52 protein-coding genes and 1 pseudogene (1 of these 53 running past the window's edge) are annotated in these 57,671 nt (G+C 27.9%); 33 read left to right on the forward strand and 20 right to left on the reverse strand.

Features of this window, described 5'->3' with window-relative positions; all coding sequences use genetic code 11:
• Nucleotides 1–295: 295 nt before the first annotated feature.
• From CJ670_RS03350 to CJ670_RS03360, 3 genes are all read right to left on the reverse strand, one after another.
• On the reverse strand, nucleotides 296–757 hold the full coding sequence (locus CJ670_RS03350; protein WP_105938847.1) for a c-type cytochrome: 462 nt from the start codon (nucleotides 755–757) through the stop codon (nucleotides 296–298).
• Between the two features lie 61 nt (nucleotides 758–818).
• Nucleotides 819–3,035 (reverse strand): ATP-dependent Clp protease ATP-binding subunit ClpA, encoded by a 2,217-nt coding sequence (gene clpA / locus CJ670_RS03355; protein WP_105938848.1) that lies wholly within the window; start codon nucleotides 3,033–3,035, stop codon nucleotides 819–821.
• Nucleotides 3,036–3,037: 2 nt separating this feature from the next.
• Nucleotides 3,038–3,337, reverse strand: coding sequence for an ATP-dependent Clp protease adaptor ClpS (locus tag CJ670_RS03360; protein ID WP_105911536.1), 300 nt, complete (start codon nucleotides 3,335–3,337; stop codon nucleotides 3,038–3,040).
• An 85-nt stretch (nucleotides 3,338–3,422) separates the two neighbouring features.
• Between CJ670_RS03360 and bioD the strand changes: the two genes are divergently transcribed.
• Nucleotides 3,423–4,067 carry a dethiobiotin synthase gene (bioD, locus tag CJ670_RS03365; protein ID WP_105938849.1) on the forward strand — a complete coding sequence of 215 codons (645 nt, stop codon included), beginning with the start codon at nucleotides 3,423–3,425 and terminating at the stop codon, nucleotides 4,065–4,067.
• A gap of 3 nt (nucleotides 4,068–4,070) precedes the next feature.
• Here the strand turns inward: bioD and CJ670_RS03370 are convergent, their stop codons facing one another.
• Nucleotides 4,071–5,303, reverse strand: a complete 1,233-nt coding sequence (locus CJ670_RS03370) for an McrC family protein (RefSeq protein ID WP_105938850.1) — start codon at nucleotides 5,301–5,303, stop codon at nucleotides 4,071–4,073.
• Nucleotides 5,304–5,305: 2 nt separating this feature from the next.
• A complete protein-coding gene (locus CJ670_RS03375; RefSeq protein WP_105938851.1) occupies nucleotides 5,306–7,465 on the reverse strand; it encodes an McrB family protein in 2,160 nt (719 codons plus the stop codon).
• Between the two features lie 306 nt (nucleotides 7,466–7,771).
• Here CJ670_RS03375 and CJ670_RS03380 point away from each other — a divergent pair, with 306 nt between their 5' ends.
• From CJ670_RS03380 to CJ670_RS03405, 6 genes are all read left to right on the forward strand, one after another.
• Nucleotides 7,772–8,905 (forward strand): HpcH/HpaI aldolase/citrate lyase family protein, encoded by a 1,134-nt coding sequence (locus CJ670_RS03380; RefSeq protein ID WP_207763605.1) that lies wholly within the window; start codon nucleotides 7,772–7,774, stop codon nucleotides 8,903–8,905.
• Nucleotides 8,906–8,923: 18 nt separating this feature from the next.
• A complete protein-coding gene (locus tag CJ670_RS03385) occupies nucleotides 8,924–11,446 on the forward strand; it encodes an aldolase/citrate lyase family protein (protein WP_105938852.1) in 2,523 nt (840 codons plus the stop codon).
• A 9-nt stretch (nucleotides 11,447–11,455) separates the two neighbouring features.
• Nucleotides 11,456–12,526: a MaoC family dehydratase gene (locus CJ670_RS03390; RefSeq protein ID WP_207763606.1), complete on the forward strand. Its 1,071-nt coding sequence runs from the start codon at nucleotides 11,456–11,458 to the stop codon at nucleotides 12,524–12,526.
• Between the two features lie 141 nt (nucleotides 12,527–12,667).
• Nucleotides 12,668–13,651: an HpcH/HpaI aldolase/citrate lyase family protein gene (locus CJ670_RS03395; protein ID WP_105938853.1), complete on the forward strand. Its 984-nt coding sequence runs from the start codon at nucleotides 12,668–12,670 to the stop codon at nucleotides 13,649–13,651.
• Nucleotides 13,652–13,815: 164 nt separating this feature from the next.
• A complete protein-coding gene (locus CJ670_RS03400; RefSeq protein WP_105938854.1) occupies nucleotides 13,816–15,315 on the forward strand; it encodes a fumarate hydratase in 1,500 nt (499 codons plus the stop codon).
• A 154-nt stretch (nucleotides 15,316–15,469) separates the two neighbouring features.
• Nucleotides 15,470–16,306 carry a DUF5718 family protein gene (locus CJ670_RS03405; RefSeq protein WP_105911543.1) on the forward strand — a complete coding sequence of 279 codons (837 nt, stop codon included), beginning with the start codon at nucleotides 15,470–15,472 and terminating at the stop codon, nucleotides 16,304–16,306.
• A gap of 39 nt (nucleotides 16,307–16,345) precedes the next feature.
• Here CJ670_RS03405 and CJ670_RS03410 read toward each other — a convergent pair whose 3' ends face one another.
• Nucleotides 16,346–17,347 (reverse strand): DUF438 domain-containing protein, encoded by a 1,002-nt coding sequence (locus CJ670_RS03410; RefSeq protein ID WP_105938855.1) that lies wholly within the window; start codon nucleotides 17,345–17,347, stop codon nucleotides 16,346–16,348.
• A gap of 658 nt (nucleotides 17,348–18,005) precedes the next feature.
• Here CJ670_RS03410 and CJ670_RS11110 point away from each other — a divergent pair.
• Together CJ670_RS11110 and CJ670_RS03420 are read left to right on the forward strand one after the other, a co-directional pair.
• A pseudogene (locus tag CJ670_RS11110) lies at nucleotides 18,006–18,761 on the forward strand (methyl-accepting chemotaxis protein); the annotation flags it as partial.
• 12 nt (nucleotides 18,762–18,773) lie between these two features.
• On the forward strand, nucleotides 18,774–19,169 hold the full coding sequence (locus CJ670_RS03420; protein ID WP_105938856.1) for a PAS domain-containing protein: 396 nt from the start codon (nucleotides 18,774–18,776) through the stop codon (nucleotides 19,167–19,169).
• A 41-nt stretch (nucleotides 19,170–19,210) separates the two neighbouring features.
• On the opposite strand, the gene CJ670_RS03425 is transcribed toward CJ670_RS03420, so the two are convergent.
• The 6 genes from CJ670_RS03425 to CJ670_RS03450 form a co-directional block, all read right to left on the reverse strand.
• Nucleotides 19,211–19,651, reverse strand: a complete 441-nt coding sequence (locus CJ670_RS03425; RefSeq protein WP_105911547.1) for a CoA-binding protein — start codon at nucleotides 19,649–19,651, stop codon at nucleotides 19,211–19,213.
• A gap of 9 nt (nucleotides 19,652–19,660) precedes the next feature.
• Entirely contained in the window at nucleotides 19,661–20,704 is a 1,044-nt protein-coding gene (locus CJ670_RS03430; RefSeq protein WP_228154194.1) for a DHH family phosphoesterase, read from the reverse strand.
• Nucleotides 20,697–21,101 carry an RrF2 family transcriptional regulator gene (locus CJ670_RS03435; protein WP_105911548.1) on the reverse strand — a complete coding sequence of 135 codons (405 nt, stop codon included), beginning with the start codon at nucleotides 21,099–21,101 and terminating at the stop codon, nucleotides 20,697–20,699. The genes CJ670_RS03430 and CJ670_RS03435 overlap by 8 nt, the downstream gene beginning before the upstream one ends.
• Nucleotides 21,102–21,220: 119 nt before the next feature.
• A complete protein-coding gene (rpsO, locus tag CJ670_RS03440) occupies nucleotides 21,221–21,493 on the reverse strand; it encodes a 30S ribosomal protein S15 (RefSeq protein WP_105911549.1) in 273 nt (90 codons plus the stop codon).
• A gap of 102 nt (nucleotides 21,494–21,595) precedes the next feature.
• Complete coding sequence (gene moaA / locus CJ670_RS03445) at nucleotides 21,596–22,567, reverse strand: GTP 3',8-cyclase MoaA (protein ID WP_105938857.1); 972 nt, start codon at nucleotides 22,565–22,567, stop codon at nucleotides 21,596–21,598.
• Between the two features lie 12 nt (nucleotides 22,568–22,579).
• Complete coding sequence (locus CJ670_RS03450; RefSeq protein WP_105938858.1) at nucleotides 22,580–23,497, reverse strand: glycosyl transferase; 918 nt, start codon at nucleotides 23,495–23,497, stop codon at nucleotides 22,580–22,582.
• Between the two features lie 86 nt (nucleotides 23,498–23,583).
• Here CJ670_RS03450 and CJ670_RS03455 point away from each other — a divergent pair, with 86 nt between their 5' ends.
• From CJ670_RS03455 to CJ670_RS03505, 11 genes are all read left to right on the forward strand, one after another.
• Nucleotides 23,584–24,249, forward strand: coding sequence for a Crp/Fnr family transcriptional regulator (locus CJ670_RS03455; protein ID WP_105911552.1), 666 nt, complete (start codon nucleotides 23,584–23,586; stop codon nucleotides 24,247–24,249).
• Entirely contained in the window at nucleotides 24,246–25,241 is a 996-nt protein-coding gene (locus tag CJ670_RS03460; RefSeq protein WP_105938859.1) for a type IV pili methyl-accepting chemotaxis transducer N-terminal domain-containing protein, read from the forward strand. Before CJ670_RS03455 ends, CJ670_RS03460 begins: the two co-directional genes overlap by 4 nt.
• Nucleotides 25,242–25,343: 102 nt before the next feature.
• Nucleotides 25,344–28,154: a nitrate reductase catalytic subunit NapA gene (gene napA, locus CJ670_RS03465; RefSeq protein WP_105938860.1), complete on the forward strand. Its 2,811-nt coding sequence runs from the start codon at nucleotides 25,344–25,346 to the stop codon at nucleotides 28,152–28,154.
• Between the two features lie 11 nt (nucleotides 28,155–28,165).
• Complete coding sequence (napG, locus tag CJ670_RS03470; RefSeq protein ID WP_105938861.1) at nucleotides 28,166–28,969, forward strand: ferredoxin-type protein NapG; 804 nt, start codon at nucleotides 28,166–28,168, stop codon at nucleotides 28,967–28,969.
• Nucleotides 28,966–29,769: a quinol dehydrogenase ferredoxin subunit NapH gene (gene napH, locus CJ670_RS03475; RefSeq protein WP_105938862.1), complete on the forward strand. Its 804-nt coding sequence runs from the start codon at nucleotides 28,966–28,968 to the stop codon at nucleotides 29,767–29,769. The genes napG and napH overlap by 4 nt, the downstream gene beginning before the upstream one ends.
• Nucleotides 29,766–30,368: a nitrate reductase cytochrome c-type subunit gene (locus tag CJ670_RS03480; RefSeq protein ID WP_105911557.1), complete on the forward strand. Its 603-nt coding sequence runs from the start codon at nucleotides 29,766–29,768 to the stop codon at nucleotides 30,366–30,368. Before napH ends, CJ670_RS03480 begins: the two co-directional genes overlap by 4 nt.
• Nucleotides 30,369–30,370: 2 nt before the next feature.
• Nucleotides 30,371–30,850, forward strand: a complete 480-nt coding sequence (locus tag CJ670_RS03485; protein WP_105938863.1) for a 4Fe-4S binding protein — start codon at nucleotides 30,371–30,373, stop codon at nucleotides 30,848–30,850.
• An 8-nt stretch (nucleotides 30,851–30,858) separates the two neighbouring features.
• Nucleotides 30,859–31,821, forward strand: coding sequence for a WD40 repeat domain-containing protein (locus tag CJ670_RS03490; RefSeq protein ID WP_228154195.1), 963 nt, complete (start codon nucleotides 30,859–30,861; stop codon nucleotides 31,819–31,821).
• A 2-nt stretch (nucleotides 31,822–31,823) separates the two neighbouring features.
• Nucleotides 31,824–32,210 carry a chaperone NapD gene (locus CJ670_RS03495; RefSeq protein WP_105911559.1) on the forward strand — a complete coding sequence of 129 codons (387 nt, stop codon included), beginning with the start codon at nucleotides 31,824–31,826 and terminating at the stop codon, nucleotides 32,208–32,210.
• A gap of 89 nt (nucleotides 32,211–32,299) precedes the next feature.
• Entirely contained in the window at nucleotides 32,300–33,925 is a 1,626-nt protein-coding gene (locus tag CJ670_RS03500) for an EAL domain-containing protein (protein WP_105938864.1), read from the forward strand.
• Complete coding sequence (locus CJ670_RS03505; protein WP_105938865.1) at nucleotides 33,922–34,302, forward strand: hypothetical protein; 381 nt, start codon at nucleotides 33,922–33,924, stop codon at nucleotides 34,300–34,302. The genes CJ670_RS03500 and CJ670_RS03505 overlap by 4 nt, the downstream gene beginning before the upstream one ends.
• 323 nt (nucleotides 34,303–34,625) lie before the next feature.
• On the opposite strand, the gene serS is transcribed toward CJ670_RS03505, so the two are convergent.
• On the reverse strand, nucleotides 34,626–35,867 hold the full coding sequence (gene serS, locus CJ670_RS03510; RefSeq protein WP_105938866.1) for a serine--tRNA ligase: 1,242 nt from the start codon (nucleotides 35,865–35,867) through the stop codon (nucleotides 34,626–34,628).
• A 156-nt stretch (nucleotides 35,868–36,023) separates the two neighbouring features.
• Between serS and CJ670_RS03515 the strand changes: the two genes are divergently transcribed.
• Nucleotides 36,024–38,072 carry a TonB-dependent receptor domain-containing protein gene (locus CJ670_RS03515; RefSeq protein WP_105938867.1) on the forward strand — a complete coding sequence of 683 codons (2,049 nt, stop codon included), beginning with the start codon at nucleotides 36,024–36,026 and terminating at the stop codon, nucleotides 38,070–38,072.
• A gap of 69 nt (nucleotides 38,073–38,141) precedes the next feature.
• Here CJ670_RS03515 and CJ670_RS03520 read toward each other — a convergent pair whose 3' ends face one another.
• Both CJ670_RS03520 and CJ670_RS03525 read right to left on the reverse strand, forming a co-directional pair.
• Entirely contained in the window at nucleotides 38,142–38,570 is a 429-nt protein-coding gene (locus CJ670_RS03520; RefSeq protein ID WP_105938868.1) for a DsrE family protein, read from the reverse strand.
• A gap of 98 nt (nucleotides 38,571–38,668) precedes the next feature.
• Complete coding sequence (locus CJ670_RS03525; protein WP_105938869.1) at nucleotides 38,669–39,829, reverse strand: TsoY family (seleno)protein; 1,161 nt, start codon at nucleotides 39,827–39,829, stop codon at nucleotides 38,669–38,671.
• A 192-nt stretch (nucleotides 39,830–40,021) separates the two neighbouring features.
• On the opposite strand from CJ670_RS03525, the gene CJ670_RS03530 reads away from it, so the two are divergent.
• Complete coding sequence (locus tag CJ670_RS03530) at nucleotides 40,022–40,996, forward strand: SLAC1 anion channel family protein (RefSeq protein WP_105938870.1); 975 nt, start codon at nucleotides 40,022–40,024, stop codon at nucleotides 40,994–40,996.
• A gap of 3 nt (nucleotides 40,997–40,999) precedes the next feature.
• Here the strand turns inward: CJ670_RS03530 and CJ670_RS03535 are convergent, their stop codons facing one another.
• A complete protein-coding gene (locus CJ670_RS03535) occupies nucleotides 41,000–42,259 on the reverse strand; it encodes a sensor histidine kinase (protein ID WP_105911567.1) in 1,260 nt (419 codons plus the stop codon).
• 17 nt (nucleotides 42,260–42,276) lie between these two features.
• Entirely contained in the window at nucleotides 42,277–42,957 is a 681-nt protein-coding gene (hsrA, locus tag CJ670_RS03540) for a homeostatic response regulator transcription factor HsrA (RefSeq protein WP_105911568.1), read from the reverse strand.
• A gap of 193 nt (nucleotides 42,958–43,150) precedes the next feature.
• On the opposite strand from hsrA, the gene CJ670_RS03545 reads away from it, so the two are divergent.
• From CJ670_RS03545 to CJ670_RS03565, 5 genes are all read left to right on the forward strand, one after another.
• Nucleotides 43,151–43,963: a peptidylprolyl isomerase gene (locus CJ670_RS03545; protein WP_105911569.1), complete on the forward strand. Its 813-nt coding sequence runs from the start codon at nucleotides 43,151–43,153 to the stop codon at nucleotides 43,961–43,963.
• 9 nt (nucleotides 43,964–43,972) lie between these two features.
• Nucleotides 43,973–45,040: a class II fructose-bisphosphate aldolase gene (fbaA, locus tag CJ670_RS03550; RefSeq protein WP_105911570.1), complete on the forward strand. Its 1,068-nt coding sequence runs from the start codon at nucleotides 43,973–43,975 to the stop codon at nucleotides 45,038–45,040.
• An 84-nt stretch (nucleotides 45,041–45,124) separates the two neighbouring features.
• Nucleotides 45,125–46,330, forward strand: a complete 1,206-nt coding sequence (gene ilvA / locus CJ670_RS03555; RefSeq protein WP_105938871.1) for a threonine ammonia-lyase — start codon at nucleotides 45,125–45,127, stop codon at nucleotides 46,328–46,330.
• Between the two features lie 89 nt (nucleotides 46,331–46,419).
• Nucleotides 46,420–47,106 (forward strand): F0F1 ATP synthase subunit A, encoded by a 687-nt coding sequence (locus CJ670_RS03560; protein WP_105911572.1) that lies wholly within the window; start codon nucleotides 46,420–46,422, stop codon nucleotides 47,104–47,106.
• Nucleotides 47,107–47,176: 70 nt separating this feature from the next.
• Nucleotides 47,177–47,740, forward strand: coding sequence for a thiamine phosphate synthase (locus CJ670_RS03565; protein ID WP_228154196.1), 564 nt, complete (start codon nucleotides 47,177–47,179; stop codon nucleotides 47,738–47,740).
• Here CJ670_RS03565 and CJ670_RS03570 read toward each other — a convergent pair.
• Nucleotides 47,737–50,466: a RecB-like helicase gene (locus CJ670_RS03570; RefSeq protein WP_105938872.1), complete on the reverse strand. Its 2,730-nt coding sequence runs from the start codon at nucleotides 50,464–50,466 to the stop codon at nucleotides 47,737–47,739. The genes CJ670_RS03565 and CJ670_RS03570 overlap by 4 nt on opposite strands.
• A 79-nt stretch (nucleotides 50,467–50,545) precedes the next feature.
• On the opposite strand from CJ670_RS03570, the gene argB reads away from it, so the two are divergent.
• The 5 genes from argB to CJ670_RS03595 all read left to right on the forward strand — a co-directional run bounded on the left by argB (nucleotide 50,546) and on the right by CJ670_RS03595 (nucleotide 55,886).
• Nucleotides 50,546–51,445 carry an acetylglutamate kinase gene (gene argB, locus CJ670_RS03575; protein WP_066156414.1) on the forward strand — a complete coding sequence of 300 codons (900 nt, stop codon included), beginning with the start codon at nucleotides 50,546–50,548 and terminating at the stop codon, nucleotides 51,443–51,445.
• Nucleotides 51,446–51,457: 12 nt separating this feature from the next.
• Entirely contained in the window at nucleotides 51,458–52,939 is a 1,482-nt protein-coding gene (gene thrC / locus CJ670_RS03580) for a threonine synthase (RefSeq protein WP_105938873.1), read from the forward strand.
• A gap of 158 nt (nucleotides 52,940–53,097) precedes the next feature.
• Nucleotides 53,098–53,598 (forward strand): Rieske 2Fe-2S domain-containing protein, encoded by a 501-nt coding sequence (locus tag CJ670_RS03585; protein WP_105911575.1) that lies wholly within the window; start codon nucleotides 53,098–53,100, stop codon nucleotides 53,596–53,598.
• 11 nt (nucleotides 53,599–53,609) lie between these two features.
• A complete protein-coding gene (locus CJ670_RS03590) occupies nucleotides 53,610–54,854 on the forward strand; it encodes a cytochrome b (RefSeq protein WP_105938874.1) in 1,245 nt (414 codons plus the stop codon).
• A gap of 3 nt (nucleotides 54,855–54,857) precedes the next feature.
• Nucleotides 54,858–55,886: a c-type cytochrome gene (locus CJ670_RS03595; protein WP_105938875.1), complete on the forward strand. Its 1,029-nt coding sequence runs from the start codon at nucleotides 54,858–54,860 to the stop codon at nucleotides 55,884–55,886.
• A gap of 62 nt (nucleotides 55,887–55,948) precedes the next feature.
• Here the strand turns inward: CJ670_RS03595 and CJ670_RS03600 are convergent, their stop codons facing one another.
• On the reverse strand, nucleotides 55,949–56,620 hold the full coding sequence (locus CJ670_RS03600; RefSeq protein ID WP_105938876.1) for a 16S rRNA (uracil(1498)-N(3))-methyltransferase: 672 nt from the start codon (nucleotides 56,618–56,620) through the stop codon (nucleotides 55,949–55,951).
• A complete protein-coding gene (locus CJ670_RS03605) occupies nucleotides 56,620–57,024 on the reverse strand; it encodes a hypothetical protein (RefSeq protein WP_105938877.1) in 405 nt (134 codons plus the stop codon). Before CJ670_RS03605 ends, CJ670_RS03600 begins: the two co-directional genes overlap by 1 nt.
• A 108-nt stretch (nucleotides 57,025–57,132) precedes the next feature.
• On the opposite strand from CJ670_RS03605, the gene queC reads away from it, so the two are divergent.
• A protein-coding gene (queC, locus tag CJ670_RS03610; protein ID WP_105938878.1) for a 7-cyano-7-deazaguanine synthase QueC crosses the window boundary here: on the forward strand, nucleotides 57,133–57,671 show its 5' portion. The gene runs 148 nt beyond the window's last position; the window shows 539 of its 687 coding nt (coding positions 1–539); its start codon is at nucleotides 57,133–57,135; the stop codon falls past the right edge of the window.

Below are 57,671 nucleotides of genomic sequence, written 5' to 3' on the forward strand. Positions count from 1 at the left end.
TTTCATTTTTTTTACTTTTAACAATCATTATATTTAGTTTACAAAGATTACTTCTTAAACTTCATACATATTTTAAAGAACTCAATCTCAACCCTGTGGTCAAATTGGACGGGAATTATAGTGCCTTTTTTTCTATTTGTCAAGAGGTGCCGCTTAAAGTTTGGTTAAATTTTGGAATTTGTAGTTTTATTGGGTTTTTTAGTTTATAAAAGTCGTATTTTAGGGGTTTATAAAAGAAATATATGTTTGGTTTAATTAATATTGACAATAAATTTGGACAAAAGTCCAAATTTATTTAAAGTTTTGAAATATAATCTGCTAAAACTTCAATTTGTTCTGGAGTTTTTGTTTCAACATGAGGTTTCATAAGATTCTTCATAACTCCACCATAACTTCCATCTTTATAACCATTTAAAGCTTTTATTACTCTATTCTTATCCCAACCTGTAATTACTTGAGATTTCCCTAAAGCCTCTTTTTCACCTTTTAAACCGTGGCACGATGCACATGTTTTAAATAAAGCTTCTCCATTTAACTCAATTAAAGCAGTTTCATTTACTTGTTTTGGCTCTTCAATTTTTACTTCTACTTGTTTTTCTTCAACTTTTACTTCTGTTTTAACTTCTTTAGCTTTTTCTTCAACATTTTGAGTAATTTCTTGCTTTGGTGCTGTTTGTTCTTGTGTCTCTTTTTTCTCTTCTGTACAACCAACAAATAGTAATAGCGAAGTTGCTACAATTGCAATACCTTTTTTCATTTTATCCCTTTTTCTAAATATTTTTTTGGAATTGTATCAAATTGATTGTAAAATAATTGTGTTATTCATAAATAAAAACAAAATCATCTTTGAAATCAATTTTAACTACTCCACCTTTTTTAAGTTTTCCAAATAAAATCTCATCTGTTAAAGGTTTTTTTATCTTTTCAGAAATTACCCTATTTAGAGGTCTTGCTCCCATTGTTTTATCGTAACCAAGTTTTGCTAACTCATCTTTTGCTTTTTTACTAATTTCTATTTCTATTTTCTTGTTTTCAAGCTGTTTTTCTAAATCCTCTATAAACTTACCTGCAACTTTTGAAACAATATCTATACTTAAACTATCAAAACTAACAACACAATCAAGTCTATTTCTAAACTCTGGCGCGAAAAATTTATTTATAGCTTTTCCTTCATTTAGTTTTTCATTTTTTGCAAATCCCATAACATTTGCTTCTGATACCCCTAAATTTGAAGTCATTATTAAAACAACATTTTGAAAATCTGCTTTATTTCCACTATTATCTGTTAATTCTGCATTGTCCATAACTTGAAGCAAAATTGACATCAAATCTGGATGTGCCTTTTCAATCTCATCTAAAAGTAAAACTGTGTGAGGATGTTTTCTAATAGCTTCAGTTAAAAGTCCACCTTGCTCAAAACCAACATAACCAGCTGGTGCTCCAATTAGTCTTGAAACTGCATGAGCTTCCATATATTCACTCATATCAAATCTTTCAAAATGAATCCCCATTTGAAGTGCCAATTCCTTTGCAACTTCTGTTTTTCCAACTCCTGTTGGTCCTGTAAAAAGAAAACTTCCTATTGGTTTTTTATCAAGTCCTAGTCCTGCTTTGTTGATTTTTATTGCTTGAACTATTGAATTTATAGCCTTATCTTGTCCAAAAACTCTTTTTTGCATATTTTTTTCTAAGTTTTTAAGTAGAGATAAATCTGATTTTGTAGCACTTCTTGCTGGAACATGAGCCATTTTTGAGACAACATCTTCTACATCTTTTGAAGTTATTGTTATATTGGAATCATTTTTTGTTTTTAAAGTTTTTGATAACTCAATTTTTTTACTAGCTCCTACCTCATCTATTACATCTATTGCACAATCTGGTAAAAACCTATCTTGAATATATTTTTTACTAAGTTCAACTGCACTTATAATTGCACTTTTTGAATATTTAATACCATGAAACTCTTCATATTTTGATTTTAAGCCTTCTAAAATCAAAATAGAGTCTTCAATACTTGGTTCATCTATATCAACTTTTGCAAATCTTCTACTAAGAGCTTTATCTTTTGTAAAATCATTTCTAAACTCCGAAAAAGTTGTAGCTCCTATACATTTTATACTACCATTTGCCAAAAGTGGTTTTAATATATTTGAAGCATCCATAGCACTTCCGCCAACACTTCCAGCTCCTACAATTGTATGAATCTCATCTATAAATAGTATTGCTTTTGGGATTTTTGATATCTCTTTTAAAAGTGATTTGAGTTTTTTTTCAAAATCTCCTCTATATTTTGTTCCAGCTAACATAGAACCCATATCAAGAGAGAATATTTTTGAATCTTTTAAAAAATCTGGTATTTCATTGTTTGCTATTTTTAAAGCTAAACCTTCAGCAATTGCTGTTTTTCCAACTCCAGGCTCTCCTACTAAAAGTGGATTGTTTTTCTTTCTTCTTCCTAAAATCTCAATGACTCTTTCTAGCTCTTTATCTCTTCCAATAACTGGATCTATTTTTGATTTTTTTGCAATACTTACAAGCTCAGTTGAATTTTGCTCTAAGATTTTTTCATTTTTATCACTTTGTTCATCTTTTTGCTCAAAGTTTTCATCATCTATTTTGTGAGAAATCTCTTCAAGAATATCAACTCTTTGAATGCCCAATTTTTTTAATAAATATGTAGAGTATGCTTTTTCATCTTTTAAAATTGCTACAAACATATCTTCAATATTTGCTTTTGTTTTTCCACTACTTTGAGTATGTGCTACCATATATTCGATAGTTGAAGATAAAGCTATTGTTTCTATTGGATCATCTTTTATATCATCTGGGAATTTTGGGGTATTTGCGTCTATATATGTTTTTAAATCATCAAATAAAATCTTTGTATCAACACCTAAATCAAAAAACATATTTTCTATTGTTGAATTGTTGATTAGCATTAAAAAAATATGCTCTAGTGTCAAATATTCGTGTTTATTTGCTTTTGCATAGTTTATTGCTTGTGCAAAAACATGCCTTAAATCTTTACTTATCATTTTTAATCTTCTTCCATTGTGGCTTTTAAGGGAAACCCTTTTTCTCGTGCTAAAGTTTTTACTTGTGCAACTTTTGTAGAGGCAATTTCAAAGCTATAAACTCCACAAAGACCTTTTTGGTTGTTGTGAACTTCTAGCATTATTGCTTCTGCTTCATTTTGATTTTTTCTAAATACTTTTACTAAAACATCTATTACAAAATCCATAGTAGAATAGTCATCATTTAATAAAAAAACATTGTACTTCTTTGGCTCTTCTACTTCTAAATCTTCGTTTAATTCAATTTCTATCTCATTACTCACTTAAAACCCTTAATTGTAAACCATATTTTAATATGTTAATATCGCTTTTTAAAAAGCTTGAAATTATAACGAAAAAGAGATTATTATGAAGATTAACCATCAAGATTATATAGGAAAAACAATATTTATAACAGCAACAAATACAAATGTAGGTAAAACATTTGCTAGCGAAGTTTTTTTAAAATATTTTGCAAAACAGGGTTTAAAAGTTGGATATTTTAAACCTATTGAAACAGGAGTTTTAAACAACTCTCCGCTTGATGGTATGAAAATGTTTGAACTTGTAAAAAAGTTAAATCCTAATTTTTTAAAACTTACCATAAATGATATTGTGCCTTATCAATTTACTCTTCCTGCTTCTCCTTATGTTGCAAAAGGAAACACTTTTTTAGATATTGATTTTTTGATAGAAAAAAAAGAGTATTTACAAACTTTTTGTGATGTTTTGATAGTTGAAGGAGCTGGTGGATTATTTGTACCTATTAAAAAAGATTTTTTTATGATTGATTTTATAAAAGAGTTAAGAGTTAAAACTTTTTTAATAACTTCTTCAAAACTAGGAAGTATAAATGATACTTTACTCTCAATTGAAGCCTTGAAAAATAGACAAATAGATTTTGATTTTTTTATAAATTTGTATGAAGATAAAGATAGTTTTGAAGAGATTTCAAAACCGTTTTTAAAAGATTATTTTGGTGAGTTGAAGTTTTTACAAGATTATAAAATATAGAGCTTAGGTCTCTATATTTTTTTCTACAAACTCTTTTTTATCTACATCAAAAAATAAAATATCTAGCTTTAGCTCTTTATCTTTAAAATAGTTGTATGAATTTTTTATAAATAATTCATCAAAAGGATAAATTAGATACATTTTTTCACAATTTTCATATTTTGTACCATAAGCATAAAGCTGATACATATCATCTTGAGAAACTCCATTGTAAGATTTTTCTTCACTTAAAATCTTCCATTTTGTATCTGCTATTATTTTCCCACCATTTATTACAATATCAGGTTTTAATCTAAATCTTCCAATACCATTTTCATAAGCTAAGTGATGTGTTTTGTCTTGTGCTGTAATATCATTAAAATTTAAATTTCGTTTTAAATAATCATATACATAACTCTCAAAAAGTAAATTCATATCAAATAAAAGTGCAAAAGCTACATTATCTCCCTTATATGGAGAAAATGAATTTTCAAGCAAAAAAGTTTTACACCATAAAAGAACTTGCTCATAATCTTTCATTTGTCTATTTAACTTTATATTTGAAAAATCTGATTTTATATTGTGAGAAACTTTTATATCATCAAAAACAAATAAAAACTCTCGAATTCTTTGTTGATTTTTATTTATCTTTGATTTTTTATATAAATATTGAAGAGTTGTTTTAATAAGCCTATTTTCAACTCTATTGCTCATAAATTCTTCGTATTGAACAAAAAATCTCTCTTTATGAATAGTGTTATATTTTATTTGTTCTGAAATTTTTAGTTTTCCTTTTAGAAATTTTAGATTCTCTTCTTTACTTATATAATCACTTTTTATTCCATTTCGAACTAATGCGGCCAATTCCTCTAAAAACATTGAGATAAAAATTTCAAGAAGTGGCATTTTTGATGATTTTAAATTTGCAACACTAAAATTTTTAAATGGAGAGTTTTTTATAGTTTTTAACATTTTTATTAAAATCTCTTTTGATTTTTCTTTTGTTACATTTTTAATTTTTGGCAAAATCTCTATTGTAGTTCCATCTTTTGTTTGAATTAATCCTACATAATTTTGAGCTTGTAAAACTTTTCCAAAACCTTTTTTTGTAGTTATTTTTAAATATTGTGCTGTTTTTTCATTTTCTAATACAAATTTTTCTAAAGAGTCAAAAATCTCTTTTTTTATAAAATTATCTTTTGTATCATCTTTGTATTGAAGATATTCAAACTCTTTTAAAATCAACTCTTTTTTCATTTTTAATCTTTAAATTTAGAAAAATCAAACTCTTTTTTTATGTTATAAATAAATTTCTCTTCTTCTAGATATTCACTATCTTTTCTTACATTTTCATCAAAAATATCTGATTTTACTTCTGTTTTTTCTACAAAACCATCACCTAAAACCAATCTTACTTTCTCCCAATCATCATAAAAATACTCTTGTAAAAGTGGAATGATTTTATTTCTAAAGATATTTTCAAGTTCTGCTTTTTTATCTTCTTCGCTTTCTAAATTTTGTAAACTCATAAAATAAGCATGTCCAATAGTGTGGTCTCTATCGTATAAATACTCTACTCTTTTATTTATAGTTTCAAGAAGATTATCTATTTTTATTCCATCAATTACTAAGTTTTCAAGCAAACTAGAATTTGGCATCATCTCCTCAAAATGAAATCTTCTTCTAAGTGCTGTATCCATTAAAGCGATACTTCTATCAGCTGTGTTCATAGTGCCAATTATGTATAAATTTAAAGGTACTCCAAAATCATCTGCACTATATGGAAGTTTTAATTTAATCTCTTCATCTGCCCCTACTCTTTTTGATGGTTCAATTAAAGTTATAAGTTCTCCAAAGATTTTAGAAATATTTCCTCTATTTATTTCATCTATTATTAAAATGTAGTTTTTTAGTGGTTCTTTATCTTTATTTTTTATCTCACTATTTTTTAATAAATAATCCAACAAAGGATTATAATATTGTGATAATCCACCAATAATAATTTTATTTTCTTCCGTTTCATACATAGTTTTTAAATTTTTAATCAGTAAAACATGTTGTGATTCACCACCTGCTTTATCAAAGCTAATCTTATTTTCATCTACTTCTTTAATAAAAAAACTACTCTTTTTCATTTTTATTTCAAGTTTTTCATCATCTATTAATTTATCTAAAACCAACTCTTTAAAAACTGTTTCAAACTCTTTTTTATTTATAGAATTTTCTTTTGATTGATTAAAATTTTGTAAAGCTTTTTTTGATAATTTTTTAAAAATTCCTGCTTGAACTTCATAAGTAATATTATCATCTTTTGTTTCTGCTTTAATCCCTTCCACAAACTCTTCATAAGAGAAGCTTTGATGAAATGTTATAAACTCAATTTGTCCAGCTTTTTTATACTCTTCAAATTTTGCTTTTAACTCTTCTCTATTTTCATCATCTGTTACAACTCTATTTTCTATAATTTCAATAGCTTTATTTATAGTATTGTAAGTTTTTCCAGTCCCTGGACTTCCAAATAAAATTTGGTTTAGTGCTTGATTTTTCAAAGTAAAACTCCCTTTGTTTTCTAAGTTTTCATATCTTCCATTCCAATAAGGTAAAGATAAAAAATAGTTAATATCTTGTGGTTCATCTTTAAAAGTAAAATCAATTAATGCCCTATTTTTCTCATCATCATATTTTAAAGCCCAAATAGTTTGCCTATATGTATAAAAATACCACTCTTTTATAGGGTTTAATCTTTCCCAATTCACTACTATTTTTTTACCATTTTCAATAATTTCTTTTATAGTACCAACTGCTTTAATACTCATAACAGATACATCTTTTTGAGCATTATCAAAAGGTAAATTATTTTTACGAACAAAAGTTGATTTTATAGCAATTTTTTCTCCTATTTGCATTTTTCCTTGAATTTCAGGAGTATCTACAAATCCACTTTTCCAATAAGAATTTTCAATAAAATCATCTATAAAATCTTTATTATCTATCATTGAACCAACAAACCAATATGTTTTATTCTCTTCATTGCCATTTTTACCAACTATAAAAATAATTCTTTTATTTTTGTATTTATCTAAAAGCAAACCATTTTTATTCAAATAATCATATATTTTTTCTCCATGATATTGAGAAGCTGTTTTCCCTTCAATAATATTTCTTCCACCAAACTGGCTAGTTAGTCTATATATTTCACCATTTATATCGTAATTATTTGCATAATATCTGTTTATATTATTTTCAAAAGATGACAATTTTTTAAATAAAGCATAGTTATTTTTTAAACCAAATGTAGTTTTTGTATATTCTATATTTTGTAAGTTGTTAAGTTCAGTAGAATTTTTTTTGCACATATTTACAAGATTTTGAGCATGTTCTTGTAAAAACTCTCCAACCTTTATCTCTATTTCTTTCATTTTCTCCCCTTATTGTAAAATATTCACAATAGTATCTTTTTGCTGAATTTTACTCTATATTGATACATATTTAGTAGTATGTGCAAAATTTACACATACCACATTACTAAAATTTTCCAAACATTCTACCAAAGAGTTTATTATTTTCATAAAATCTCAATTATTATAATAAGCTTAAAAATATTTTCTATATTAAAAGATATAAATTGATTTCATCTTAAATGATGTATAACTTCACTATTAGTTTTTTATGGAATAATACGATTTCTTAAAAAATAAAAAGAAATTTAAAGAAAGGTTGAAAATATGATGACTTCTGCGATAGATTTATCAAAACTTACAGCAAAAGATGATTTAACTCCAGTTCTTGGTGGTTATTGGCCAGGGATTCAAATTTATTATCCCCCTATAAAGTTTAACCCGCTAGATGGTTCTTATGAGAGTATAGAACAAGCGAAATTAAGACTTCAAAAACACGCTTATAATACAAGAGCACATACAGTTTTATTTGACTTAGAAGATGGATGTAGACAAAAAGCTATGAGTAGAGAGCTTTTAATTCAAGAGTTACCAAAATTTCCCCCTAGAGATTTTCAAATAGCTATTAGAATAAATCCATTTAGAACTGAAGAGTATGAAGAGGATTTAAAAATGCTTAAACAAATTCATCAATATATTGATGTAATAGTTTTAGCAAAAGCTGGTGAAGTTTATGGAAGTGCTGAAATTAGAGATTTATCTTCTTGGTTAATTTCTATTGGAAGTAATCTTACAATTCAACCAATCGTTGAGCATCCAAAATCACTTCAAATAGCTGATAGATTAATGGAGTACTCAACTGTAAAACACATAGTATTTGGAATTCACGATTTTTCAAAAGCTATGGCATATAAAATCACTCCAAAAGGTTGGATTGATGAGCTTGAAACATATTTTGATATGTTAACTTTAGAAGCTAGAATTAAAGGAAAAGGTGTAATTGGTGGAGTTGAAGTAATGCTTACACCTCACTCACTACCAAGTAATTGTGTTGAGAAAAAAGATATTAGAAGATGGCTTGATTTACACGGTGATGAAGCTAGTAAATATGTTTATTCACATGCTTTAAGAGAGAGTTCTATGGGACTTACTGGAAAACAAGTAATTACTCCAAACCATATAAATATCTGTAAAGTTGCATTTACTCCATCTCCAAATGAGATTGCAAAAGATGTTTCTATTTTAAAAGCAGCACTTGAAGCTGATGCTCTTTTAAGTGGTGCGATTAGATACGAAGGTGAAATGCTTGATCCTCCAATGTTTGGTAAATCTTTACAAAATATTTTAAGAGCTTATGCTCTAAAAAGCTTAACAAAAGAAGATGAGTTATTTGCACTTTCAGTATTAAATAAAATGCCTCTGCATACATTTAAAGAAAACTGGCCATATGGTCAATTGTAATAATTATAGGAGATTAAAATGAGTCAAACAGTAAAATTAGATATACCTGAGTTTTTAAATATAGGTATTGCTTGTACATCAGCTTGGGTTGGTACAGCAAAAGAGAACAATGTTGCTATGATTATTGAAGATGATAAACTAGGAACTGATCAAGTTACATACAAAGAGTTAGCTATAAAATCAGATCAAGTTTCAAACTTTCTTACTCAAGAAATAGGTTTAAAACCACGAGATAGAGTATTGGTTTGTCTTAAAAATTCACTTGCATATCCAATATCTTTTTTTGGAGTAATGAAAGGTGGAATGATTGCAGTTCCTACTTCTACACTTTTAAGTGGTAGTGAGGTTAAATATCTTGCAGAAGATTCTCAAGCAAAAGCTATAGTATTATCAGCTTCTATGTATGAAAATTTGGTTCCATATTTATTAAATCTTGATAACTTAAGAACTATAATAATTGCTGGAGTTGATAGCACTGAAGGTCTTAAAAAACCAGAAGGTATTGAAATATTTGCTCTAAATCAAATATTTAATAATACAAGCAAAACACCAAATCACTATAATTCAAAATCAGGTGAACCTGCATATTTAGTATATACATCTGGGACAACTGGTTATCCAAAAGGTGTTTTACACTCTCATAGATCACTAATAGGAAGAAAACCAGCAACAGATTTTTGGTTTGATTTTAAAGAAAACGATAGAATTATGCATTCGGGGAAATTTAACTGGACTTATGTTTTAGGTTCAGCACTTATGGATCCACTTTATAATGGTCATACAGTTATTGCTTATGAAGGTGCAAATGATGCATCAACTTGGATTAATTTAATAAAAAAACATGAATGTACAATATTTATTGGAGTTCCAACAATCTATAGACAAATTATTCAAAAAACAGATTTTAAACTTGATGATTGTCCAAGTTTAAGATATTGTATGAGTGCTGGAGAGCATTTAAGTGACGAAATGCTTGGACTTTGGAGAGATAGATTTAAACAAGATATTTATGAAGCTATTGGTATGAGTGAGTGTTCATACTATATTTCTCACTCAAAAAATAATCCTATAAGACCAGGAAGTGCAGGTTTTCCACAACCAGGACATATTGTAAAACTTTTAGACCCTGAAACTTTAGAAGAAGTTGGAGTTGAAGAAGAGGGAATGATTTGTATAGGTGAAGATGATCCAGGATTATTTTTAGAGTATTGGCAACTTGAAGAAGAGACTTTAAAATCAAGACATGATGGATACTTCTTTACAGGTGATTATGCAAGAAAAGATAAAGATGGGTATATTTGGTTTATTGGTAGAAAAGATGATATTATCAATACTTTTGGATTTAGAGTAAGTCCACATGAGATTGAAAGAGTTGTAAAAACTCACGCAGATGTAGCTGATTGTGTTGCTTTTGGTCTTGATATTGAAAAAGAGAAAACTATTGTTGCTATTGCTGTTGTTGGACATTCAACTTTGAGTAAAGAAAAAGAACAAGAAATTTTAAAATTTGCTCAAAATAATCTTGCAAAATATAAAGCTCCTAAAGAGATTTTTGCTCTAAGTGATTATCCAAGAACAAAAAATGGAAAAGTTCTTAGAAAACAACTTGTAAAAGATTTACACGAACAATATTTTGCAATAACAAAAGGTGAAGAGATAGTTGAGTATAAAGCTAGAAGATCAATGTTATTAGTTCCTGCTTACAATGAACACAATGTAGAAAAAGCTAGAACTGTTTTAGCTGATACTGTTATTTTTGATTTGGAAGCTATATTAGAAGACCAAAGAGAGCTAGCAAGAGAGACTTTAAAAGAGGTTTATAAAAAAGGTGGAGCTAAATTTGGTGAGAGTGAAAGAGTTTTAAGAGTAAATAATCTAGGAAGTGAAGATCTTAAAAAAGATTTAGAACTAGTTCGTGAGATTGAGCTTGATGCATTATTATTCTCTAAAATTGATACAAAAGAGGATGTTTTAGAAGCTGTTAAATTAATTGAAGAGGTAAATCCAAATTTAACTCTTATGATTATGATTGAAACGCCTATATCTGTTTTAAATATTCAAGAAATTTGTGCAGCTAGTCCAAAAGTTGAAGTCGTTGTTGTTGGTTCAAATAAACTTGCAAATAGACTTCAAATTGATATAAAAAGAGGTTCAAAAGCTATTGTTACATACTTAGCTCATATTGCACTTGCAGCAAAAGCTTATGGAAAAACAGTAATAGATGGTCCACACTTTGATGTAAAAGATGAGTTTGCTTGTGAAGATTCTACAAAAGATGCATTCAATCTTGGATTTGATGGAAAATCTCTTGTACATCCAATACAAATTGAGTATATAAATGATATATTCACTCCAAAACAAAGTGAAGTTGAAGATTATGAAGTGATGATTAGCAAATATGAAGAGGCTAACAAGCAAGGTAAAGAGGTAATTTTACACAACAATAGACTAGTTGATTCTTCAAGAATTGCATGGGCTAGAAAGATGATTAAGTTGTACGAAACTTATAAAGCTTTAGGTCAAAATCTATTTGGAAAATAAGGAGAAAAATTGTCAAAAATTAGCAATAAAATAAACTTTGGTAACTATTTTGAAGATTTTAGTATTGGTCAAAAAATAGTTCATCCACTTCCTAGAACTATAAGTGAGGGTGATGTATCTTTATACATCGCTTTTACAGGTTCTAGATTTTCTTTGCACTCAAGTGATGTTGTAGCAAAAGAGATGGGATATGACAAAAGACCGATTGATGATATTTTAATGTTTCATTTAACATTTGGAAAATCTGTTCAAGATATATCTTTAAATGCTATTGCAAATTTAGGATATGCTGAAATATCTTTTCCAAATCCAGTTTTTATAGGTGATACTGTATCAATGACTTCAAAAGTTATTGGATTAAAAGAGAACTCAAATGGAAAAAGTGGAGTTGTGTATGTTCACTCTATTGGAGTAAATCAAAATGGAAATGAAGTTTTAAATTTCAAAAGATGGGTAATGGTTCATAAAAAAGACCATAACACAACAAGTGGAATAAATGAAGTTCCAACTTTCGCTAGTGCAACTCCAATTTTAGATACTATTAGTATTCCAACAATTAAATGTGTTGATACAAACTCTAGTGGTGGAGAGTATTTCTTTGAAGATTATGAAGTTGGTGAAAGACTTAATCATCCTGAAGGAATTACAATAGATAATAGTGACCATACACTTGCAACAAAGTTATATCAAAATAATGCAAAAGTTCATTTCAACGACCATATGATGAAATCTACTCCAATGCAACAAAGACTTATGTATGGTGGAATTATAATATCAATGGCAAGAGCAATCTCATTTAATGGGCTACAAAATGCCCAATGGGTATATGCAATAAATAGTGGAAACCACTGTAATCCAACTTATGCAACAGATACAATCTATGCTTATAGTGAAATTTTGGAAAAAATTGATCATAAAAGAGAGGATATTGGACTTTTAAGAGTTAGAACTGTTGCTCTTAAAAATCAAAATCCAAAAGAGATTGAAAATGCAAAAGGTGAAGATGGAAAATATCTTCCAAATGTAGTTTTAGATTTAGATTACACAGTTGTAATCCCGAAAAAAGTTACTAAGAAATAGGTTAATGAGAAAAGAAGCGACTCGTCGCTTCCTTTAGGATTTTGCTACTTTTAGCAATTTTTTATAAATTGCGTTAAAAAGTAGTCATTCAATGTAAGGTTCCCTTAAAATTTTTGGGAACCAAATTTTAAGGAGAATATTATGACACACCCAAAAGAAGCTTTATTTGAATCTGGTAAATCTTTACCAATTATTCCAACTTGTGAACACTTTGCAGGAAGCGAAAAGCTAATCCTAAAAGGTTTTGAAATGCAAAAAAAACTAGGACCTGTTTTTGATATTACTTGTGATTGTGAAGATGGTGCTGAAACTGGAAAAGAAGTTGAGCATGCTAATATGATAGTAAGAGTTGTAAACTCTGCTGAAAACCCATATAAAATGGCTGGAACAAGAATTCACGACCACTCACATCCTGATTGGAGACAAGATGTTGATATTCTTGTATCTGGTGCTGGAGAAAATTTAGCATACATAACACTTCCTAAATCAACTTGTTATGAAGATGCAAAGACTCAAATTGAGTATATTCAAGCTGTTGCAAAAAAAGCTGGAATTAAAAGAGAGATTCCAATTCACGTACTTATAGAGACTCACGGTGCATTACAAGATGTTGAAAAAATTGCAACTTTACCTTGGTTACAAGTACTTGATTTTGGTTTAATGGACTTTGTAAGTGGATATCAAGGAGCAATTCCAGCAATAAATATGAGAAGCCCAGGTCAATTTGAGCATAGACTTATTGGTGCGGCAAAAGCAAGAGTTGCACAAGCTGCTATTCAAAACTGCGTAATTCCTTGTCACAATGTAACTTTAGATTTAAAAAATCCATACCAAACATTTAAAGATGCTGAAAGAGCAAGAAATGAGTTTGGATTTATGAGAATGTGGTCAATTTACCCAACACAAGTTCAAGCTATTGTTGATGCTATGAAACCTGATTTTACAGAGCTTGAAGCTGCTCAAAATATTTTAATTAAAGCACAAGATGCTGAGTGGGGACCAATTCAATATGATGGTGAGTTACACGATAGAGCAACTTACAGATACTTCTGGGAATTAGTTCAAAGAGCTAAATATTCTGGTGTTAAACTACAAGATGAAGCAGAAAAAAGATTTTTTGCCTAATTTTTTGATGATTTAAAAAGCTACTCTTTTTTAAGGGTAGCTTTTTTTTAATTCATAAATTTTTAATATTTTAAAAAATTTCATATAAAATCTGTTTTGTAAAAGCCAATTTTATATGGTGCATTGATATAATTAAAAGATTTAAACCAAAAAAGGAAAAATTAATGAGTAAAAAAATTACAGAACAAGATATTATAGATTCAGTTGCCTCAGCATGTCAATTTATATCTTTTTATCATCCAGAGGATTTTGTAAAAGGTATGGTTGAAGCTTATGAAAATGAAAAAAGTGATGCAGCAAAAAATGCAATTGGACAAATTTTAATTAACTCTAAAATGTGTGCTTTAGGACATAGACCTCTTTGTCAAGATACAGGAAGTGTTAATATTTTTGTAAAAGTTGGATTAAAAGCAAACCTAGATATTACAAAAAATTTAGAAGATTTATTAAATGAAGGTGTAGCAAAAGGTTATACAGACCCTGATAATACTTTAAGATACTCAGTTGTAGCTGATCCTGCTGGAAAAAGAACAAATACAAAAAACAACACTCCAGCTGTTATTCATGTAAGTGTTGATAACTCTGATAAACTTGATATCACAGTTGCAGCAAAAGGTGGAGGAAGTGAAAATAAATCTAAATTTGCTGTTTTAAATCCAAGTGATAGTATTTATGATTGGGTTATGTCAAATGTAAAAGATATGGGTGCTGGATGGTGTCCTCCTGGAATTTTAGGAATTGGAATTGGTGGAAATCCTGAAAAATCAATGCTACTTGCAAAAGAGTCTTTAATGGGACACGTTGATATTCATGAACTAAAAGCAAGAGGTGCTCAAACTCCACTTGAAGAGTTAAGACTTAAACTTTATGAAGATATAAATAAATTAGGAATTGGAGCTCAAGGTTTAGGAGGTTTAACAACTGTTTTAGATGTTAAAATCTTAGATTATCCATGTCATGCTGCATCACTTCCTGTTGCTATGATTCCAAACTGTGCAGCAACTAGACATATTCACTTTGAATTAGATGGAAATGGTCCTGCTGAATTTAAAAAACCTGACTTAGACCTTTGGCCAGATATTGAACTTCCAATGGATACAATTAAAAGAGTAAATATTGAAGATTTAACAAAAGAGAATTTATCTCAATTTAAATCTGGTGATACACTTTTATTATCTGGAAAAATTTTAACAGCACGAGATGCTGCTCATAAAAAAATAGTAGAATACAAAAATGCTGGAAAACCTCTTCCAAATGGTGTTGATTTAAAAGATAAGTTTATATACTACGTTGGACCAGTTGATCCTGTAAAAGGCGAAGTTGTAGGACCTGCAGGACCAACAACATCTACAAGAATGGATAAATTTACAAAAGATATGATGGAAATTGGAATTATGGGAATGATTGGAAAAGGTGAAAGAAAACAACCAACAATCGATTTAATAAAAGAGTACAAATCTATCTATTTAATTGCAACGGGAGGAGCTGCTTATTTAATTGCTCAATCAATTAAGGGTGCAAAAACTTTAGCATTTGAAGAGCTTGGAATGGAAGCTATTTATGAGTTTGAAGTAAAAGATATGCCTGTAACTGTTGCTGTTGATACAGAAGGGAACTCTATTCATACAACAGGACCTGCTAAATGGAGAACTATTAATAAGTAATCCTTATTATACAAAGAGCCAAAAACAATATAGGCTCTTTGTAAATATCTATCTTAAATTACTCTTAAATTAACAAATTATATTTCATTTTTGACTTTTAAACCAATTTTTTTCGATAACATTGCAGTTCAAAATATGTTAGGATTTTATAATTATGAATTTAATAGAAGATTTAAAAAATTATTTAGGTTTTGCAGTTGCTGGAAACTTTGCAAATCACTTAGGAGAAGCTGGAGAAGCTGATGAGTTTTCTGTAATTGAAACAAAAGAGAAAGATGCACCAAAAGGGATGTTTCCTTTTTATATAAAAGGTCATGATAGTTTTTTAGGAACTTATCCTATTTGTGATGAAGTTATATTAACTCATGGAAGAGAAGAAGACAAACTTCAAGTTGAAGCAGAAGTTGCACTTATTTGTGATTTTGTATATGAAGATGAAAAAGTAATAGATATTGTTCCAAAATATTTTACAGCATTTAATGATTGCTCTATTCGTATTCAAGATGGAAATAAACTAAGCACTAAAAAAAACTGGGGAGCTAAAACAAAAGGTATTTCTCAAGATATTATTCCTATAGATGATTTTAGTGAAAAAGGAATTTTAGGAAAATATCATATCTCTTCATTTATAAAAAGAGATGGTATTGTTTGCGATTATGGAACAACAAGTGCTGTTAAATCATATAGTTATTTTTTTGAAAAGCTAAAAGATTGGATGATTGATATTTTAAATTGTCAAGAAGATTGTGGACCACTTGAAGAGTTAGGACAGTTTTTAAAATATGCTCACAATTCAAAAGGTATTTTAATAGCAGCAGGTGCAACAGCATATACAGATTTTGGAAAGAAAAACTTCTTAAAAAAAGGTGATGAAATTTTTGTATATGTTTACAATGCTCACGCTCATAGTTTTCAAGATATTATGAATGATATGTGTGGAATGGATATATATTTAGGACAATGTTCAAAGCTACACCAAATTGTAAAATAGATTTTATTCTAAATAATAAATAGCAGATTTTAAAATCTGCTACTCCCAATCTAAAAGTCGTTTCTCACCTTGTAATGCTCTTATATCTGTAACATCTTGCGACATTTCTATAACACCTTTATAATTTTTTTGTTCATCTCTTACGGCAAAATATCTTATATGCACAAATTTTTCTTTAAATGTAATCCAAAAATCAGCAATATCTTGACGCCCTGCTTTAAACTCTTCAAGAATTTTTAGAACCTGATCTACACTTTTTGGAGGGTGACAAAATTTAACCTCTCTTCCAATTATTCCAGCACTTCTTGGAAAAACTCTATCATCCCCACGATTATAAAAAACTACTCTATCATTTTCATCTACATAAGTAATATCTACAGGTAAGAACTTAAATATAAAATTTACTTGTTCAGGTGTTAAATAACCTTCATCATAATGAGTTCGTCCCTCAAGAGAAAATGGCAATTCTCTTCTTTTCTTATCCATACTTGGGTGAATATACTCTGGCTCTACATCTTTTATATCTTTATTTAGAATCTCTGGAAATCTAGAAGGAGCAGTTGTAAACATCCAACCAATTTCGCTATCTCCTTCATAAAACTCTTCCCAATCTTCCTCTTTTAATAGTTGCAAAGCATTTGGAAGAAGCCTATTTTCTTCTACATTTATTAAATGAACCAAATTGTTATATAAATTTGTACATTTTTCTATTATTAAGTCAAAATCTTTTGCTTCAATACTAGCTCTTGCATCTTTTATTATTGCTCTAATATCATCATGAAAAGACCACATTCCTTGAGAAGGACCAGTCCAACCATATTTTTCAAGATAAGGGAAAAGCTGGTTCTCTTTTCTTGCAAAGTGCTTTTCTACTTCACAAATTTGATTAAAAATATTATAAAATTTTTGGTAATCTTTTTGTAGATCTGTATTGAAAAGTTCAGAAAATAGCTCTTTTATTAATATATTTTCTTCTAAATATACTCTTACTGGATGACCTTTTTTAAATATTTCAATATTATTTGATAAATCACTTAACATCTTAATTTCCTTTTATAAATATAGGATAAAGTTTATCCTATTTAAAATTTGATGATAATGATTTTAGTCAAGAGTAAATAACTTTTCTTATAAATTTATATCTATGAAATAACATTTTTAAACTACAAAAATATTTCTACTAAATTATAATTACAATATAAATCAAAAAGGTGTATATATGTTTGGATTAGTATCAAATAAGGATTTAAAAAATATTGATAAATATTTTCAACAGTTAATTGAATTTTTATCTTATGAAAAAAGTGAGTTTGAATATATAGAATCAACAGGTAATAAAAAAGTTGATGAAATGTTTAAAAAATGGAATCAGCAAATAAAAAGTTTTGACAAAAGAGCTAAAGATGATATGAAAGTTCTAGGAGAGATTGTATTAACTGCTGACAAAGTTGAACAAGGTATTTATAAATGTAGAATTAAAGGTAATAGTGAAAATCCAACAATTTCAACTTTAAGAAATACTTTAAACAAAATGCTAAGTAGTATTGATGATGCTACTTCAAGAATTTTAAGAGTTGTAGATAGTTATAAGAGTGATGATTTTACCGATAGCATAAAAGTTGTTGATAATTATAAAGATGATATGAAGCTACTTATGGAAAGTATAAATTTACTTGGGAAAACTTTAGGAAATGGTGCAAAGAATAATTTTGAAAATGGAGAGACTTTACAAGAGAGTTCTTCAAATATGACAAATTCTATGAATAATCTTGCAGAAAAAGCAAATGAACAAGCAGCATCTTTAGAAGAGACAGCTGCTGCACTTGAGGAAATTACAAGTATTACTAGAAATAACACTCAAAATGCTACTAAAATGGCTAGTTTGGGACAAATTGTAAAAAAATCTGTTCAAACAGGTGAAGAGTTGGCTTCAAAAACAACTCTATCTATGGATGAAATTAATGAAAAAGTAAAAGCTATAAATAGTGCAATTACAGTAATTGATCAAATTGCATTTCAAACAAATATTCTTTCATTAAATGCTGCTGTTGAAGCAGCAACTGCAGGAGAAGCTGGAAAAGGATTTGCAGTAGTTGCTCAAGAGGTGAGAAATCTAGCAACAAGAAGTGCCGAAGCTGCAAAAGAGATAAAAAATCTAGTAGAAGAAGCAACAATAAAAGCAAATAATGGAAAATTAATCTCATCTGATATGATAGAAGGATATAAAGAACTAAATAAAAATATATCTGAAACTATACATATAATTGAAGATGTATCAGGAGCATCAAAAGAGCAGATGCTTGGAATTGAGCAAATAAATCAAGCTGTAAATATGCTAGATAGAGTTACACAAGAAAATGCATTTGAATCAAATCAAATAAAAGAGATAGCTCAAAGTGTATCGCTATTAGCTCATGAATTATTAACAGATGCAAAAAGTAAAAAGTTTAACTAAGAGGAAAATAAAATGGCAAAAGAAACAGTACTAGATAAAAATGCATTTTTAGTAAGTGAAACGGATGAAAAAGGAATAATAAGATTTGCAAATGAAGATTTTTGTAATATTGCAGGATATTCTCTTGCTGAAATGCTTGGAAAACCACATAATATGGTTCGACATAAAGATATGCCAAAAGCAGCATTTAAATCTTTATGGGACACTGTTAAAAAAGGTGAAATTTGGACTGGGTATGTAAAAAATGCAACAAAAGATGGCGGATATTATTGGGTTTTTGCAACTGTTTATCCATTTGAAAGTTGTGATGGTTCAAAAGGATATCTATCTTGCAGAAGAAAACCTTCAAGTAAAGAGATAGAAAAAACTGAAAAATTATATGAAGAGATGAGAAGAGATGAAAGATAAACTAAAAAGAGTAATTAGAAGTTTTAAAACTTCTAATTAGCCTACTGATAAATTAAATTATGCTCTATTTTAGTACACTTATTTTGTACAACTTTTAATCCATTTTCAAGAGCTTTTTGCGCAGCTTCGTTGTTTGAAAGTCCTAATTGAAACCAAACAGTTTTTATATTTTTCTCATTTTTTAAAACTAAAACTTCATCTACAACTTTTGCTATAGCATCTGGTTTTCTAAAAATATCTACAATATCAATATCAAAAGGTATTTCAGCCAAACTTCTATAAACTTTTTCACCCAAAATCTCATCCTCTTTTGGATAAATTGGAACTATTTTAAAACCAGCATTTTTCAAATACTGCGCAACTCTATAAGAAGCTTTTTCTTTATCAGGAGAGAGTCCTACTATTGCAATAGTTTTTGTCTCTTCAAAAATTGCTTTTATCTCATCTTTATTTGAATTTACTGTTGGAAATTCACACTCCATTTTTTCTCCTTATTTTAGATTATTTAGCTTATTTTGAATATAAGCTCTTACTTCTTGCAAGTTTGTAGTATCTATAAAATCATCAAATTTACAACCACTTGCATTTACATGTCCACCGCCATTTCCTAATTTTGAAGCTAGTTGTGAAACATCAAGTTTACCATCTGCTCTAAAAGAGGCATTTCCTTTTCTGCTTATATCTATAAAGAAATCATAATCACTATTTGCCCTTAAAAAGCTATTTGCAGGAATTGAAATTGCTCCAAGACAATATGTCATAAGACCTTTTTGACCATTATAATATATTGTTAAATCATCTTTTATTTTATCTAGTGATTTAACTAAATACTTTGCACTTAAGTTATCCAAAGTATCGTCAAATCCATCTTTTAAAAACTCTTTTTTCAAAAAGTGCACACTATTGTCCAAAACAATAGGAGCATTAGCAAGAGATAAAAATCCTATAGAATTTTTTAGTAAATAAAATTTAAAATCTCTATCAATAGAGTTAAAAAGTATAGAGTTTATCTCTCTTGCTTTTGTAACCATTGACATTAAAACTTTTCCAAATTCGAAATTTTCTTCTTCTTTTTCAAGCCAAATATCTACAGCATTTACAGTATCAACCCACTCTTTATACTCATTTAAAGGTGCTTTAAACTCTTTTAAAAGATAGTCAAAAACTATTTTTGTAGCACATCTTTTATCATCTAAAAAATACCAATCATATTTTGCAGCACTTGATTTTCCAGTTATATGATGATCCAAAAGTTGTAAAGTTATATCATAACCACTATTCTTTAAAGATTTTATCTCTTTATCAAGCTCTTCACTTTCTTGTTGGTTTAAGTTTAAATCACTTATTAGAAGTAGTAATTTTTCATCTTGGTAATCTTTAATTTCTGTAATAACTTGTTTTAGAGCTTGTTTTACTTCTAAACCATAGTTTGCATTGTAAAAATGTTTTTTAGAAAATACCTCATTTGTCAAAAATTGACAAGAAAATCCATCTAAATCTGTGTGAGAAATATGAAAAAGTCTTATATTATTCATGTTCAATATCTTTCAATGTTAATTTTGCTAAAAGGTCATTTACTTTGAATTGTAGATTATTTAAAAGTGGCCAAATAGTACAAATCTTTGCTTTATTATTTGGGCAAGAACTTATTGCATCTGAACATTCAAAAACCATAGGATTTTTCTCTTCAGCAGCAACAACAATTTCTAAAATTGTAAGCTCGTCTATTGGTCTATTTAAAACAAAACCACCATTTACACCCCTGTGTGATACTACTAAATTTGCTTTTGCTAGATTTTGCATAATTTTTGCTAAAAATGATTTTGAAATTTGTAACTCTTTTGATAGAATATCCACATTTATAGGTTCTTTCTGCTTTGATATAGATATCAAAGATAGTAATGCATATTCACTCTTTTTTGTTAATAACATTTTTTATCCAATATAATATTTTATTTATATTGTACAAAAGTTCTTATTAATTTTAAGTTTCCATAAAAAAAGGGATTATGGAAAAACCATAATCCCTTTTTAAAACTTAAAGTCTAAAATTATTTAGCTCTAATTCCTAAGCTTGCAACTACAGATGTAAATCTTGTATAGTCTGATTTTTTTAAGTATGATAAAAGTTTTTTTCTTTTTCCAACCATTTTTAAAAGACCTAATCTTGAAGAGTGATCTTTTTTAAATACTTTTAAGTGTTCTGTTAAAATTTTAATTTGCTCACTTAATATTGCGATTTGAACCTCAGCTGAACCTGTATCTCCGTCTTTTCTTCCATATTTTGCTATAATACTTGCTTTTACTTCCTGATCTAAAGCCATTGTGACCTCCTAATAGGTATATTTATTTTTTTGTTCTATTTAAAATAGGCGCGAATTCTATATAAAGTTTGCTTTATGTTTACTTTAAAGTCATAATTTTTATTATCCGCCTGTCTCATAAAAAGCTCTACTTGATACTTTATTATCATCTTTATTTGACCATTTATTTTTTTCTGGTTTATTTTCAAGTACTTTTTTAAGTATAAGAGTTGCTTCATCAATTTTATTATTTTTTATCGCATCTTTTATACTAAGAGCATCTTCAAAATATAAACAAGGAATTAAAAACCCTTCAGCTGTTAATCTTATACGATTACAAGAAGCGCAAAAATCATCTTTGTGTGGTTCTATAATTCCAAACTCATATCCATCTTCTAACTCATAATATTGAGCTGGTGAGCTGTTATCTCTTGGAACTTTTTTTATATTTTTATATTTTTTTGAAATAATTTCCAAAACCTCATCAGCTTTTAATCCTTTTGCACCATTTTTTGCAAAACTATTTTCCATAAACTCAATATACCTTACAGGAAAATCCTCTTTTTTACAAAATTCTAAAACATCCAAAATATCAATATCATTTATATTTTTTAGTGGAACACAATTTATTTTTATTTTAAGTCCAACATCTTTTGCTTTATTAATTCCTTCTAAAACAGTAGGTAAAACATCTTTTTGAGCTATTTTCATTGCTCTTTCTTGATTTAATGTGTCAAGAGAGATATTTATTCTTTTAAGTCCAGCATCTTTTAATTTTTGTGCCATTTGAGGAAGTAAAAAACCATTTGTTGTAAGAGCCAAATCTATGTCATTTTTATAATCACTTATTAGTTTTATAAAATAATCCAGATTATCTCTTAAAAGTGGTTCACCTCCAGTAATTCTAACTTTTTTTATACCTTCATCAATACCTATTTTTATAAACTTAAACAGATCTTCATAAGATAATAAATTCTCTTTAGGAACCCAAGAAAAAGGTTTTTCAGGCATACAATAATGACACCTAAAATTACATCTTTCAGTTACTGAAACTCTCAAATAGTCGTGTTTTCTTCCAAATCCATCAATTAACATCTTATTCCTTTTTTAATTTAACCTCTGCCAAGCTTCGTCCAAAGATTCAACTCTTGCAGCAAAAAGAAGATATAAAGCTACATTAAATTTAGCCAAGTTTAATATCTCATCATCATAATTTATTAAAATATTTAAATTCTCTTCCAAAGTTATATTTTCAAAAACTTTTGAATAACTAACTGCATAATCTTTTAGACAAAAATCATACTCTTTTATCTCACCGTCTTTTTTTTGCCAAAATTTTGAATCTTTAAAAACTTCAATATCGCCCTCATTTCCTCTAATAACCGTAACATTTTTAAAATCATCTTTAAACATTTCTAAATATTTTGAAACATAAGGTTTATGAAAAGCTCCACAAACTCCATACTCACTCAAAGATGGGTTTAAAAGTTTTTCAACTGTGTTAAAAGCTGTTCTTAATCCAAATTCATTTCGTAAAGTTGTAAGATTGCTCAACTCTTGTAGATATTCTACTCTATCAAAATAGTGCAAATATTGACCCTTGTCAAATTTTGTAAATATATCTTTTGTTGAAATTCCATTTTTTGTAGGCTGTACAAAATCTCCACTAATTACAAGATTTAATCTTCTAACATCACTATTTTTTTTGAAAAAATTGTCCAAAATATCCTCATATAAAGGAAATAAATATGGATTTGTATCTCTTCCATCAAAATTATATCCGAGCTTCAAAGAGTCTGGAACTTCTTTATATTTTATAAAACTATTTAAAGCTTTTATTGCTCCTTTAAACTCTTCATTTGTTTCGAGTTTTACTCTCCAAGCTATTAGAAAAGCACCCATTTGCGCTTGTGTTGGTTCTTGTTTTAAGATTTGACAAACAGCTTCAAAACTCTCCTCAAAGCTTAAATCCCTATTTCCTTTTGGTCCTGTTCCAACTGCTTTTATAAATGTTTTAAAATTCATTATATATTCCATTTTATATCGTTTTAATTCTTTTTTGTACAAGCTTAATATATACTTGCTTAAATAAAACATTTGCAGGATATCTTATGACGCTAACCCAAAGTATTAAAAGCTTAGATTTTTTTGAAAATTTAAGTGATAATCAAATTGATATATTAAGTAACTTCTCTTTTATCTCAAAATATGAAAAAGATTCTATTTTATTTTATGAAACTGATTTAAAAACAAACCTTCTTTTTTTAGTAAGTGGTTTAATAAAGATTTATAAATATGATAAATTTGATAACGAAATATTTTTATATCATATCTATTCAAACTCTTTAATAAGTGAATTAAGTAATATCAATTCAAACGAAATATACTGTTTTTCAAATGCATCATTTATAGAAAATTCTATTGTTTTATCAATAGATTTTTTAAAACTTCAAGAGCATTTTTTAAACAACAATCTTCTAGTAAAAGAGCTTATGAACTCTTTGTTGAAAAAAACTCATCAACTTCAATGCTTAGTAAATAGAGAGTTAGTTTTTGATGCAACTGCAAAAGTTGCTTTTATGATATCTAGCGATTTAAAAATGTTTAATAGCTTAAAAAGACAAGATGTTAGTTTTATGCTACATATTCAACCTGAAACATTATCAAGAGTTTTAAAAAAATTATCAAGAGATAATATCATTGAAGTTGAAAATCAGCAAGTTATAGTAAAAGATGAGATTGCATTAAATTCTATTTTTAAAGGGGTAGCAATATGAAAAAAAGCAATATTAGTACAAAAATAAAAGTAATTGGAATACTTTTTGCTCTTCTAATGACAAGCATTATTGCAACAACTATTTATTTAAACAATAAAAATGAAAAAGATGCAATGATTGTAAATATTGCTGGTAAACAAAGAATGCTTACACAAAATATTTCAAAAAATATCTTCTACTTATATTCAAATCCAAAATCTTCACAAAATGAGTTGGATTCTAGTGTTGAAGAGTTTATATACAATCTTGAAAGTTTAAAAGGTGGAAATAGTTTATCAAAATTAAAAGAAGCTCCAAATATTCAAATAGATAGACAAATGTTGCAAATAGAATATTTATGGTCAATTTTTTATCAAAATATATCTAAATTCAAAGAGTTAATCCAGAATAATAGTAAGCAAAAAGAGTTACAAAATATTGTAAATGTAATATATGAAACAAATCCAGAACTTCTTTATGAAGTAGATGCACTAGTTAGTCTTCATACAATAAACAGTGAGCAAAAAATAAGATTCCTAAAAAATAGCCAATACTTTTTTGCAATTTTAATTCTATTATTAATTATTTATAGTTTTCTTGAATTAAAAGCTATGGAAAAAAATGCCTTAAGGTTTATAGAAGAGTCAAAAAGGGTTATGGAACAAAATTTAGAAGAGCCTTTAAAACATATAAGAATTGAAGCTGAAGGTGAACTAATAGAGGCTTCAAATATATTTAATAGATTTTTAAACAAAATAAATAGTGCAATAATTGACTCAAATAGTGCCTTAGAACAATCAAAAAATGCTTCATATAAACTAGAAGAGATTACAAATGAGTTTGATGAAATTATTAGTGAACTTCAAAATAAAAGTGAAATATCAAAACAGCTAAATAAAAGTGAAGATATTGCAATACAGACTCAAGAGCAGCTTTTGCACTCTAGCAAAAGATTAAATGAACTTAAAAATGAGCTTGAAAAAATTATCATTTTTGCAGAAAAAAAGTTTTAATCTTGACTTAAATACTCAAAAGGTTTGACATTAGTCAAACTTTTTATATCTACTTCCTAGTAATATCTTACTGTTTATAAATTTATTTCAAAAGGAGTAGAAATGTCACTTTCAAGAAGAGATTTTCTAAAAAGTTCAGCAGCAGCAAGTGCAGCAGCAGCTATTGGTATGAGTGTACCAACAGAGCTAAAAGCACAAGCAAATACTGCTGAAAGTGGTTGGCGTTGGGATAAAGCAGCCTGCAGGTTTTGTGGAACAGGTTGTGGAATTATGCTTGCAACAAAAGAGGGAAAAATTGTTGCAGTAAAAGGAGATCCAGCAGCTCCTGTTAACAGAGGACTTAATTGTATTAAAGGATATTTTAATGCAAAAATTATGTATGGAGCAGATAGGCTTAAAACTCCACTTTTAAGAGTAAATAAAAAAGGTGAATTTGACAAAAAAGGTGATTTTGCTCCTATTTCTTGGAAAAGAGCCTTTGATGAGATGGAAGTTCATATCAAAAAAACTCTAAAAGAGAAAGGTCCTGAAGGAGTTGCTGTATTTGCAAGTGGACAATATACTATTATGGAAGGTTATGCAGCACTTAAAATGATGAAAGCTGGATTTAGATCAAACGCAATAGATCCAAATGCAAGACACTGTATGGCAAGTGCGGTTGTTGGATTTTATCAAACATTTGGAATTGATGAACCAAGTGGTTGTTATGATGATATTGAGCTTACTGATACTGTTGTTTGTTGGGGTTCAAATATGGCTGAAATGCACCCTATTTTATGGTCAAGAGTAACAGATAGAAAACTTAGTAATCCTGACAAAGTAAAAGTTATAAATCTTTCAACTTATAGACATAGAACTTCTGATATTGCTGATTTAGAAATTATTTTCACTCCAAATACAGATTTAGCACTTTGGAACTATATTGCAAGAGAGATTGTTTACAATCGTCCAGAATCTATTGATTGGGATTTTGTTAAAGAGCATATAGTATTTGCAGCAAGTCCTGTTAATATTGGTTATGGAATGAGAAGAAGTGATGAGAAATCTATCAAAGATGGAAAATACTCTAAAGCTGAAATGGAAACTATAAGCAAAGAGATGGAAACTATAGTATCTGAAACTGAGGCTCCAGCACTTGCTCCTTATGGATATAAAGCTGGTGATAAAATGACTCATAAAAATGCAGGTCTTGCTCACTGGGAGATTAGTTTTGAAGAGTATAAAAAATTCCTAGAGCCATATACTTTAGATTATGTTGCAAAAATCTCAAAAGGAAACCCTGATGAGGATATTGAAGAGTTTAAGAAAAAACTTCAACAATTAGCAGATTGGTATATTGAAAAAGATAGAAAAGTTGTAAGTTTTTGGACTATGGGAATGAATCAACATACAAGGGGAACTTGGGTAAATACACTTTCATATAATGTTCACTTTTTACTAAATAAACAAGCCAAACCAGGAAGTGGAGCATTTTCACTAACAGGACAACCAAGTGCTTGTGGAACAGCAAGAGAAGTTGGAACATTTACACACAGACTTCCAGCTGATATGATGAATGAAAATCCAAAACATAGAGAAATTACTGAAAAAGCTTGGAATGTACCACTTGGAACAATTAATCCAAAAGGTCACCAACATATTATGAAAATCCATAGAGATATTGAAGATGGAAATATAAAATTTGCTTGGGTAAATGTTTGTAATCCATATCAAGATACAGCAAGTGCAACTCACTGGATAAAAGCAGCAAGAGAGATGGATAACTTCATTGTTACAAGTGATGGATACCCTGGAATTTCAGCAAAAGTTTCAGATTTGATTTTACCATCTGCTATGATTTATGAAAAATGGGGTGGATATGGAAATGCTGAAAGAAGAACTCAACTTTGGAGACAACAAGTAATTCCTGTAGGTGATGCTATGAGTGATACATGGCAATGGGTTGAGCTTTCAAAAAGATTTACAGTAAAAGATGTTTGGGGAGAGCAAGCTCTTCTTAGTACAAACAATGAAGTAAAACTTCCTAGTATGATAGAAGCTGCAAAAGCTATGGGATACAATGAAGATACAACTATGTATGAAATTTTATTTGCAAATGAAAAAGCAAAATCATATAAAGCAGACCTAAAAGATGAGATTCAAGCTGGATTTGATAATACTGAAGCATTTGGTGATAGTAGAAATGTAATAGGTAGTGATGGAAAACCATGGAAAGGTTATGGATTCTTCTTGCAAAAATATCTATTTGAAGAGTATGCAGATTTTGGAAGAGGACATGCCCACGATTTAGCAGATTTTGACACTTATCATAGAGTTAGAGGTCTTAAATGGCCAGTTGTAGATGGAAAAGAGACATCTTGGAGATTTAATACAAAATATGATCCATATGCAAAAAAGGCAAATCCAAATAGTGATTTTGCATTCTATGGAACATTAGCAAAAGAGTTAGCTCAAGGTGATTTACTAGGAGTTAAAGATCAAACTAAAAAATCTTTAAAAAATAAAGCTAAAATTTTCGCACGTCCTTATATGGATCCACCTGAAATACCAGATGAGCAATATCCAGTTTGGTTAAGCACAGGAAGAGTTTTAGAGCATTGGCATAGTGGAACTATGACTATGAGAGTTCCTGAACTGTATCGAGCAGTTCCTGAAGCACTTTGTTATATGCACCCAGAAGATGCAAATAAATATGGTGTAAAACAAGGTGAATTAGCTTGGGTTGAATCAAGAAGAGGAAAAGTAAAAGCAAGAGTTGAAACAAGAGGAAGAAATAGACCTTCAAGAGGTTTAGTATTTGTTCCTTGGTTTGATGAGAAGGTATTTATAAATAAAGTTTGTGCAGATTATACTTGCCCACAATCAGGACAAACAGACTTTAAAAAATGTGCTGTAAAAATTTATAAAGCATAAGGTAAAAATAGATGAATATAGTTGAAAACTATCAAGAAAATAGAAGAAAATTTCTTCTAAAAAGTGCTAGAACTATTGGTCTAGTTGTTCTTGGTAGTTTAACATGGAGTGCATATTTAAGCGAAGTAAAAGCTAGTAACTTAATACTTCGACCACCAGCAGCCCTAAAAGAGGATGACTTTTTGGCTACTTGTATAAAATGTGGACTTTGTGTAGAGGCATGCCCTTTTGATACACTAAAATTGGCAAAACCAGGTGATAATTTACCTCTTGGAACTCCATATTTTGTACCAAGAGATATTCCTTGTTATATGTGTGTTGATATTCCTTGTGTTCCAATTTGTCCAACAAAAGCACTAGATGAAAAAAAAGTCAAAAATAGTGAAAATGCTTTTGAGATAAGACAAATGGAAATGGGAGTTGCAGTTGTAGATGTAAAATCTTGTGTAGCTTTTTGGGGAATACAATGCGATGCTTGCTATAGAGCTTGTCCACTTTTAGGAGAAGCTATTGAAATAGTGTATGAGAAAAATGAAAGAACAGGTAAACATGCATTTTTAAAACCTGTTGTAAATAGTGATATTTGTACAGGTTGTGGACTTTGTGAAAAAGCTTGTATCACTGAAAAACCAGCAATTTTTGTACTTCCAAGGCAAATTGCACTTGGAAAAGTTGGTGATCACTATATAAAAGGTTGGGATGAAGCGGATGACAAAAGAGTTGAAAATTCAAATATTGAATTAGGCAAAACTAAAATAAATAAAAAAGGTGCAATAGAGTCACTAAATAGCGATATGAAGGATTTACTAGAATGAAAAAATATAGATTTTTAATTGCTAGAAGATTTACGCAGGTCTCTATTTTAGCTTTATATATTTTGGCAAATGTTTATGGAATAAATATTTTAATGGGAAATTTAAGTAGCTCTTTGGTTTTACAAACAGTTACATTAAGCGACCCTTTTGCAGTTTTACAAATGATTTTTGCAGGAGCTATAATCTCTTTTGATATAGCCTTAGGTGCTTTAATTATTTCAATTTTTTATCTTATTCTTGGAGGAAGAGCTTTTTGCTCTTGGGTTTGTCCTGTAAATATAATTACAGATAGTGCAAACTTCTTAAGAAGAGTTTTAAAATTTGATGAAGTACAAAAAAAACAACCAGCAACTAGAAATTTAAGATATTGGCTAATTTTAATTAGTTTTATAATCTCATATTTTATGGGAGTTGCAGCGTTTGAGTTAATATCTCCTGTATCAATGATTCACAGAGGTTTAATCTTTGGACTTGGATTTGGACTTGCAACAATGATTGTAATATTTTTGTTTGATCTGTTTGTTTTAAAAAATGGTTGGTGTGGACATATTTGTCCTCTTGGTGGATTTTATTCACTAATTGGAAGATTTAGTCTATTAAGAGTTCATCATAATAGTGAAAAATGTACTGCTTGTATGAAATGCAAAGTTGTTTGCCCTGAAATTCAAGTTTTACATATGATAGATAAAAGTAGCGAACCTGTTTTACAAGAGTGTACTTTGTGTGCTAGATGTATTGAAGTTTGTGAAGATGATGCACTAAATTTCGAATTAAGAAATTATATGAAGGAGAAAAAATGAAATTAAAAAAATTAGCTTTAAGTCTAGTTGCCATTGCAACTCTTTTTACTTTTGCTTATGCGGCAACTAAAAGTATCAAAGAAGAATCTCTTGGAATTAGACAAGATAACCTATTTTCAGAAGATAAAGTTGTAAGCGATGAGACAAAATATGCTACAGAACCTGCTGGAACTAGTACAAAAATCAAAAGAGCATTTGAAAATGCTCCACCTATGATTCCGCATGATACAGAAGGAATGCTTCCAATTACAATAGATAATAACCAATGTGCTTCATGTCACGATCCAATGGTAGCAGAATCTATGGGCGCAACTCCTATTCCAAAATCTCACTTTACAAATTTTAGAGAAGATGTAAAAATAGATAAAAAAGGTGAGCTTGAAAGAGATGGAAAAATTGTAGCAAATAGTAGTGATTTAAAAACTATTATAAAACCTCTTGATCACTTATCAAATGCTAGATTTAACTGTTCTGCTTGTCATGCACCGCAATCAGATAGTAAAATTGTTCCAAAAAACAACTTCCAAACAGAGTTTAGAAGTATCGATTTAAATGATAAATCAAATCTTATAGACAATATAAATGAGGGTGTAAAATAAGTATGCAAAGAAGAGAGCTTTTTGGCTCTCTTGCAAAACCTTTCAAAAATAAAAGTTTGCAAGAAAAAGCTATAAGACCACCCTACTTTAAAGATATAAATCTTTTTTTTACAAAATGTTTGGAATGTTTAGAAAAACCTTGTGCAAGTTCTTGTGAAGAAAATATTATAGAGATTTTAGAAGATGGTACTCCAAAGATAAATTTTTCAAATTCTGGTTGTACTTATTGTGATTTATGTGCAATTTCTTGTCAAAATGGTGTTTTAAATATTGAAGATAAAAAGCAAATAGAGGCTAAAATACAAATCGATGTTCTAACTTGTCTATCTTGGAACCAAACTATGTGCTTTTCTTGTAAAGATCCATGCTTAGAAAATGCAATAGATTTTTTAGGAATGTTTAGACCAAATATAAATAAAAATTGTACTTCTTGTGGCTTTTGTATAAAAGTATGCCCAACAAATGCAATAAAAATAGTTTAGGATTTGTTTTGAAAAATTTAATTTTTACACTTATTTTTATTTTTAGCTCAAACTTTTTATCTGCAAAAGAGCTAGAAGCAACTTTCTCTTTTTTTGCATCAAGTGGAGTTACAAATATTGCAAAAGATAAAAAAAACTTATATTTAGCAACAAATGATGGCTTTGTTGATATTTTTAACCTTGAAAAAAAAGAGATAATCTCTTCAATAAAGATTAAAAATATAAAAGATTTTACAAATAAAGAGATAAGTGCAAAAATTTTTAGCATAGATATACTTGATGATAAGATTTTAATTTTATCACAAGGACAAAGTGGTGGAAGAGATATTTTTATATCAAAAGATGGTATTTTAGAAAATATAATTAGTTCAGATGATAGACTTTTCATAGCTTATGCCAAATTCTTAGATGATAATAAAATAGTCTATGCTCTTTTATCAAATCAGATTTTTATCTATGATTTAAAAAATAAAAAAGTCTTAAAATCTACTCAAGTTTCTCAATCATCTTTTTCTCATTTTGTTTTAAGTAGTGATAAAAAATCTATTTTTATAGCCGATGAAAGTGGAATTATTTCAGAACTTAACAGTTCAAATTTGGAAAAAATTGGACAATTTAAAGGTCAAAATGTAGATAAAGTTTTTCAAGTTGATTTCAAATCAAATACTATTTTAGCTTGTGGACAAGATAGAAGAGCATCTATTTATTACAAAAACCAAAAAAAACCATACTACAAATCAATAGATTTTTTGGTATATGCAGGAGCTTTAGATGAAAAAGCAAAAAAAGCAGCAATTTCACTAAATGAAAATAATGATGTTTTAGTTTTTGATGTAGATACAAAAGAGGAGCTTTTTATCCTAAAAGGAAATAAAGCACTTATTACATCTATTTTATTTTTAGATGACAATAGTTTAGTTGTAGCAAGTGATGATAAAAAAGTAAATATATATAATTTAAAAAAGGATTAAAAATGAATATTTCAAGTATTGTTGTACAAACTCTACCAAAATATCTTGATAGTGTGATAGAAAATCTTAAGAAATCTGGCGTTTGTGATTATCATATGCACGATGAAAAAGGAAGAATTATTATTACAATTGAAGGTAAAAATGTAGAAGAGGAGTTAAAAAAACTAAAAGTAATTGAAGCAATTCCTTATGTAAGTAGTGCTGATATGCAGATGAGTTACAGCGAAGAAGAGTTAGCAAATCATATGGAAGTTTTAGAAAATGCTGATTTAGTTCCAAAAGTTTTAAATGACAAAGATATAAAAGTTGAAGATATAATTTATAGAGGTGATTTAAAAAGAAAAGATTTAATAGGTTTTGCAAAAGAGTTTGATAATAATCAAAAATAATACTTAAAAGAAAATAATTATTAAATATTCCTTAAAGTTATTTTTAATAACTTAAGATATAATCCTTCAACTATGAAACTTGGGGGATTATGAAAAAAAACACTATAAACTCGGATACTCTTCTTAACTTAATTTCTAAACACTCTCCTGATATGCTATGGATAAAAGACTTAAAAGGTCGTTATTTATATGCAAATAATGCTATTTGTAATGGTTTATTAATTGCAACCCCAGATGAAGCTCTTGGAAAAACTGATATATTTTTTGCTTTAAGAGAAAGAGAAAAATATAAAGATAATAAAAATTGGCATACATTTGGAGAGTTATGTGCTAATACTGATTTAGAAACTATAAAATATATGAGACCACTAAGATTTCTAGAAAATGGAAATATTCAAGGAAAAATGACATATCTTGAAGTTGATAAAGCTCCATTTTTTGATGAAAATAAAAATTTAATTGGAGTTATAGGAACAGCAAGAGATATTACGCAACAGATACTCTTAAAAGAGAGAAATGAATATCTTATGTATTTTGACCAACTAACATCTCTTCCAAATAGACAAAAAATTATTTTAGATATTGAAAATAAAAAACCTAAATCTTCTATTGTTTTTAATATTGACGATTTCAAAGAGGTAAATGATTTTTTTGGTACAAATAATGCTGATAAAATCTTAAAAGATATAGCTTTAAGATTTATAAAATATGAATACACTGCATATAGAATAGATGGTGATGAATTTGCTATTTTATTTTTTGATGAAAAAACAGAAGAAGAGTTACAAAATGAAGCACTTAAGATTATAAATTTATTAGATAGTGAACCTTTTTATATAGATGATAAAACAATTTTAATTACCTTTTCAATCGGTATTGCAAAAAGCGATGAAAAACTTTTAACAAAAGTAGATATTGCTGTAAATAATGCAAAAACTTCAAATAATCATATTTGTATTTACGAAGAGAGTAAAAATATAGAAGAGAAATATAAAGAAAATATTGAACTTGCAACTCAAATAAAAGAAGCGATTTTAGAAAATAGAATTATTTGTCATTATCAACCTCTTTTAAATATAGAAAATAGTGAAATTTACTCTTATGAGAGTTTAGTAAGACTTATAGATGACAAAGGAAACGCTATTGCTCCATATAAATTTTTAGATTTTTCTAAAAAAATAAAACTATACTCAAGTATTACAAAAATAGTTGTAAGCCAAGCTTGCAAAACATTCCAAAATAGAGATGAAAACTTCTCTATAAATCTAAGTGTTGATGATATAAAAGATTTAGAAACTGTTGATTTTATATTAAAAACTATAAAAGATACAAACACATCTTCTAGGGTAACTTTTGAGATTTTAGAGTCAGAAGGTATAGAAAACTATGAAGAAGTTATCTCTTTTATAAATCAAATAAAATCTTTAGGTGCAAGAATCGCAATAGATGATTTTGGAACAGGATATTCAAATTTTGAGCACCTTTTAAGACTAGATGTTGATTATATTAAAATTGATGGTTCTTTAATAAAAAATATAGTTACAGATGATAAACATAGATTAATTGTTGAAACAATAGTTAGTTTTGCAAAAAGAATTGGAATTAAAACAGTTGCTGAATTTGTAAGCGATGAAAAAATATTGCAAACAATAAAAGAGATAGGGATTAGTTGTGCTCAAGGTTATCACATAGGAAAACCAGAAACTTTAGTATGAAAAAATTATTATTTATTTTTTTTAGTTTTAGTTTTATATTTTTAAACGCAAATGATATCCAAAAGGCATTTTTAGTAGCAGTTTATGATGAAAATAGAGTTGAAAATGTTCAACACAAAATTAAAACAGATTTTCAATATAGAGGTGAAGTTTTTTTCAAAGTTGCTGTAATAGGAAATTATAATAAAAATGTAAATGTGATAACAAAAATAAATAACTCAAATGGAAAATTAATAAATACTCAAGAACTGTACAACAATTTAACAAAAAAAATATATGGATATGAACTAACTTTCAGGCATTTAGATGTAGAAAAAGGTTACTTTGAAGTTTTTATAGATGGAAAATTATATGACACAAAAGTTTTTGTAAAATAAATTTTACCAAATTAGAAATTTAATCATAAGCATAGCATTAAAATAGCAAACTTTAAGTTTATAAATTGTAAAATTTCATTGATCAAGAGGTTTTATCTACGACTTATCTCTCCTTAGTTAAAATGTAACAATTTTGGATAAAATCTCTTTCAAAGGTCGTTCTATTAAATGTTAAGTTTATGCAAAGAATTTATTTTATTATTTAAAACTTAATATAAAAGGGGTTTCTCTCAACCCCTTTTTTTTCTCCCTTAATAATTAAAAGGTGGTTTCCCCCCCCCACCTTTTTTTATGCCAAATTTTCTAAATTTTTATGATTTTGTTTATTTCATATATGGTTTTAAAACTTCTGGAATTTTAACACTTCCATCAGCTTCTTGATAGTTCTCCATAATTGCCAAAAGAGTTCTTCCAACAGCTAGACTTGAACCATTTAAAGTGTGTGCAAATATATTTTTCTTATCATCTTTATATCTTATTTTTGCTCTTCTTGCTTGGAAATCTCTTGTATTTGAGATTGAAGATATCTCTCTGTATCTATTTTGACCAGGAAGCCAAACTTCTAAATCTATTGTAACAGCTGCTCCAAATCCTAAATCTCCTGTACAAAGTTGTACTTTTTGATGAGCAAGACCTAGTGAAGTTAATAAATCACTAGCGCAATTAACCATCTTTTTAAAAATCTCATCTGATTGCTCTTGTGAAGTAATTGCTACCATTTCAACTTTATCAAATTGATGTTGTCTTATAAGTCCTCTTGTATCACGTCCTGCGCTTCCAGCTTCTTTTCTAAAGCAAGGAGTATATGATGTAAGAAGAAGCGGAAGTTCATTTTTATCTAAAATCTCATCATTGTATAAATTTGTAAGACTAACTTCTGCTGTTGGAATAAGATACAAATCTTCTCCTTCTATTTTAAACAAATCATCTTCAAATTTTGGAAGCTGACCTGTTCCTAAAAGAGAGTTTGAATTTGCCATAAAAGGTACATACCACTCATTAAATCCTCTCGCTCTATTAAAATCTAGCATATAGTTTATCAAAGCTCTCTCTAGTCTTGCTCCATCGCCTTTAAGTGCTGTAAACCTTGATTTTGCTAACTTTACACCTCTTTCAAAATCAAGCCAATCACACTTCAAATCCCAATGCTCTTTTGGTGTAAAATCAAAAGTTGGTTTAGTCCCAATAACTTCTAAAATTACATTTTCATCTTCATCTGCACCAAATGGTACATTTTCATCTGGAAGATTTGGAATTCCTAAAACAATAGAAGATAGCTCTTCTTCTAAAACTCTAACCTCATCTTCCAACTCTTGTTTTCTATTTTTTAAGTTATTTATTTTTTCTTGAAGTTCTGCAACATCAAGATTCTCTTTTTTGTATCTAGGAAACTCTTTTGAAAGAAGATTTTGCTCAGCTGTTACTTCTTCCATAATTTGTCTTTGTTGTTTTGTATTTTGTGCCAAAGTTTTTAAGTTTTCTAAAACCTCAATAGAAACACCTTTTTTTTGTAATGAAAGACTAGTTTTTTCAAAGTCATTTTGTAATAGTTTTATATCAATCATATCAACTCTTTTTTTAATTTTTGTGCGATTATATCTAAAAAACATACCATATAAACTGAAATATAATCATTTAATTAAGATGCAACTAAGTTGCATTAAAATAGAATTCACTTTCTGCAACTGAGTTGCATTATAAATTATTATCAAAGGATTATAATGAAAATTAATAAAAAAGTTATCTCTTTATCATTAGTAATATCGCAATCTCTACTTTTTGCAGATACCTCTATCCTAGAAGAGTTAAAAATTGAAGAAAAAAAAGAATTTAAAACAAATTCTACTAATATTGATTTACAGGAAGTTGAGCAAAATCAAGCAAATTCTCTTACAGAAATATTTAAAAATAACTCTTCTATTGAAGTTGGAGGAGGAGCTATAAATGTGCAAAGAATATATTTAAGAGGAATTGAAAGTTCAAATTTAAATATATCTTTAGATGGTTCGAAACAGGGTAAGAATATGTTTCAACATAGAAGTAATGAGATTGGAATTAATCCTGATTTATTAAAAGTTGTTGATGTAAAGACTTCACCTGATGCTTCAAAAGCAGCAGCATTAGGAGGAAGTATTGAAATGACCACAAAAGATGCACAAGATTTTCGTAGAGGTGATAAAAAATATGGAGCAATATTTAAAACAGGATATAACACAAATGCTTATACAAAATATGGTAATGCAACTGCATATCAAGTTTTTAACAATAATCTAGGTGCATATATAAGCGTAAGTGGTGTAAATAGTGATAATTATAAAGATGGAAATGGAAATAGTGAAACAGCTACAGCTTACCATGACAGAGACTACTTATTTAAAATCAGTTTACTAGATAAAAATAATCATGATTTAAGATTGACAATAAATCAAAATGAAAATAGTGGAAATTCAAGATGGGCTGGAACAGAGTATAGACCACAACCCAATCAACTTGAAAAAATTATATCAACTACTACAAATTATGCTTTAAATCACAATTATAACCCTAATAATCTATTAAATTTAGATACAAATTTGAATTTAACAGATATATCTTTAAAAAGAGAAAATGCCAATAACAATGATGGCAAAAGAGATTATGACAATAAAAATATAGGATTAAAACTGCAAAATCATTTTGATTTTGATATATCTTCAACAACAAATAGAGTATCTATTGGAGGTGAAATTCAAAAAGAAAATGGAAAAGGTAGTTTTTATATATCTGATTTAAAACCTGCTGATAAACCTAGAACAAAATACTCCGATTTAAATTCACAAAATAAAGCTTTATTTATTCAAAATAGAACTGAAATTGGACCTTTAGGTATAAACTATGGTTTAAGATACGATTATTATAATTTTGAAACAGGGCTTGGAAAACAAAGTGATGATACATTCTCACCAAATATTGGTCTTGATTATGAAATCACAGAAAACTCTTTGATTTATGCAAACTATGGAAAAGCTAGTAGAATGACTGGACTTATTCCATTTACTTGGGCTTTAAATACAAAAATTGGTTCAACTTACTCTAAAGATTTAAAAGCTGAAAAATCAAATAGATATAAAATTGCTTATAAATATAATAAAAGAGATACTTTTTTAAATGATGATTACATTACTTTTGATCTAAATCTTTTTCAAACAAAAATTAATGATTTTATAGTTTCTAAAGATACAAATTGTAATTCAGGAAAATGTGGAAGTGGTGAAGGCGGATGGACTTTGCAAGATATTTATAACAAAGATGATGAATTTAAATCAAAAGGATTTGAAATAAAAACTTCATATAACTATGATATTTTTTCAACATCTTTTGCTTATACTCAAATTGATACAAACAATAATCCTAGCGATACAAATAATAGCTCAGAGATAAATGAAGACCAATATATAAGAAGAGTTGGTGGATACGATAGCAAAAAATTTGTTTGGAATTCTCAACTTGAACTTTCTAATAAATTAGCAGTAGATTATACTTTAAATGCTGTTAATGGTACTGATGTCCTAGATAGTAGTAATAATGAAATAAAAAGAGCTGGTTACACTACGCACGATGTTAGTATGAAATATAAGTTAAATTCAGATTGGACTTTATTTGCAGCTGTTAATAATTTAACAAATAAACAATATGCGAATGCAACAACAATCTCTACAAAAAATCAAGCAAATGTGTATAGATATGAAATGGGAAGAGATTATAGATTTGCTGTTAAATACGAGTTTTAAAAGTTAAAAATAAGTAAAAGATTTTATCAACTTAAGTATCATAAAGAGAATTAACTCTCTTTATGGTTTTTAATAACTTAGGTTTTGATAATCTTTGTTTAAAAGTTTATCAGCAACAACTGGTGGCTTTGCAACAGTAATATTTTGTATTAAATCAGCTTCTGTTTTTCCAGCATTTGGTAAAAATAGTGGACAAACTTCAACTTTTGCTCCATCTTTAATTAAAGCTTCTAGCATCATTTTAGGTGATTTGTCTTGAGGTTTTAATTTTGGGCTTTCGCTATTTTTTAAAGCAAGATTTGCAGCACTTGAACATAAAACCATATTTACCTCTTTACCTTTTTTTAAAGTCATAGAAGACAATACCATTCCCATCATCTGTGTTTGAGCATCTTCTGATGTAATCATTACATTTAAACCTTTAGCGCTATTGTCATTAGCATTAGCAGTTATTCCTAAAATTAAAACAGCACTTAAGCTTAATAATATTTTTTTCATAAAATTTCCTTTTTCTAATATTCTTTTAATTTATAATTAAAAGTTATTAAGTTTATATAATTAATACTTATTTATAGATAAAAAAGAACGCTTTATTTTTATAATGAAAACTTTTTATAAAGTCTAAAAAATAGTAGAATTGTTTTTATTTGAATATAGATAAATGGAACCATAAATAAAAAATATATTAATGAGTATTTATCAATAATATTGTTATGAACCAAACCTATATTTATAAAAAACATTCCAAATACAAAAAATGCAACACCTGGACAAATTAATGCAAAAGATAGTGCAGATTTTTCATTTGATTTTATAAACTTTTCAAAATATCCAAGCTTTTTCATAATAACTAAACCTAAAATTCCAAATACTATTTGTAAAGATAGTATTGTTGAAGTTAAAACAAATAGTGATGATTTATCGCTTATTGCATTTAAATTGTGTTCAAGTCCAAAATTTAGTCTTATAAATGTAATTCCAAGAAGTGTTAATATTGGAATCATAATCCATAAAGATGGAGCTGTTTCAACTGTAACACCATGTTCAAACATATTTTTAAAACCTAAGATTATTTTTATAAAAATCAACACAATTGATAGTGATGCAAAAAATATAGCTCCAAATATTCCAACTGCATTTATAGCAATATTTGAACTCATAGCTCCAGGTGCTGCAAATCCAACTGCTATCATAGATAGTGCAAATATTGAAATCATTTGTGTTAAGTTGTTGTTTTTTGTAAAATCAAAATCACCATTAATAATCAATCTTGAAAAATAGTCAAAAAATATTTTTAAAGCAAAATATCCATTAATAGCAAATCCAATAAGTGCAAATGGAAACAAATACTCAACAAAACTCCATAAATTTGGTACAAAAACAGCTCCTAAAACAAAACCAACATTTATACTCATTGTATATGTTAATGGCAGTGCCATAATACTAATTTGACCATTTGATTTAATCAAAGCTTTGTAAGCATCACTTTTTTTATATAGTAAATATTGTTTTGTATTCCAAACTAAAAGTTTAAAATGAATAAATGCAAATGCTAAAATAAAAACTAAAGAAAATGCAGTTACTAAACTAATATAATCACCTTTTTCTAAAGCGCTAAAGACATATTCGAAAGTTGCCATTGGAGTTGTTGGATGTGGAACTAAAAACATTAGGTACATAAAAAATGATACACTAAGTCCTCCAGCACCAAGTGCTCCTAAATAACAAGTTGGAGAAAATTTATCTCTTAAAATCATTACTTTTCCTTTATTTTTTTATAAATCACAAGGACTATTATACTTTAAAATTATAAATATATCATAATATTTATTTATAATAAAACAATACCAATGAAAATATTATTTCAATTAATAGATAATTTATTTTTATAATAGTATGATTTTTTTAACTTATAATATAAGCTAAAATAAATAGAATAGGATTTAAATATGAATCAAGAGATTATAAAAGCAATTCCTTCAAATAGATTGCAATTTTTTCCAGTTATGATGTTTGCAACAGTTATGGGGCTTGGTGGTTTAACTTTAGTTTTTGAAAGGTTAAATCATGTTTTTTTATTTCCTACTATTTTTGCTACAACTTTTTTGATTATTACTACAACTTTATTTTTTATAATTGTTTTTACATATCTTTTAAAAATTATAAAATATAAAGAAGAGGTTTTAAAAGAGTTAAATCATCCTATAAGAATAAACTTTTTTGCAGCAAGTTCAATATCAATGTTAATTTTATCTGCTGCATTTAGAGAATACAATTTAGATATTTCATTATACTTTTTTTATTCTGGAGCAATTTTACATATATTTTTCACATATTATACTATTAGATTTTGGATAAATAATAGTTTAGAAATTGTTCATTCTAATCCCGCTTGGTTTATTCCTATTGTTGGAAATTTAATAGTTCCTATCGCAGGAGTTGGCTTTTTGGATAACTCTATTTTAATTTTTTATTTTTCAATTGGAATATTTTTTTGGATAATACTATTTTCAATAATTTTAAATAGAATCATTTTTCATAATCCATTTGCTGCTAAATTTATGCCAACAATGTTTATTTTGATAGCACCTCCTGCAATAGGATTCATCTCATATATAAAATTAACTGGAAATTTAGATTTTTTTGCACAAATTTTGTTTAGTTTAGCTCTATTTTTTACTATTTTACTTGCATTTATGTATAAAAATTTTGTAAAAATAAAATTTTTTATTTCATGGTGGGCTTTTACTTTTCCTTTAGCAGCTGTAACTTTAAGTTCTATCTTAATGTATGAATTAACAAAAAAAGATTTTTATATGTTTTTATCTTTTACTTTAACAATTTTTACAACTCTAATAGTAGCTTTAGTAGCAGTTGCTACAATAAAACATATATCAAAAAAAGAGATATGTATAATGGAATAAGTGCTACAAATTTAATTCAAGTTTTGCAATAGCACCATTTTTTCCATCTTCTCTATTTTTTATAGAAATTTTAGCATTTAGTGCATCACTTGCAATTTTTGCTAAATATAGTCCCAAACCTACACCATTTTCTTTTCCAACTTTTTTAAATGGTGCAAAAACATCTATATTTTCATCTATTCCAATACCTTCATCAATTACATTTAATATAACTTTATCATCTATTTTTTTTAGTTTAATTTTTATAGTTTTACCATCTGGAGTAAACTTTATAGCATTTTGAACAAAATTTTGTAATATCTGATTAAAAAGTGTTTCTTGAATAATAATGTTAAAACTAGATACATTTGAGCTAAATTTTATTGTAATGCTCTTTTTAGATGCAAGCATATTATAATCATTTGTTTTATATTTTATAAATTCAACCAAATCAATATTTTTTGGTTGTTCAAATTGTGCGCCTTCTGTTCTTCCAATATCCAAAATAGAGCTAATCATAATATTCATACCATCTATTTCTTTAATTGTAAGCTTAAGAGCATCTTCATATTGAGAAATCTCTCTAGGTTTTTTTAGCATTAACTCGTTTTTTAACTTCATTACAGCAAGAGGAGTTTTAAGCTCATGTGCTATTCCTATGAATAGCTCTTTTTTAAACTTTAGATAAGTTCCTATTCTATTTGTAAGAGAGTTTATAGAGTTTGCTAGAGTTAAAAACTCTTCAGGTAAATCTTTTTTATCAATCTGAGATAGTGAATTTTCATCCATATTTGATAGTTTTTTATTTATTTGTACAATCGGTTTTAAAAGTGATTTTGCAACTATTAGTGCATAAATTAGCATAAAAATAAAACCTGGAATTGCAAGAGCAAAAAAGTTTTTAAATATTATTAAATAAAGAATATCTTTTTCTAAACTTATATCTTTTGTAATTTGTAAAATTGCATTGTCATGCATTAAAAACTGTAATCTAATAAAAGATTTATCACCCTTTGAAAATTTTGAAAACTCAATTTGTTTTGTATTTTTATTGTTTTGTATTAATTCTATAATTTGAGAAGAAGATATTACATTTTGAAATTTATCAAAGCTTATATAGCCTTTTTCTATCTGTTTTGCTTGAAATAGTAAATTATCTTGAATGTTGTCATAAAATGAGTTTTTTGTATATTCAAAAAAAATAAAAGAGAGAATAATAACAAAAAGAGAAGTTGCAAATATAAGCTTTAGATAAAACTGCTTATAAATACTTCTACTCTCCATAATAAATCAGCTAAAGATTACTTTGGTTCTAATTGATTTGGGTAACAAAATCTGTAACCTCTTCTTCTAATAGTCTCAATAGTTGAGATATTTAAAGGTTTATCCATTTTTTGTCTAATTTGGTTAATCGCAACTTCAATAACATTTGGAGTAACTAATTCTGGCTCTTCCCAAATAGCATCAAGAAGTTGTTCTTTTGAAACAATTTGGTCTCTATGTCGTGCAAGGTGAGTTAAAACTTCAAAAGGTTTACCTTTTAGTTCAATTTCTACTCCAGCATATTCGATTTTTTCTTCATCTGGATTGATAATTAAATCATCAATTTCTATGATGTTTGTTCCACCAAATCTAAGTCTTGCTTCAATTCTAGCAAGTAAAATATCAAAATCAAATGGTTTTTTAATAAAATCATCTGCTCCTGATTTTAGAGCTTCTATTTCGCTCTCTTTGTCATCTCTAGCAGAGATAATAACAACAGCAGTTCTTGAACTTCTATTTTTTACAATTTTGCAAAGTTCAATTCCGTCTCCATCTGGTAACATCCAGTCTGTTAAAACTAAATCATAGTTTCTAATATCGATAAAATACTCAGCATCTTTATAGTTTTCAGCAGTATCAACTTGATAACCAAAATCTATTAATCCCTCTTGTAATGTTCTGTTTAATGTAATTTCATCTTCAATAATTAAAATTCTCATAAAAATCCTTAAGTTAAATTTAATCTTAAAATTGCTTGCAAGTATATCACAAAATTTTCAAAATTTAAAGCTTTTTTAAGGTAAATGTTAAAAATCGTAAATCTTTTTAAAAAAAATTATAAAATTATATAAAAATAAACTATTTATTAACTCGAAATGGATAAAATATCGCAATTTAATTTTAAGGAAAAAAATGAAAAAAATAGTTATGAGTTTTATTGCTTCAATTGCTTTAATCTCAACATTAAATGCAGCTGATTTTTATGCTACTGTTGATGGGGATAAAATTACAAAAGATGATATAAATGTTCTTTTGCAAGATCCAAGAGTTGATTTTGATAAACTTCCACAAGAAGCAAAGTCTCAAATTCTTGAAGGTGCAATAAATAGAAAATTAATTGCAAAAAAAGCAATAGATGATGGTATTGAAAAAGATCCTCAATATAAAGAAGCTATAGCAAAAATAAAAGAAGATTTAGCTCTTCAAGTTTGGCAAAAAAATGAGATTGATAAAATCAAATTTACTGATACAGAAAAAAGAGCTTTTTATGATGCAAATAAATCAAAATTTAATATTCCAGAGACATTTGAAGCATTTCATATTTTAGTAAATACAGAAGCTGAAGCAAATGCTGTTATAAAAGATTTAGAAAAAGCTCCTGCTAGCTCTAAAGAGACAAAATTTAAAGAGTTAGCAAATTCAAAATCAAAAGATGCAACTGCTAAAAATGGTGGATATTTAGGAAAATTTGCTGCTGAACAAATGGTTCCAGAATTTGCAATGGCTATAAAAGCTCTTCCAAAAGGTGGTTATTCTAAAAATCCTACAAAAACTCAATTTGGTTATCATGTAATATTTGCTAAAGAGATTTTCCCTGCAAAACAATTAACTTTCGATGAAGTAAAAGATAATATAAATCAAGCAATGATAGCCGAAAAATTTAATAAAAAAATTGATGAGTTAACAAAAGAGTTAAGAAAAGATTCTAAAATAGTAATTAAATAAGGAAAGAAAATGGGTGTTTTAGATGTAGTAGATGCTGGAGTTCTAACAGGAAGTGAAGCTAAAAAACTATTTGCTTATGCAAAAGAGCAAGGATTTGCAATTCCTGCTGTTAATGTTATAGGAACTGACTCTATAAATGCTGTTTTAGAAGCAGCATCAAAAGTAAAATCTCCTGTGATTATTCAATTTTCAAACGGGGGAGCTGGATTTTATGCTGGAAAAGGTTTAAAATCTAGTGATGCAGCAATTTTAGGAGCAATTAGTGGAGCGAACCATGTTCACTCTATGGCAAAAGCTTATGGAATTCCAGTAATTTTACATACAGACCATGCTTCTAAAAAACTTCTTCCTTGGATAGATGGACTTCTAGAAGCTGGTTTTGATTTTTTCAAAAAACATGGAAGACCTCTTTTTACTTCTCATATGCTTGACCTTAGCGAAGAGAGTTTAGAAGAAAATATTTCAATTTGTGTTGATTATTTTAAGAGAATGAAAGATATTGATATGATGATTGAAATTGAACTTGGAATTACAGGTGGAGAAGAAGATGGAGTAGATAACTCTGATGTTGATAATTCACTTTTATATACACAACCAAGTGAAGTAGCATTTGCTTATGAAAGCTTAAGCAAAGTTGGAGAAAATTTTACAATAGCTGCTAGCTTTGGTAATGTTCATGGTGTTTATAAACCAGGAAATGTTGTACTTAGTCCAAAAATACTAGATAACTCTCAAAAATTTATAGAAGATAAGTATAAAACTTCTAAAAATCCAGTTAATTTTGTATTCCACGGTGGAAGTGGTTCACTTTTAAGTGAGATTAGAGAAGCTATTTCATACGGTGTTATTAAGATGAATATTGATACAGATACTCAATGGGCAACTTGGGATGGAGTAAGAGCTTATGAAGCTAAATATCACGGATATTTACAAGGGCAAATTGGAAATCCTGAAGGTGAAGATAAACCAAACAAAAACTACTACGACCCACGAAAATGGTTAAGAGCAGGACAAGAAACTATGATAGCTAGACTTGAAACTGCATTTACTGATTTATTGGCTCTAAACAAAAACTAAAAACATAAATAAAAATTGATTAAAACCTAGGTTTTAATCAATTTTTGCTAAAATCTTTGAAAATTTCTCAAAAAAAGATACAAAATGATTACATTAAATGATATAAAAGATGCTAAAAAAAGGCTAGATGGTACAGTTTATAAAACTCCACTTATGAAAGCTCCTTTTTTAAGTAAAGAAAAGAATGCTGACATTTTCTTCAAAGAAGACAATCTACAACTAACAGGAAGCTTCAAATTAAGAGGAGCTTTTAATAAAGTTGCAATGCTTGATAATGAAAAAAAAGCTGCTGGAGTTGTAGCAGCAAGTGCTGGAAATCATGCTCAAGGTTTAGCTTTTGCAGCTTCTTATTTTAAATGTGAAGCAACTATTTTTATGCCAGAAGCTACACCACTTACAAAAGTTTTAGGTGTTAAATCTTATGGTGCTAATGTTGTTTTAACTGGTGAAAACTTCGATGAAGCATATGCTAGTGCAATAAAATTTGCAAAAGACAACAACAAAGAGTTTGTTCATCCATTTGCTGATGATGAAGTAATAGCAGGTCAAGGAACTATTGCTTTAGAAATTTTAGAAAAAATTGAAGATATTGACCAAATAATAGTACCAATTGGTGGTGGTGGATTAATATCAGGAATTGCCATTGCTGCAAAAAGTATAAAACCTAATATAAAAATAACGGGTGTTGTAGCAAGTGGTGCAAAAGGTATGAAAGAGAGTTTTGAAGCCAGAATGCCAATAGACTCATCAAGTGTTAGAACTATTGCAGATGGAATTGCAGTTCGTGATGTTAATCCAAAGTTACTAGATATTATTTTAGAATATGTTGATGAAATTGTTGAAGTAAGTGATAATGAAACAGCAAATGCAATTCTTTTTTTACTAGAAAAACATAAACTTATGGTTGAAGGAGCTGGGGCTGTTAGTGTTGCAGCTATTATGCACGATAAAGTAAATATAGAAAATAAAAAAGTATGTGCAGTTGTAAGTGGTGGAAATATAGATGTGACAATGCTTTCAATAATTATTGAAAAAGGTCTAATAAAATCTCATAGAAAGATGAATTTAATAGTGACATTAATGGATAAACCAGGTGCTTTAATGCATTTAACAGATGTTTTCACTCAATGTTCAGCAAATATTGTAGAGATTGATTTTGATAGGAATTCTGTTAAATTAGAATTTGGAGAAGCTTATGTCACTATTGCCTTGGCAACAAAGGGAGAAGAGCATCAAGAGCAAATAAGAGAAAATTTGAAACAAAATGGATATAGATTTAAACAAATTTAGATTAATTTTTTATATTTATAAAGATTTTAGAAAACAAATATTATAATCCTACATAATTTAGTAATCGTAGAAAAGAAAAAAGGAAGAAAATGGAAGGAAGATTGTTTACATTCTTAGGAACTATTGGTGGTCACGGACAAGAGTGGATAATTTTATCTCACTTTGTTTTAGTAATTGGAATTATTTTTCTAGTTTCTAGAATGGCTACAAGAAAAATGCAACTAGTTCCAACAGGAAGTCAAAATGTTATGGAAGCTTTTGTAGGCGGAATTGTATCTATAGGTACAGACTCTATGGGAGAAAAAAATTCTAGACTTTATATGCCACTAATTGGTAGTTTAGCTATAGTTATTTTTGTTAGTAATATGATGGGTGTAATCCCAGGATTTGAAGCACCTACAAGTAATATTAACTTTACTGCTTCTTTAGCTATCATTGTTTTTGCATATTACAATTATTTAGGGATTAAGAAAAATGGTTTTATAAACTATTTTAAACACTTTATGGGACCTTTACCAATATTGGCTCCTTTAATGTTCCCAATTGAAATAATTTCTCATTTTTCAAGAATTATTTCACTATCTTTCAGATTATTTGGATCTGTAAGAGGAGATGATATGTTCTTGATGGTACTTTTAATGTTAGTACCTTGGATTTTACCATTACCAGGATTTTTTCTTTTAACAGTAATGGGTGTTTTACAAGCATTTATTTTTAGTATCCTAACATATGTTTATATTGCTGGATCTATTATGATGGAAGAAGAGCATCACTAAGAAGTTCTTGGTCTAATAAATATAAAAAGGGAGTAAGTTTTACTTATTCCCTTTTTTATTGGAAAAAAATATGAAAAATATAAAATCTTATTTAATAACTGACCCAAACTATTTTTCTGATAATAAAGAAATTTTTAAAGAAAAATTAAGAGCTGTTTTCAAAAATCATAAAATTGATTTCGCTTGTTTTAGAGATAAAAGTTCACAAAATATTGAGGAGTTGGCAAAAATATTTTTACAAATTTGTAAAGAGTTTAAAATAAAAAATATTTTGATTAACTCCAATATATCTTTGGCAACTAAGTTAGGTTTTGATGGAGTTCATCTAAATTCACAACAGTTTGAGAAAATCCAAAATGCAAAAAAATTAAATCTTATTACAATTATATCTTGCCACACTTTAGAAGAGTTAGAAAAAGCTATGAATAAAAATATAGATTTTGTAACATACTCCCCTATTTTTGATACGCCAAACAAAGGTCAATCAAAAGGAGTAGATAAATTAAATGAAGTTATAGAAAAATTTCCAAATCTAAAGATATTTGCACTTGGAGGAATAATAAAAAATGAGCAGATAAAAGAGATAGAAAGAACTAAAGCTTACGGTTTTGCATCTATTAGGTATTTTATTTAAACTTCAAAAAATTCTATACTATCTTCTTTTAAATAAACTAAATATCCATCCACACTTTTCGCATTAAAAATTTCACTAACCGCTTTTTTATAATACTCCACTTGTGTTTTATGAGAATATAAAACTTCTGTTGTCGTTTTATAATCAACAATAATAAATCTATCATTTTTATATAAAAGTAGGTCTAAAACTTTTATCTCTTCATTGTAAATCAAAGCTTGTTCTTGCACTATTTGTGAATCTTTAATTAAATTTTGAAATTTATCATTTCTAATTAAATTTTGAATAATCTTTTTTATAGATACAAAATCAAGTTCGTCTAAATAGTTAAAATATTTTGTTTTTGATAAATTTAAACCATGATTTAAAGCTTTTTCATCAAAATTACTCATCATTTCTAAAGTATAGTGCGTAGCAAGTCCAAAATATTTTGATTTTAATATATCACTATTTACAATATTATTTTTTGAAGATTTTATATCTTGTTTACCTAAATTTAATGCTTCATAAGCAATCTTTTTATTACTATTTTTTCTCTGTACTACTTCACTTAAGATTAAATTTCCAAATTTAAAAGCTGTTATATTTAAAATATCAAATACACTATTTTTCTCTTTTTTAAATACAATTAGATTATTTTTTGCACGAGTTAGTGCAACATAAAGAACATTTTTCTCATCATCAAGATTTAGATTTTTCTCTTTTTCCAAAGCTTTTTTATACTCTAAATCAAAATTTTCATATCCAGAAACCTTATAATATATATTTTGTAAGTTAATATTTTCATAATCAAATAAAAGAGAACTTTTATCATGATTTTTTCTTTTTATTCTATCAATTAAGATTGTTGTGTGAAACTCTAAACCTTTTGATTTAAAAATAGTGAGTATTTGCAAACCAGAATTTTCACTATTTTCAATACTAATATCCAATTTATCAATCTCATAAATAAAATCAACAATATTGAAATAAGTACCTGATTGCTCTATTAGTTTTATAATATTTTCATCTACAATATCAAAATAAGTTGCAATAAAATGAATAACATTTTCTACACTTAACTCATTTAAATCAATATCTAGTAAAAACTCACTATTTATATCTTTTCCTACAAGAGCATTGAAATTTTCTTTATAAATATTTTCTTTAAAATATATATATTTTATAGCATTTATAAGTGCTTTTACATTTTGTTGATTAATTAATTTAGAACTCATATCAGTTCTTATTTTAAGATTTGGTAATTTTTCTTTTAAATAGTAAAAAAGTTCTAAAACATCACTATTTGTATAACACAAAATTGCAATATCATTTGGATTTATTCCACTTTTTAATAGCTCATTTATTTTATTGAAAATACCTAAAAATTTATCTTCACTTTGCAAATTTGAATCTTCTACAACTTCTACAAATCCATCTTTTCTAATACTTTTTTGAGCTAAATAATCATAGTTTGGAAGATTTAAAAAAGTATTATTTACAAAATCAATAATATTTTTACTAGACCTATAGTTTGTATTTAGATTTTCAAGTTTTATATTACTATTTTCACTCAAAACAAAATCAAAAAGCTCTCGTTTGCCTCCACGAAATCTGTAAATACTCTGCTTTGGATCACCTACATAAAAAAATGTTTTAAATTTTTCACTATCTCCAGCAATTACCTCATCAATCAAAGGCTTTAAAATTTTATACTGCAAAATAGAAGTATCTTGAAACTCATCTATTAAAATATGATTATAGTTACTATCTAATCTAAAATATAAAAAATCTTTATTGATTTTATTATTTAAAAGTTCGTAAACTAAATTTGAAATATCATTAAACTCAAAATAGTTTTTTTCAATATTAAAACTCTTTTTAAACTCTTTAAAATTTATATAAAGCTTAAAAATTTTATTTAAACTATATGAAGTTCTTAATTTATAGTAATTTAAAAAACTATCTTTAAGTTCCAAAAATACACTATTTATCTCTTCATTTGCACATTTTTTAAAATATGAATAGTCATATATATTCTCTTTTTCTATCCAAGTATTTGCAAAAAGCTCATCAAAATTTGTAAAAGATACAGCTTTTATGGCACTAGGACTTGCAACACTGCAATTTAAAATATGCTCTTTTATCTTAAAAGCTTTTTCTAAAATATCATCTTTTATAAGATTAAGTAGTTTTGCATCTATTTGTATAGGATTTATCTTTTCATTTTTTTCAATTAAGATTTTAAATAGTTCAAAAATAGAGTTAAATTTTTTCTTCTCATATAAAGAAAATTCAACTAACTCTTTAAAGCCATTTTCATCTAAACTTTGTAAAAATTTATAGCTCAAAATCTCCATATCATCATTTGAAATTTTGAAATCATCACTTATTCCGATATATCCACAAAACTCTCGTAAAATCTTATTTACAAATTTATCAATAGTAAAAATACTTGAACTATCATTTATAAATAGTTTTATAAGTAGTGATTTTTTACCTAGAATTTGCTCTTTTGTAAAATTTGATACTTTTATAATCTCATTTAAATATGCTTCATCATCACCTAATGTTTGAAGTGTGTTAAAAACTCTTTGACTCATTTCAGCAGCTGCTTTATTTGTGAAAGTTAGAGTTAAAATTTCGCTAGGTTTTGCTCCTAAAAGAAGTAAACTAATATATCTTACGGTTAATGCAAAAGTTTTTCCACTCCCTGCACTGGCTTTTAATGCTAAATATTTTTCCATAAATTCATTTTACTATATTTCATTTTAAAAGAGATTTTTAGATACAATCAAGACTTTAAAATTTACAAGGATATTTTTTATGACAAAAACAAATCCAAAAGTTCAAACTCTAATAGATGCTATTCCATATTTCAAAAAATTTTATGGAAAAACAATAGTTATAAAATATGGTGGAAGTGCCCAAACAAGTGATGATTTAAAAGAGAAATTTGCTCAAGATATAGTTTTGCTAACTCTTTTAGGAATAAAACCTATAGTTGTTCACGGTGGAGGAGCAAGAATCACAGAACTTTTAACAAAACTTGAAATTCCTTCACATTTTGTAGATGGATACAGAGTTACTTGTAAAGAGAGCATGAGAGTTGTTGAGATGGTTTTAAGTGGAGAAATAAATAAGAATCTTGCTTCACTTTTAAATCATCACGGTGCAAAAGCAATTGGAATATCTGGAAAAGATAGTGGAATAATTAAAGCAGTCCCAAAAGATGGTGGGAAGTTTGGTTACACTGGAGATATAACTTCTGTAAATGGAGAGATAATAAATAACCTAATAAAAGAAGGGTTTATTCCAGTAATTGCTCCTATTGCAAATGGAGATGAACCAAATCATCCAGGTTACAATATAAATGCAGATGTAGCAGCTTGTGAAATTGCGATGGCTGTAAAAGCTCAAAAAGTTATATTTTTAACTGATACAGTTGGTGTTTTAAATAAAAGTGGTGAGCTAATCCAAACTTTAGATAAAGCAAATGTTGAAATGTTTAAAAAAGATGGAACAATTGCTGGTGGAATGATTCCAAAAGTTGATTCTTGTATAGAGGCTATTCATAATGGTGTAAATAAAGCTCACATTATAGATGGTAGAGTTGAGCACTCAATCTTACTTGAGTTATTTACAAGTGATGGAATAGGAACTCAATTTATAAGAGTTGATAATCCAAATAATGGAATTGATATAGAAAAATTATTAAATAGTTAAAAGGAAGATGGTATGGGATTTATTGAAACAAGAGGAAATGATGGAAAAAGAGCAAAAGAAATAAATTTTAGCGAAGCTATTTTAAATCCAAGTAGCTCTTTTGGTGGACTTTATGTACCAAAAAATTTACCAAATTTAGGTGAAAATTTTATTGAAAATCATATAAATAAAAGCTATAAAGAGCTTGCATTTGATATTTTAAAAGCTTTTGAAATTGATATTGATGATAATGAAATACAAAAAGCATTAGATTTATACGATAATTTTGATAATCCAAAAAACCCAAGTCCTGTTGTAAAAGTTAAAGATGATTTATATGTAAATGAGCAATATCATGGTCCTACACGTGCTTTTAAAGATATGGCACTTCAACCTTTTGGATCAATTTTTAGCTCAATTGCACAAAAAAGAGATGAAAACTACCTAATTTTAGCAGCAACATCTGGAGATACAGGACCAGCAGCTTTAAATACTTTTAGAAATAAAAAGAATATTCAAGTTGTTTGTTTATATCCAGATGGAGGAACTAGCGATGTTCAAAGACTTCAAATGGTTTGTGAAGATGGAGAAAATCTAAAAGTTTTAGGAATAAAAGGAAACTTTGATGATGCGCAAAATGCTCTAAAAAATCTTTTAGCATCAAGCAGTTTCAAAGCTGAATTAGAAAAAGATAATATAAAATTAAGTGCTGCAAATAGTGTAAATTTTGGAAGAATTATTTTTCAAATCATCTATCATTTTTGGTCATACTTAGAACTTATTCGTCAAAATGCTATTAAAAATGGAGAAAATATATATTTAGTTGTTCCAAGTGGTAACTTTGGAAATGTTCTTGGAGCATATTATGCACAAAAAATGGGGCTTTGTATTGAGAAACTTTTAGTTGCATCAAATGAAAACAACATTTTAACACAATGGATAAACACTGGAATTTATGATATTAGAGAAAAGAGTTTAAAACTTACAAAATCACCAGCTATGGATATATTAAAATCTTCAAATATTGAAAGAGTAATTTTTGATCTATTTGGAAGCACTAGAACAAAAGAGTTAATGGAAGATTTAAACTCTAAAAATATTTTTGAAATGACTAAAGAAGAGACAAAAGAGTTACAAAAATATTTTAGTGCTACTTTTAGTAATGATTCATTTGGTAACAAAACTATAAAAGAGTTTTTGGATTTAGGATATCTTATGGATCCTCATACTGCAACTTGCATAAAAGCTTGCAATGACTTAAAAGAAAAACCTCTAAAAACTGTAATTTACTCAACAGCAGAGTGGACAAAATTCTCTCCAACTGTTTTAAATGCTTTAAATCAGGACTCTAAAAAGTATAGTGATAAAGAGGCTTTAGAAGAGATTAGTACAAAATTTGGTGCTAACTTACCTCAGACTATTAAAAATCTTTTTAATGCAAAAATCAATCACACTTTAGTAATAGACAAAGAAAATATTGAATCTGAAATCATAAAATTTATTAGAAAATCATAAGATTTTCTAATAAACAACAAAATGAACTATTTTTAAATATTCTATTTTTACACATTTCATTAATCATTCGTTTATAAAATTGACCAAAATCAATCTTTCTTAAGTATCTTTATATTAAAATCTAGGCCGATTCTAATTTTAAAAAAAGGAAGCCAAATATGTCTAAAGATACAAATAGACGAGATTTTATTGGCTACTCATTTGCTGCAGTTGCTGCAGTTGGAGGAGCCGCATCTTTGTATGGTATGAAACAGGTATGGGATCCACTTCCTAGCGTTTTAGCTGGTGGATTCACAACTATTGATTTATCTGCTTTAAAAGCAGGAGAGCCAGGAACTTTCACATGGAGAGGAAAACCTATCTTTGTTTTAAAGAAAACTGCAGATATGGAAGATAATGTAAGAGATTTAGTAATTGGAAGTGATAAATACACAGTTGCAATTGGTCTTTGTACTCACCTTGGTTGTATTCCAGCATGGAAAAAAACTGAATGGAAATGTGCATGTCACGGTGGTGTTTTCAATGCAAGTGGTCACCAAACTTTTGGACCACCACCTAGACCACTTGATTTACCTCCATTTAGTGTAAAAGGTAATTCTATCGTTTTAGGCGAAGAGGGTCCTGAATTCAAAAAAATCGCTGATGCGATGAAAGCATAAGGAGACAATAGATGGCAAAATTTGAAAAAGCTAACTCTGTTGGTGAGTGGTTAGAACAAAGACTTAATATCAAAGCATTTAACAAAGTTATGATGACTGAGTATTGGATTCCAAAAGATATTAACTTCTTATGGGCAATGGGAGTATTATTAGCTACTACATTTACTATTTTAGTTGTATCTGGGATATTCTTAATGATGTATTACAAACCTGACATCAATTTGGCATTTGATTCAGTTAACTATACAATTATGCAAGAAGTTGCATTTGGTTGGTTATTTAGACATATTCATGGTGTTGCGGCTTCTGTTATATTCTTAATAATATATATTCATATGCTTACAGGTATCTATTATGGTTCGTATAAGCAAGGTAGAGAGATGATTTGGATTTCAGGAATGTTACTATTTGTTACATTTAGCGCTGCTGGATTCTCTGGATATATGCTTCCTTGGGGACAAATGTCTTACTGGGCTGCAATGGTTATTACAAACTTATTTGGTGGAGTTCCTGTTATTGGAGATGCACTTGTAGTTTGGATTAGAGGGGATTTTAATGTTGCTGATGCAACACTTACAAGATTCTTTATGCTACATGTTTTCTTATTACCAATAGCAATTATGGGATTAATTGGTCTACACTTCTATACATTAAGAATTCCTCACGTAAATAATCAATCTTCAGAAGAGTTTGATTTTGATACTGAAGCTGAAAAATATTTAAGTGGAAATAAAAAAGAGTCAAAAGTTATTCCATTCTGGCCTGTATTTATCTCAAAAGATTTAGCAGTTCTTGGAGTATTTTTAATATTCTATTTCTATTTAGTATTCTTCCACTATAGCTTTGCTATGGATCCTGTTAACTTTGATCCAGCTGATCCAATGGTAACACCAGCTCATATTTATCCTGAGTGGTACTTCCTATGGTCTTATGAGGTTTTAAGAGGATTCTTCTTTGATATTGCTGGAATTTCAGCATTTGATCTTGGTTTAATTGCATTTGCATTTGCAAATGGTATCTTCTTTGTTTTACCATGGTTAGATAGAGATAATAAAATTTTACCAGCTCACAAAAGACCACTATTCTTCATTTGGTTCTGGTTATTAGTTGTAGATTTAATAGTACTAACTGTTTATGGAAAACTTCCTCCAACTGGAACAAATGCTTGGGTAGGTTTCTTTGCAGCAGTAGCATTTATTCTACTATTTGTTCTACTTCCAGTTGTTACGAAACTTGATCAAAAAAGAAGAGGGTAAAAGATGAGAGAATTAAAAATTTTAGCAGTAGTAGTAGCATTAACTCTTATTACTTACTGGGGAGTTGAGCCTTTTGCTCACTCGCAAATGCATCCAGCTGTATCAAACTCTAATTTTGATTTTGGAAAAGCAGATGCTGAAACATCAAAAGTTGCTGTTGAAAAAGCTCAAAAAGCTTTAGATGAAATACAAAAAAATAGTGATGAAAAAGCAATTAACAATGCAAAAGCTGATTTAGCAAAAGCTGTTGAATTCGAAAAAACTATAAATGTATTTTGGGAAAGTAATAATGAAGCAATCAATGCAAAAGGAGATGTTGCAAATGGTCAAATTCTTGTAACATCAAACTGTACAGCTTGTCACAGTATTGAATCTCAAGGTTTTCCACAAATTATGGATAATGCAACTACTGCTGGTGCATATGGTGTAACAACTCCTGATTTAGGAAGTTCTGGTAAACTATACACAAAAGAGTTTTTAGTAGCATTTATTAAAAATCCAGCACTTGCTTCAAAAGTTTCACATAAATTTGAAGATGGAAAAGCACATCCAATGCCAGGATATGACTGGATGAGTTCTCAAGAAATTGCTGATATGGTTGCTTATTTAGAGTCAATTGCTCCAAAAGAGATGACAAATAAAGAAGTATTTGTTGATTCTTGTCAAAGATGTCATGGTTTAAAATATGCTGACATGAAAAATGGAACTATGGGTGCATTTACACCAGCTGAAAATATAAAAAGCTATATGGGTAAACTTCCTCCAGATTTATCTCAATATATTATTAGTAGAGGTCCTGATTATTTAGGTAAATTTATAAATGACCCGCAAAAACTACTTGATGGTACTGCGATGCCTAGAGTTGGTTTAAATCAAGAGTCACAAGAACAAGTTATAAAATATCTTGAAGAAATTGGAGCTTCTAAAAAAGAGGAAAGAGAAGAATTAGGTCCTAAATTCCTAATATATCTAGTAATTTTTGCAATTTTTGGTTTCCTATGGAAAGCAAGTAAATGGAGAGATGTTCACTAAGAACATCTTTTCAAAACTTAAAAAGCTAGGAGTTTTTACTTCTAGCTTTTTTTATTTATATTTTATAAGATTATTTTAGAAGTAGCAGATATTATAGCCGTTTGTGATTTTAAAATAAGGCTTGAACTAAAACCAACAATGAAATCTTTATTGAAAAGTTCTCTCTCTCTTTTTGAAAATCCACCTTCTGTTCCAATAATTAAAGTTTTAATATCTGATACTTTACTATCTATAGAAGTTTGGGAGAAATCTAAAAAATATGTGTCTTGATTCTCTTGTATAAAAGTATCAATATTTTTACAAATATCAAGTTTTATAATACTACTTCTTCCACATTGAGATGATGAATTTATTAATATTTTTTCTAATTTTTCAAAATTTATTTTAAAATTCTTTTGTGAAAAATCACTATAAACAAAAGTAATTTTATCAACTCCTAATTCGTTTAAACTAGAGATATTTTCATAAATAGTTTTTGGATCAACAATACACCAAGCAAGATGAATTTTTTTACTATTTTCAATAACTTTTTCCTCTTGTTTTAGAAGATTTAAAAACAAACTCTTTTTATCGATTTGAGATATTTTATATGAATACAAAAAGTTATCTTCTAAATTTCTAAAATCTAAAATATCATCAAGCTTATGTCGCCTTGCTTTTATTATATAGTTATAATTCTCATCTTCAATTTTTAGTAGTTCATTTTTAGCATTTTTGTCATATATAAACTGCATTAAAATACTTTACTAATTATGTAAACAGCTAATAAAACTGTAATTTCAATAATATAAATCTTCTTTGCATAAATATAAAAATCTTCTTGAAGTTTTATATCAGAAACTTTTATAACTCTTTGTTTTTTATATCTTTTTATCTCAATTACAAGTAAAAATATTGAAGCTGGAATCATTAAAGCAATTGTAATGCTAAAATGATGAGCATAAAAAGCAACTATAGTTCCTGTGTAAATTACTATTGCATTACTCAAATGATAAATAGGAGTCATAAATTTCAATCTTTTTGCTAAAGTTACAAAGTTTTTTATTCTAAAAACTGAATATAGATTAAATAACATTATTCCTAAAAAGATATATATTGTATAAATATGTGTTGTAATTGCACTTTGCATCAATTCCATATAGGTTTATCTCACTTTTAAATTTTTTTGCTATTATATCCAACTTATAATAAGTTTATATTTCCAATACTTCATACATTTTTCAAAAATAAAAGGATTTTTTAATATATGAATAATAATTTAAAAAAAAAAGCAGTTGTAATTTTAAGCGGAGGAATGGATTCAACTCTTAGCTCTTACATAGCAAAAAACAGTAATTATGATTTAATAGCAGTTCATTTTAATTATGGACAAAGAACAGAATCTAAAGAGTTAAAAGCATTTAGAGACATTTGCAAAGAGTTAAATGTTTTAAATAAATATGAGATAGATATTCCATTTTTTACACAAATTGGAGCTAGTGCTTTAACTGATAAAACAATAGATGTACCAGTAAATGGTGTTGAAAAAGGTATTATTCCAATTACTTATGTTCCATTTAGAAACGGTATTTTTTTAAGTATTGCAAGTGCAATAGCTGAAAAAGAAGAGGCAAGTGCCATGTATATTGGAGTTGTACAAGAGGATAGTTCTGGTTATCCAGATTGTAGTGATAATTTTATTCTAAAAATGCAAAATGCAATTAATGAAGGAACAAAAGAGGATACAAAAATAGAGATTATAACTCCTCTTGTTCATTTAAGTAAAGCTCAAATTGTACAAGAGTC

The organism is Arcobacter cryaerophilus gv. crypticus, assembly GCF_002993025.1.
In the GTDB taxonomy this organism is placed as follows: Bacteria; Campylobacterota; Campylobacteria; order Campylobacterales; family Arcobacteraceae; genus Aliarcobacter; species Aliarcobacter cryaerophilus_B.

Excerpts from the sequence above, each read along its gene's own strand:
- CJ670_RS03350 (WP_105938847.1), bottom strand. The coding sequence starts at position 757 with ATGAAAAAAGGTATTGCAATTGTAGCAACTTCGCTATTACTATTTGTT.
- clpA (WP_105938848.1), bottom strand. The coding sequence starts at position 3,035 with ATGATAAGTAAAGATTTAAGGCATGTTTTTGCACAAGCAATAAACTAT.
- bioD (WP_105938849.1), top strand. The coding sequence starts at position 3,423 with ATGAAGATTAACCATCAAGATTATATAGGAAAAACAATATTTATAACA.
- CJ670_RS03370 (WP_105938850.1), bottom strand. The coding sequence starts at position 5,303 with ATGAAAAAAGAGTTGATTTTAAAAGAGTTTGAATATCTTCAATACAAA.
- CJ670_RS03375 (WP_105938851.1), bottom strand. The coding sequence starts at position 7,465 with ATGAAAGAAATAGAGATAAAGGTTGGAGAGTTTTTACAAGAACATGCT.
- CJ670_RS03380 (WP_207763605.1), top strand. The coding sequence starts at position 7,772 with ATGATGACTTCTGCGATAGATTTATCAAAACTTACAGCAAAAGATGAT.
- CJ670_RS03385 (WP_105938852.1), top strand. The coding sequence starts at position 8,924 with ATGAGTCAAACAGTAAAATTAGATATACCTGAGTTTTTAAATATAGGT.
- CJ670_RS03395 (WP_105938853.1), top strand. The coding sequence starts at position 12,668 with ATGACACACCCAAAAGAAGCTTTATTTGAATCTGGTAAATCTTTACCA.
- CJ670_RS03400 (WP_105938854.1), top strand. The coding sequence starts at position 13,816 with ATGAGTAAAAAAATTACAGAACAAGATATTATAGATTCAGTTGCCTCA.
- CJ670_RS03405 (WP_105911543.1), top strand. The coding sequence starts at position 15,470 with ATGAATTTAATAGAAGATTTAAAAAATTATTTAGGTTTTGCAGTTGCT.
- CJ670_RS03410 (WP_105938855.1), bottom strand. The coding sequence starts at position 17,347 with ATGTTAAGTGATTTATCAAATAATATTGAAATATTTAAAAAAGGTCAT.
- CJ670_RS03420 (WP_105938856.1), top strand. The coding sequence starts at position 18,774 with ATGGCAAAAGAAACAGTACTAGATAAAAATGCATTTTTAGTAAGTGAA.
- CJ670_RS03425 (WP_105911547.1), bottom strand. The coding sequence starts at position 19,651 with ATGGAGTGTGAATTTCCAACAGTAAATTCAAATAAAGATGAGATAAAA.
- CJ670_RS03430 (WP_228154194.1), bottom strand. The coding sequence starts at position 20,704 with ATGAATAATATAAGACTTTTTCATATTTCTCACACAGATTTAGATGGA.
- CJ670_RS03435 (WP_105911548.1), bottom strand. The coding sequence starts at position 21,101 with ATGTTATTAACAAAAAAGAGTGAATATGCATTACTATCTTTGATATCT.
- rpsO (WP_105911549.1), bottom strand. The coding sequence starts at position 21,493 with ATGGCTTTAGATCAGGAAGTAAAAGCAAGTATTATAGCAAAATATGGA.
- moaA (WP_105938857.1), bottom strand. The coding sequence starts at position 22,567 with ATGTTAATTGATGGATTTGGAAGAAAACACGACTATTTGAGAGTTTCA.
- CJ670_RS03450 (WP_105938858.1), bottom strand. The coding sequence starts at position 23,497 with ATGAATTTTAAAACATTTATAAAAGCAGTTGGAACAGGACCAAAAGGA.
- CJ670_RS03455 (WP_105911552.1), top strand. The coding sequence starts at position 23,584 with ATGACGCTAACCCAAAGTATTAAAAGCTTAGATTTTTTTGAAAATTTA.
- CJ670_RS03460 (WP_105938859.1), top strand. The coding sequence starts at position 24,246 with ATGAAAAAAAGCAATATTAGTACAAAAATAAAAGTAATTGGAATACTT.
- napA (WP_105938860.1), top strand. The coding sequence starts at position 25,344 with ATGTCACTTTCAAGAAGAGATTTTCTAAAAAGTTCAGCAGCAGCAAGT.
- napG (WP_105938861.1), top strand. The coding sequence starts at position 28,166 with ATGAATATAGTTGAAAACTATCAAGAAAATAGAAGAAAATTTCTTCTA.
- napH (WP_105938862.1), top strand. The coding sequence starts at position 28,966 with ATGAAAAAATATAGATTTTTAATTGCTAGAAGATTTACGCAGGTCTCT.
- CJ670_RS03480 (WP_105911557.1), top strand. The coding sequence starts at position 29,766 with ATGAAATTAAAAAAATTAGCTTTAAGTCTAGTTGCCATTGCAACTCTT.
- CJ670_RS03485 (WP_105938863.1), top strand. The coding sequence starts at position 30,371 with ATGCAAAGAAGAGAGCTTTTTGGCTCTCTTGCAAAACCTTTCAAAAAT.
- CJ670_RS03495 (WP_105911559.1), top strand. The coding sequence starts at position 31,824 with ATGAATATTTCAAGTATTGTTGTACAAACTCTACCAAAATATCTTGAT.
- CJ670_RS03500 (WP_105938864.1), top strand. The coding sequence starts at position 32,300 with ATGAAAAAAAACACTATAAACTCGGATACTCTTCTTAACTTAATTTCT.
- CJ670_RS03505 (WP_105938865.1), top strand. The coding sequence starts at position 33,922 with ATGAAAAAATTATTATTTATTTTTTTTAGTTTTAGTTTTATATTTTTA.
- serS (WP_105938866.1), bottom strand. The coding sequence starts at position 35,867 with ATGATTGATATAAAACTATTACAAAATGACTTTGAAAAAACTAGTCTT.
- CJ670_RS03515 (WP_105938867.1), top strand. The coding sequence starts at position 36,024 with ATGAAAATTAATAAAAAAGTTATCTCTTTATCATTAGTAATATCGCAA.
- CJ670_RS03520 (WP_105938868.1), bottom strand. The coding sequence starts at position 38,570 with ATGAAAAAAATATTATTAAGCTTAAGTGCTGTTTTAATTTTAGGAATA.
- CJ670_RS03525 (WP_105938869.1), bottom strand. The coding sequence starts at position 39,829 with ATGATTTTAAGAGATAAATTTTCTCCAACTTGTTATTTAGGAGCACTT.
- CJ670_RS03530 (WP_105938870.1), top strand. The coding sequence starts at position 40,022 with ATGAATCAAGAGATTATAAAAGCAATTCCTTCAAATAGATTGCAATTT.
- CJ670_RS03535 (WP_105911567.1), bottom strand. The coding sequence starts at position 42,259 with ATGGAGAGTAGAAGTATTTATAAGCAGTTTTATCTAAAGCTTATATTT.
- hsrA (WP_105911568.1), bottom strand. The coding sequence starts at position 42,957 with ATGAGAATTTTAATTATTGAAGATGAAATTACATTAAACAGAACATTA.
- CJ670_RS03545 (WP_105911569.1), top strand. The coding sequence starts at position 43,151 with ATGAAAAAAATAGTTATGAGTTTTATTGCTTCAATTGCTTTAATCTCA.
- fbaA (WP_105911570.1), top strand. The coding sequence starts at position 43,973 with ATGGGTGTTTTAGATGTAGTAGATGCTGGAGTTCTAACAGGAAGTGAA.
- ilvA (WP_105938871.1), top strand. The coding sequence starts at position 45,125 with ATGATTACATTAAATGATATAAAAGATGCTAAAAAAAGGCTAGATGGT.
- CJ670_RS03560 (WP_105911572.1), top strand. The coding sequence starts at position 46,420 with ATGGAAGGAAGATTGTTTACATTCTTAGGAACTATTGGTGGTCACGGA.
- CJ670_RS03565 (WP_228154196.1), top strand. The coding sequence starts at position 47,177 with ATGAAAAATATAAAATCTTATTTAATAACTGACCCAAACTATTTTTCT.
- CJ670_RS03570 (WP_105938872.1), bottom strand. The coding sequence starts at position 50,466 with ATGGAAAAATATTTAGCATTAAAAGCCAGTGCAGGGAGTGGAAAAACT.
- argB (WP_066156414.1), top strand. The coding sequence starts at position 50,546 with ATGACAAAAACAAATCCAAAAGTTCAAACTCTAATAGATGCTATTCCA.
- thrC (WP_105938873.1), top strand. The coding sequence starts at position 51,458 with ATGGGATTTATTGAAACAAGAGGAAATGATGGAAAAAGAGCAAAAGAA.
- CJ670_RS03585 (WP_105911575.1), top strand. The coding sequence starts at position 53,098 with ATGTCTAAAGATACAAATAGACGAGATTTTATTGGCTACTCATTTGCT.
- CJ670_RS03590 (WP_105938874.1), top strand. The coding sequence starts at position 53,610 with ATGGCAAAATTTGAAAAAGCTAACTCTGTTGGTGAGTGGTTAGAACAA.
- CJ670_RS03595 (WP_105938875.1), top strand. The coding sequence starts at position 54,858 with ATGAGAGAATTAAAAATTTTAGCAGTAGTAGTAGCATTAACTCTTATT.
- CJ670_RS03600 (WP_105938876.1), bottom strand. The coding sequence starts at position 56,620 with ATGCAGTTTATATATGACAAAAATGCTAAAAATGAACTACTAAAAATT.
- CJ670_RS03605 (WP_105938877.1), bottom strand. The coding sequence starts at position 57,024 with ATGGAATTGATGCAAAGTGCAATTACAACACATATTTATACAATATAT.